Below are 57,247 nucleotides of genomic sequence, written 5' to 3'. Positions count from 1 at the left end.
CGTGCTTCCGCCGGGCGATCCGCCTGAAGCCCGACTACCTGGCGGCGCACGTCAATCTGGCCGCCGGGCTGGAGGCGCTCGGCCGGCCGATGGACGCCCTCGAGCACCGGATCGACGCCTGGCGGCTGAGCGCCGACGACACCGAGTACCGCGACGCCCTGATCGCCGCCCTGCGCCGCTGCCCGTTCGACAAGCCGCACGCCGGCGCGCGGTCCGTGCTGTCGGCGCTGTTCGAGCGCGACGACATCGACCGCCAGGCGCTCGCCGCGCCGGCGATCCGGATCTGGCGCGCCCATCCCGGGATCCGCCGGGCGATCGAGGCGGCAACCTGGGGCTACCCGGACGGCCAGCCGGATTCCGGCTTCAAGCCGCTCACGGAATTCTTCCCGGACGAGCTCGCCCTGTCGGCGCTGAGCTGGGCGGTCGTGGTCGACGCCGAGCTGGAAGCGGCGATCGTGTTCACCCGCCGGGCGCTGCTGTCGGAGCTGGCGGCCGAACGGCCGATCGCCGCCAAGCCGGACTGGCTGGCGGCCCTGGCGCTGCAGGCGCGCGCCGCCGAATGGGTGTGGCCGGAGACCGACGAGGAGGTCGCCGGCCTGGACGCGTTGGACCGGCAGGCCGACCGGCCCGATCCGGCCTCGCACCGCGCCCTGGTCCGGGCCATGTACCGGCCGATGGAGAGCGACCCGGACGCCGAGAGCCTGCGCCGCGAGGCCTCGATGCTGCGCTATGGCGACCCGTCGCTGTCAGCCCTGCTGCTGCGGCGCTCGTTCCTCGATACCCACGCCGAAGCCCGGATCGCCGAGGACCTCGCCACCCTGACCGCGATCGCCGACGACACCTCGGCCCGGGTCCGGGCCCAGTACGAGGAGAACCCCTATCCGCGCTGGCTGTCGATCGACCGCCGCCCGCCCCGCGCCCTGGCCGAGCACCTCCAGCGGGTACTGCCGGGCGCGCCGACCGCGGATCTCCCGGAACCGCCGCTGCGGATCCTGGTCGCCGGCTGCGGCACCGGGCGCCATGCGATTCAGACCGCACGCCGCTACCGCGACTGCAGCGTGCTGGCGGTCGACCTGTCGCGGCGGTCCCTGGCCTATGCCAAGCGCATGGCCCGCGACCTCGGGGTGCCCAACATCACCTTCGGCCAGGCCGACATCCTGGCGCTCGGCGGGCACGCCGAGCGCTTCGACCTGATCGAGAGCTCCGGCGTCCTGCACCACATGGCCTACCCGCTGAACGGCTGGGGCGCCCTGCGCGGCCTGCTGGCGCCGGGCGGGCTGATGCGGATCGCGCTGTACAGCCGGCGGGCCCGTGCCTGCTTCGACGAGGTGCGCGACGCGATCCCCGAAGAGGGCCCGCAGATCGACCGGATCCGCGCGGCCCGCCGGGCCGTCAGGATGCTGCCGCCGGAACACCCGGCGCGCGCGCTGCTGCGGACCGCCGACTTCTACGCAGCCAGCGGCGTGCGCGACGCCCTGCTGCACGCCCAGGAGACCGCCGTCGACCCGCTGTGGATCGCCGACGCCCTCAAGGGCCTGCGGCTGACGTTCCTGGGCTTCGAACTGCCGGACCCGGCGATGCTGGCCCTGTACCGCCGGCACCGCCCGGACGACCCCCTAGGCCTCGATCTCGAGGCCTGGGACGCTGTCGAAGCGGAACGCCCCGACATGTTCCTCGGCATGTACCAGTTCTGGTGCCGGGACGAATCCTGAGGCCGCTTCGGTACCACCGGGCGCGCCCGGTCGAGAATCCAAAGCACCCGCCCGCGCGGGACCGACGGCGGAGATCACGGGGTACCGATGCTTTTCTCTGAACAGCTGAGCGGCTTTTATGGCGGGCTGCAGTCACGGACGGCGTCGAAAGCGGACTGTATCGCCGCAGTCGATTGGTGTGTTGCGGAAGACCGATACCTGGAGGCTCTCTATATTCTTGATGTGGCCCTGTCGATTTATTCTGCGAGTCTGTATTTGCATCAACGGGCGGCAGAGATCATCGACGGAGCGAACATCGACGCCGCGATCGACCGATTTCTTGATCAATCAACGGAATACAACCCCGACATTGTCGCCATCTATCGCAGGATTTGGGAAAAGCTCACCCCGTTGCACGGCCCCGGTTCACCGAGGGGAGGCAGCGAGTCGTTCTTGCGATCCGTCGTCTTCAAGATCATGTGCATGTTGTTGGATAAAGATCAGCCAGTCCGGCATGTCTTCTTGCGACTCTCGGAGCATTTCGGCCGACTATCCGCTGGCGAGCATTTCGGGCAGCCAGTCACGTCGGCTGTCGTCAAGGCGGGCATTGCAAAGATCCGGATCGGCGATCGCACGCTTCGCTACCACGTCTCCAACAGCCTCGTCGATTTTCGCTTGCGGTACTTTTTCCTCAACGAGCCGGGGCTGTTGCGCCTGATCTCGCAGTTCCGCGACGGAGATGTCTTCCTCGATATCGGTGCGAATATCGGTTGCTTCTCGATTGCCGCCGCCGTCACGAAAAGCTGCCGCACCTACGCGGTGGAGCCCTTCTCGGCCAACTATTCGGAACTGTTGAGAAACATCTCGCTCAACGCCGTCCGGGATCGCGTGACGCCGCTTGCCCTCGCGATCTCCGACCGGACCGGAGAAGGGCCGTTGTCGTTCAGTTCCGACCACGCCGGCGCAGCGTCCCAGGCGTTCGACGATGGCCGCGAGAATGCCGCTTCGGAGTCGAACGGCGTCGAAACAGTGCAGGGTTACAGGCTCGACGACCTCGTCGCCGAGGGAAAGATAGAGTTCCCGACGCATATCAAGATAGACGTCGACGGGACCGAGCACAGGATCATCGCCGGCATGCCGGAAGCCCTGACCGATCGACGGTTGCGCTCGATCCGGCTGGAAATCCACACCGGCAATCCGGCAAACAGCGAGGCATTGCGGAAGATCGAAGCCGCCGGGTTCTCCTGGCAGATCGACGACGATCCCAAGAACCTGCTCTGCTTGCGCAGTTGAGATTGCGCGCTGGGCGAAGAGACCCGCGAAATCGCCGACAGGTCACCTCGTCTGGCGTTCCTGGTCGAGCAGGTTCGTCGGATCCCGCATTCATCCGGCGGCCGCGACGTGGCTGAAGACCTCGGGCCATCGCCGCGACCGCGGCAGTGACCCGCTAACGCTCCTCGTCGGCCTGGCGCTGCCGCAGCACGGCCTCGAGGTCGCCCTCCTCCGGCTCCTCCTCGGTCGGCACCCGGTACTCGCCGCCGAGCCAGCGCCCGAGGTCGATGGTCTTGCAGCGCGCCGAGCAGAACGGCCGGTGGTCAGCGACGCTCGGCTTCTGACAGATCGGGCACCGGCTGCGCCGGGCCCGGGCGATCGAATGCACTTCCGCCATCAGTCCTCGCTCTCCACGCGGTACGCGTCGCGGCCCAACGCCGGGTCGGACACGACCTCCAGATACCCCAGCCGGGCGCGCTCGGCCTCCAGGATAGGCCGACCCGGACCGTCCAGCCACCGGGCGACGGCCGGCGCAACCGACAGGCGCGGCCGGGCGATCCGGCCGAGTTCGCGCCGTACCCCCGCCAGGGCACTCCAGGCGGCGGCGCGCGGCGAGACGGGTGGTTCCGCCGGCACCTCCAGCAGGTCGTCGGCGAGCGGTCGCCTCACGCCCTTGCGGACCAGCTCGAGCATGCCGCCGGGCGTCCAGCCCAATACCTGGACCGGCGACGGATCGTCGGCCGTCATCTCGGTCACCAGTTGCACGACCCGGCTTCGCGCCGCCCGGTCGGTCATGCGCGGCAGGTCCAGCAGCACCGTGCCACGCAGGCCGCGCAGCCGGACCTGCCGCACCGCGGCCAGCGCCGCCGCCTCGTTGGCGCGCCGGAAACCGTCGCGACCGCCGGCCGGCAGGTTGACGTCGATCAGGGTCGCCGCCTCGACCGACTCGATCACCAGTTCGCCGCCGTCGGGCAGGCCGACCCGCCGCGCGAGCGCACCTTCCAGCGCATCGGCCGCACCGCAGTCCTCGAACAGCCGGCCGCCGTCGTCGACCTCCGGCTCCACCCCCGGCGCATGGCCCCGGGCCGCCTCGATCGCCGATGCCGGCGGCTCGAGCCAGCGTGGCGGCTCGCCGGTCCGGGCCGCTTCCTGGATCGCCCGCCAGCGCTGCAGCAGGCGCCGGGCCGCCGCCACCAGATCCTCGGCCGGCCGGTCGGCACCGCCGGCACGGACCAGCACGCCGCACTCGGCCGGCACCTCGACCGCCAGCGCCGCCTTCAGACCGGCCCGCTTTGCCTTGCCGCGGATCGAGGACGACAACCCCACGCCCGGCATGCCGGGCGTCAGGACCACGGGCCCGTCGGACAGCTCGATCCCGGCGCGGGCCACCGGCCGCTTGGCGGCGACGCCGTCGGCCACGATCTGAACGATCAGCCGCTCGCCCTCCACGACCGAGCGGTCCGAGAGGCTGGCCTCGCCGCCCGGAATCGCGATGGTCGCAGCGCCGAGTTCGCGATGCACGGCGGTGACCCGGGCCAGCGCGACCGCACCGATCGGCGACGGCCGGTCGGCGCCTTCGACCCAGAGCTCGACGACCTCGCCCGAGGCCAGGAACGCGACCCGGGTCACCCAGGGCGCCCGGTCGACGACGATCCGGTCAACCCGGGTCATGATCCGGGTCGCGATGCCGGAAGCCGGCGCCGGTCAGCAGCGCATAGGTTTCGGCCAGCGGCAGTCCCACGACATTCGAGTAGGACCCGTTGACGAAGGTCACATAGGCGGCGGCGAGGCCTTGGATCGCATAGCCGCCGGCCTTGCCGTGCCACTCGCCCGAAGCGAGGTAGGTGTCGATCTCCCGGTCCTCCAGCCGCTTGAAGGCGACGGCGGTCTCGACCGCGCGGGCCCGGAGCGTGCCGTCCGGTGCGACCAGGGCGAGCCCGCCGATCACCCGGTGACGCCGCCCGGACAGCAACGCCAGGCAGCGGCGCGCGTCGTCCGCGGTTTCGGCCTTCGGCAGGATGCGGTGACCGCAGGCCACCACCGTGTCGGCCGCCAGGATCCAGCATCCCGGGCGGCGTCCGGCGACCGCACGGGCCTTCTCCCCCGCCATGCGCAAGGCATAGGCGCGCGGCCGTTCGCCGCGGCGCGGCGTCTCGTCGATGTCGGCGGGATCTGTATGGTCCGGCGTCAGCCCGATCTGGCGCACGAGGTCGGCGCGCCGCGGCGACGCGGAAGCCAGCACGAACTCGGCCCGTCCGCCCGCCCGCAACGGCGGTACTCGCTCGGGACCGGACGCGATCTGTGAAGTCACTTGAAGCGGAATGTGATGCGGCCTTTGCTGAGGTCGTAGGGAGTCATCTCGACATTGACCCTGTCGCCCGCCAGCACACGGATGCGGTTCTTGCGCATCTTGCCGCTGGTATGCGCCAGTACTTCGTGCTCGTTGTCGAGTTTCACTCGAAACATCGCGTTCGGCAAAAGTTCGGAAACGGTGCCCGAGAACTCGATGACGTCGTCCTTCGGCATGGGCCCTCCTGCCCGGGTTGCGGAAGGCGAATAAGTGCTGGTGGCGCCGACCGGCGTCAAGCGATTTGACCGAACGGCTGCGGTGACATGCGGTCTACTATTCCGTTGCTTCGGGGAACCGCGCCTCGATCCTTCGTTCCAGCTCGTCCCGGACCGCCCGGTACGCGTCCAGACGGGTCGCCCGATTGCCCTCGATCACGGTGACGTCGAGGGTCGGCCAGTACTCGATGTCGCATGCCATGGTCCGGGTCAGCTCGATCGCCCGGTGCTGGGCTTCCGGAGACAGCGACACGATCAGGTCGAAGAACCCGTCCTCCAGGTCGTCGAAGCTCTTGGGTCGGTGTCGCCCCATGTCGATGCCGCGCTCGGCCATCACCTCGATCACGAACGGATCGAGCTCGCCGCGCCGCACGCCGCAGGAATCGACGTAGACCCTGGTCCCGAGACGGCGCTTGAGCAGAGCCTCGGCCATCGGCGAGCGCACCGCGTTCATGCTGCAGGCGAACAGGACCGCGCTGGGCTGGGCGATCGGGGCGAGCGGATCGACCGTCACGTCGGTCAGCCCCGGATGTGCAGAACGCAAAGGAGCGTGAACAGCCGCCGGGCGGTTTGGAAGTCCATCGCGATCCGGTCGCCGAGACGCTCCTGGAGCAGCGACGAGCCTTCGTTGTGCAGGCCGCGGCGGCCCATGTCGATCGCCTCGATCTGCGACGGCGACAGCCGCTTGATGGCGTCGTAGTAGCTCTCGCAGATCTGGAAGTAGTCGCGCACCACCCGGCGGAACGGGGTCAGCGGCAGGGCGACGATGGCCCGCGGCCCTTCGCCGGTGTCGCGCACGTCGAGGATCAGCCGGTTCTCCTCGATCCGCAGATGCAGATGATACGGTCCGGCGCCCGCTTCCAGCGGCCGGAAGCGGTTCTCCTCGAGCAGGTCGTAGACCGCGATCGCCCGTTCCTGCTCGACCTCCGGGCTGCGGCGGATGACCGTGCGCTCGTCCAGGGTGATGTGGACGATCCGCGCGTCCTCGGCGCTCAGGTCCGTACCGTCATTCGCCCCGGCCCCCGGCGCCTGGTCCGGATCACGATCCGGCATGCGCCCTCCCTCGCCCGATGGATCAGCGTCGGTTCAGACGGACGGCGATCGATCGCGCATGCGCGTCGAGACCTTCCGCCTCCGCCAATGTAATCGCGGCCGGGCCGATCGCCGCAAGGCTTGCGGCGTCGCAGGCGACCGTGGTGGTCCGCTTCAGGAAGTCCAGGACCCCGAGACCCGAGGAGAACCGGGCGGTCCGGGCCGTCGGCAGCACGTGGTTCGGCCCGGCGACATAGTCCCCCACCGCCTCCGGCGCGAACCGGCCGAGGAAGATCGCCCCGGCATGCCGGATCCTGGCGGCCATCGCATCGGGCTCGGCGACCGCCAGCTCCAGGTGCTCGGGCGCCAGCCGATCGACCAGCGCCGGCGCCTCGTCCAGCGATCGTACCAGGATCACCGCCCCCTGGCGGTGCCAGCTCTCGGCCGCGATCGAGGTCCGTGGCAGGGTCACCAGATGGTCGTCGACGGCAGCCACAACCCGGTCCGCGAAGGCGGCGTCGTCGGTGACCAGAATGGCCTGCGCCGCCGCGTCGTGCTCGGCCTGGCTCAGTAGGTCGATGGCGATCCACGCCGGGTCGTTGTCGGCATCGGCCACCACCAGGATCTCCGACGGGCCGGCGATCGAGTCGATGCCGACCCGGCCGAACACCTGGCGCTTGGCGGCGGCGACATAGGCATTGCCGGGGCCGACGATCTTGTCGACCGGACGGATGCTCTCGGTGCCGTAGGCCAGCGCACCGACCGCCTGCGCCCCGCCGACCCGCCACAGCTCGGTCAGCCCGGCCACCCGGGCCGCCGTCAGCACCAGGTCGTTCAGCACGCCGTCCGGCGTCGGCACCACCATCACCCGGCGCTGTACCCCGGCGACCCGCGCCGGGATGGCGTTCATCAGCACCGACGACGGATAGGCAGCGGTACCGCCGGGCACGTACAGGCCGACCGCGTCGATCGCGGTCCAGCGCAACCCCAGTCGGACGCCCTCGCCGTCCACTACCTCGAAGCCCTCGGGCATCTGGCGGGCGTGGAACGCCCCGATGCGCTCGGCAGCCAGTTCCAGGGCCTTGCGGGTCTCGGGCGCGACGCGGGCGACCGCCGCGTCGATCTCGGCGTCAGTGATCGCCAACCCGGTCTCGGCCGGATCGAACCGGTCGAAGCGCCGGGTGTAGTCGATCAGCGCCGCGTCGCCGCGGGCCGCGACGTCGTCGAGGATCGCCTTGGCGACGTCGCCGACATCAGCCTCGGTCTCGCGCTTCGAGTGGACCAGTTCCTCGAACCGGGCAACGAAGTCCGGGTCCCGGATATCGAGCCTAAGCGGCACGCGCGGCCTCCCGGAAACGCTCGATCAGGTCGTTCACCGGCTGCGGCCGGGTCTTGAGCGCGGTGCGGTTGACCGCCAGCCGGGCGCTGACGTCGGCGATCTTGTCGATCTCGACCAGACCATTCGCCTTCAGGGTCGAGCCGGTCTGCACCAGGTCGACGATGCGCCGGCACAGCCCCAGGTTCGGCGCCAGCTCGAGCGCGCCGTTCAGCTTGATGCACTCGGCCTGCACGCCGCGCGCCGCGAAATAGCGGCGGGTGACGTTCGGGTACTTGGTCGCGACCCTGAGGTGCGACCAGCGCTGCGGATCCTCGGCCCGGGCCACGTCGGTCGGGGCGGCGACCGCCAGGTGGCAGTGGCCGACATGCAGGTTCACCGGCGCGTAGATCTCCGGATGGTCGAACTCCATCAGCACGTCGGAGCCGGAGACCGCCAGATGGGCGGCACCGAACGCCAGGAACGTCGCGGTGTCGAAGCTGCGCACCCGGATGATGTCGAGCTGCGGGTCGCGGGTGGCGAACTGCAGCTGGCGCGAATCCTCGTCGAAGAACGCGTCTTCCGGCTCGATGCCGGCGCGGTCCAGCAACGGGGTGATGGCTTTCAGGATGCGGCCCTTGGGCAGGGCCAGCACGAGCTTTTCGTTCGCGGTCACGGATCGCCTCGTCGGTCGCCCGGTCGTCGGAGCCCGTCGCCGGGCGCAGGAGACAGCCCGACGCCGACGTCCCGAATCCCGCTCAATCCTCGTGGGTCGGGCGGAACACGGTCGGCCAGGGCTCGCCAAGGTCCTCGACGTGACAGGCGAGGCGGCGCACGTCAAGTCGGATCGTCACCTCGTCGGCGCAGATCAGGTCCACGTGGCCGTCGGCCCAGGCGATCTGCAGCAGGTTCAGCATGCGGCCGCGGTCCTTCTTGGGATCGACGCCGCGCGCCCGCACCGCCGTCACGGCCTCGAACCGCACGCCGCAGTGCACACGCTCGTCGGGCTCGCCGCCCTCGGCCGCGACCTTGCCGCGCACCGCCTTCTCCCAGCGAAACCGGGCCGCCACCAGGACGAATCGCTCCTCCGCCGGCGAGTAGGCGATCTCCGCGACCGGCAGCACCGCGTCCTGCAGGTAGGCGGACACCACCGCCAGGTCCTCGGCGTCCTGCGCGCGCACCCGGAACGGACGCTCGCGACCCTGCAGGCTCGGCGGCCGGGCCATGCTCACTCCTCGGCGGCGGCGCGCTCGGTCGGCACGCGCTCGATGTGCGCGCCGCAGGCCGAGAGCTTGTCGACCAGGCGGTCGTAGCCCCGGTCGAGGTGGTAGACCCGGTTGATGGTGGTGGTGCCCGAGGCCGCCAGGCCGGCGAGCACCAGCGACACCGAGGCGCGCAGGTCGGTCGCCATCACCGGCGCGCCGGTCAGCTGCGGGACCCCCCGGACCATGGCCGAGGCGTGGTGGACGTTGATGTTCGCGCCCATGCGGCCGAGCTCGGGCACGTGCATGAAGCGGTTCTCGAAGATCGTCTCGGTGATCATCGAGGCCCCCTTGGCGACCGTCATCAGCGCCATGAACTGCGCCTGCAGGTCGGTCGGGAACCCGGGATAGGGCTCCGTCATCATGTCGACGCCGATCACCGGGTCGGCGCCGCGCGCCACCAGCAGCCCGCCCTCGACCGGTTCGAGGCGAAGCCCGGCATCGCCCAGGGTGTCGACCACCGAAGCGATCAGCCCGGCCTCGGCGCCATCGAGCACGACCTCGCCGCCGGCGATCCCCACGGCCATCGCATAGGTACCGGTCTCGATCCGGTCCGGAATCACCCGGTGCACGGCACCGGACAGGCTCTCGCGCCCCTGGATCCGCACCGTGTCGGTCCCGGCCCCTTCGATCGTCGCGCCCATCGAGGTGAGCAGGCGTGCCAGGTCGACGATCTCCGGCTCGCGCGCGGCGTTGACCAGCTCGGTCTCGCCGCCGGCCAGGGCCGCCGCCATCATCAGGTTCTCGGTGGCGCCGACCGACACGAACGGGAAGGCCACCCGGCCGCCGTGCAGCCGGCGACCGCCGCCCGGCGACCGGGGCGCGCCCGCCTTGATGTAGCCGTTCTCGATCTCGACCTCGGCGCCGAGCTCGGCCAGCCCCTTCAGGTGCAGGTCGACCGGCCGGTTGCCGATCGCGCAGCCGCCGGGCAGCGACACCGTGGCCTCGCCGAAGCGCGCCAGCAGCGGCCCCAGCACCAGCACCGAGGCCCGCATCTTGCGCACCAGGTCGTAGGGCGCGACGGTGCTGACGATCTCTTCGGCCGAAAGGGTCAGCGTGTCGCCGGCGCCGTCGCTGGCGTCGAGTCGCTCGATCCGCACGCCGTGCTGGCGCAGCAGGCTGGTCATCGAGGCGATGTCCGCCAGACGCGGGACATTCGCCAGCCGCAGCGGCTCGGCCGTGAGCAGGCCGGCGGCCATCAGGGGCAGTGCGGCGTTCTTCGCCCCGCTGATCGGCAGCCGGCCGTGAAGCGGTCGCCCGCCGTGCACGCGAATCTGGTCCATGCGGTCGTGTCTCGTTGCGTTTATCGGGTTGTAGCGGAGCCACCCCGGCCCCTCAACCGGGAACGCCAGCCTGGCCGCCCAATCCGGCGGAACCGTGGCAGAACGCGCTCAGCGTGAGGACTGCGACTCGCCGTCGGGCCCGGCCTTGCGGGCCCGCGCCTGGGCCTTGCGCCGGTGCAGGTTGTCGCGCAGCGCCTGGGCCCGCCGTTCGGCCGCGGTCGGCTCCCCGGCCTCGGCGGTGCGCGACTCGGGCCGCCGCGCTGCCGGCTTGCCACCCGACTTTCCGCCGCCCGACTTTCCGGGATTGTCCGCTGCTTCCGCCACCCTGATCTCCCGCGGTTCGACCGACCGCATCATGCCGAGTTGCGGAAGTGTCGAAAACCGCCTTGCGTCGACCGGGTCGGTCTGGCATGTATGCGCGCCTCGCAGACGGGCGCCCCCGACGGGCGCCCCGCCCGGCGACCCGGCGCTGCCGTAGCTCAGGGGTAGAGCACTCCCTTGGTAAGGGAGAGGTCGAGAGTTCAAATCTCTCCGGCAGCACCATTCATCCAAGCACAACCGATCGACCACCGGCCCCCGCCATCGGCGAGGACCGGCAGCCGTGGTCGGCTTACTTGCGCAGCTCGGTCCAGATCGCGGTGTACAGGTCGCGAGCGGCCTTCGAGCAGGTCGGCAGGAACTTGCCGGCCGCCTTGTACTTCTCCGGCACCACGATCTCCGGCGCAGTCTTCATGTCCTCCGGCATGTACTGCTCGGAGCCCTTGACGCCGTTGGCGTAGCGGGCGAAGGCCGAGATCAGCGCGGCGTTCTCCGGGTCCATGATGAAGTTCTGGAACAGCTTGGCGTTCTCGACGTTCTTGGCGTCCTTGAGCACCGCCACCGAGTCCATCCAGACTACGTAGCCCTCCTTCGGATAGCCGTAGACCACCTTCGGGTTCTTCAGCCGGACCCGGAAGGTCGAGCCGTTCCAGTTGACCGAGGCCATGACGTCGCCGTTCGACATCTTCTCGGTCATGCCGTAGTCCATCGACTGCCACTTCGGCTTGGCGGCCATCAGCTTGTCGCGGACCTGGCGCAGGACGTTCTTGTCCTCGGTGCAGGGCTCGCCGCCGACATACATGATGGCGAGGCCGATCACGTCGTTCATCTCCGGCACGACGTTGACCTTGCCGACCAGCTCGGGCGGCGGGTCCATGAAGATCGCCGAGGTGTTCGGATCGCCGCTGTAGATCGAGGTGTTCAGGGCGATGCCGGTGGTGCCCCACTGCCACGGCACGGTGTAGTGGCGGCCCGGATCCCACGGCACGTCGACCCACTGCGGATCGACGTTCTTGAAGTTCTCCATCTTGTCCGGGCGGGTCTCCAGCAGCAGCCCTTCCTGGACGAAGATCGGCACGTAGTTGGCGGACGGCACCACGATGTCGAAGCCGTGGCCGCCGGCCTTCACCTTGGTCAGCGCGGTCGAGTTGGAGTCATAGTCGGTGATGGTGACCTTGACCTTGTAGGTCTCCTCGAACTTCTTGATCAGCTCGGGGTTGGTGTAGTTGCCCCAGTTGTAGATGTTCAGTTCGCCCTCGGCGGCCGCCGTGCCGGTCAGAGCGAGAAGAGCAAGCGCGGAAAGCGCCCCCGTCAGCCTCCTGTTCATATTCAGCCTCCTGGCTTCTTGTCATGGTGGGCTTCTTGTTGTGCTGCAACTCTATCGCCGCTGCCGGTTCAGCACAAAGAACGCCGAGAGCAGCACCACGGTGACCGCCAGCAGCGCCGTCGAGATTGCGTTGACCTCCGGCGTCACCGCCCGCCGCAGCTGCCCGAGCATGTAGGTCGGCAAGGTGTCCTGGCCGGCCGACTTCACGAACTCGGTGATCACCACGTCGTCGAGCGAGATCACGAAGGCCAGCATGGCGCCGGCGACGATGCCCGGGCTCAGCAGCGGCAGGGTGATCCGGCGGAAGGTCTGCCAGGGGGTCGCGTACAGGTCGGCGGCGGCGACCTCGTAGGACAGGTCCATGCCCTCCAGCCGGGCGCGGATCGGCAGGTAGGCGAACGGCACGCAGAATGCCGCGTGAGCGGCGATCAGGTAGCCGAGGCCACTGTAGCCGGTGGAGATCTTGATCATCGCGAACACGATCAGCAGCGCCACCGCGGTGACGATCTCCGGCACCATCAGCGGCTGGTTGATCAGGGCGTAGATCGCCATGCTGCCGGGGAACGGGGCGGTCCGGGTGGTGCCGAGCGCCGCCATGGTCGAGACCGCGGTGGCGATCGCCGAGGCGCTGGCCGCCACCACCAGCGAGCGCACGGTCGCCTCCTGGACCTGCTCGTTGGCCCAGGCCGCCGCGAACCAGCGCAGCGACAGGCCCTCCCACAATGCGATCGAGTCGCCGGCGTTGAAGGAGTAGACCACCAGGGTGACGATCGGCGCGTACAGCAGCACGAAGCTGACCGCGGCGATCCCGGCGAAGCCCGGGATCCGCCGCACGGAGAAAGGGCGGCCCGGGACGGGGCGACCGGCGGCCCGCTCAGCCACGGCGCTCCACCTTGCTCATGTTGCGCACGTAGACCAGCAGGGCGACCATGACGAACGCCAGCAAGGTCATCGACAGCGCCGCCCCCAGCGGCCAGTTGCGGCCCTCGCCGAACTGCAGCTCGATCAGGTTGCTGATCATCATGTTCTTGCCGCCGCCCAGCACCCGCGGCGTGACGTAGGCGCCGAGCGACGGGATGAACACCAGGATCGAGCCGGCGACGATGCCCGGCCTGACCAGCGGCACGATCACCCGGGTCAGCACCCGCCAGCGGCTGGCGTACAGGTCGTAGGCCGCCTCGACCAGCCGGAAGTCCAGGCGCTCCATGGCGGCGTACAGCGGCAGCACCATCAGCGGCAGGTAGACGTAGACCATGCCGATCAGCACCGCGGTGTCGGTGTAGAGAATCTGGATCGGCGCCTGGATCAGGCCGAGCTTCATCGCCCAGCTGTTCAGGATCCCCTCGTTGCGGATCACCTCCATGATCGCGAAGGTCCGGATCAGCAGGTTGGTCCAGAACGGGATGGTGACCAGGAACAGCCAGAGCATCCGCTGGGTCGGCGGCCGGGTGGCGATGAAGTACGCGGTCGGAAAGCCGAGCACCAGGGTGATGGCGGTGGTCAGCAGCGAGATCGAGGCCGAACGCCAGAAGATCGTCAGATGAGCGTCGGCCAGGCTGAGGGTGTCGTCGAAGATGTCCCGGTGGAACAGCACCCGGAACCAGCCCTCGCCCGACAGCTCCCAGACCACGCCGCTGTACTCGCCCGGCTCCAGCACCGAGTAGACGACGACCACCAGCAGCGGCCCCGAGGCCGCCAGCAGCAGCAGGACCAGCGCCGGCGTCGCCAGCAGCCAGTTGCGCCGGATCCGGGCGGCCCGCGCCGCCGTCTCGCCGGTCCTTGCCGGTGCCAATGCCGGTGCCGCGGGGCCCGCCATCAGTCGCGCAGCACCCGCACGGCGGCCGGCGGGAAGCCGGCCGAGACCGCATCGCCGACCCGCCACGCCTCGCCGCCTTCCGGCCGGTTCTGGACCCGTGCGAACAGTTCTTCGCCGCCAGCCAGCCGCAGATGGTAGTGGGTGTCGGTTCCCAGATAGACCACGTCGCTGACCGTCGCCGGCAGCCCCTCTCCGGCATCCCGGTCGGCGATGCGCAGATGCTCGGGCCGCACCACGACGGTGACGCTCGGGCCCGGCGCCATTCCGTCCGGCAGTCCCGCCCTGACCTCCAGCGTGCCGCCGAGGCGCAGCCGGACCTGGCCGCCGTCGACGCCCTCGACCGCCGCGGTGAGGAAGTTGGTCTCGCCGATGAAGCTGGCGACGAAGTGGTCGGCCGGGTGTTCGTAGATCTCGGTCGGGCTACCGACCTGCAGGACGTTGCCTTCGCTCATCACCGCGATCCGATCCGACATGGCGAGCGCCTCGCCCTGGTCGTGGGTCACGAACACGAAGGTGATGCCGGTCTCGGTCTGCAGCCGCTTCAGCTCGACCTGCATCTCCTTGCGAAGCTTGAGGTCGAGCGCCGACAGCGGCTCGTCGAGCAACAGCACCTTGGGGCGCGGCGCCAGCGCCCGGGCCAGCGCCACCCGCTGCTGCTGGCCGCCGGAAAGCTGCGAGGTCTGGCGGTCGCGCATGGCCTCCATTCGGACCATCTGCAGCATCTCGGCGACCGTCTCGGCGATCTCCGCCTTCGGCCGGCCGAGCATCTCCAGCCCGAAGCCGATGTTCTCGGCGACCGTCAGGTGCGGAAACAGCGCGTAGCTCTGGAACACGGTGTTCACCGGCCGCCTGAACGGCGGCAGCCCGGAGATGTCGGCGCCGTCCAGCAGGATCGCGCCAGCGGTCGGATGCTCGAAGCCGGCGATCAGCCGCAGCAGCGTGGTCTTGCCGCAGCCCGACGGCCCCAGCAGGGTGAAGAACTCGCCCTCGCGGATGCCGACCGACACCGCGTCGAGCGCCTTCACCACCTGCTCGCCGCTGCCGAAGTGCTTGGAGACCGCCCGGGCCTCCACCATCACCCGAGAGCCCGACTGCGCCGAGCCACCATTGATCGGAGTCCCCGCCCGTCCGATCGCTTCCTGCATGCGCAGCCCTTTCGATCGTATGCGTACAGGCTAGCCCGCCCATGTGCGATGCAACAAGCATCCGCTGCGACTGAGGCGGGGTGCCGGCACTACGGGCTGAAGATCAGCATCAGGTAGGCCAGGAACATCACCAGGTGCACGGCGCCCTGCAGCAGGCTGGTGCGCACGCCGCCGAAGGTCATCGCGCTCATCACCAGGGTCAGGACCAGCAGCACGGTGCCGGCGTCGTCGAGGCCGAGGGTCACCGGGCGGTCGATCACCAGGCCGATCGCCAGCACCGCCGGCACCGTCAGGCCGATGGTCGCGACCGCCGAGCCGAGCAGCAGGTTGACCGAGCGCTGCAGGTAGTTGGCGCGCGCCGCCCCCAGCGCCGCCAGCCCCTCGGGCGTCAGCACCAGCAGGGCGATCACCACGCCGCCGAACTCGACCGGCAGGCCGAGCCGGCCCGAGCCGAAGTCGACCACGGTCGCCAGCCGCTTGGACAGCAGCACGACCGGCAGCAGCGTCAGCGCCAGCAGGACCGCATGGTACGGCAGCGACCGGACCGCATGCGCCGAATGGGGAATCGCCGCGCCGTCGTCGGCGACCGCCGGCTGCTCGAAGAACCCGCGGTGCCGGATCGTCTGGATCACCAGGAACACGGCGTACAACAGCAGAGTGACGGCGGCGAAGAAGAACGCCTGCGGCGCAGAGAAGGTCGGGTCCGCGGTCGACACCGTGTATTTCGGCAGCACCAGGGAGAACACCGCCAGCGGCATCAGCACCGCGACGAACGCCCTGGCGCCCTGCAGGTTGTAGTCCTGCTCGCGATGCGCCAGCCCGCCGATCAGCAGGGCCGCCCCGGTCAGACCGTTCAGCACGATCATCAGGATCGCGAACATGGTGTCGCGCGCCAGGGTGGGTGCGGCGTCGCCGGTCAGCATGACCGCCGAGATCAGGGCGATCTCGATGCTGATCACCGCCAGGGTCAGGATCAGGGTGCCGTACGGTTCGCCCAGGATCTCGGCCAGCGCGTCGGCATGCCGGACCACGGCGAACGACGCCCACAGCATGACGGCGAACAGCCACAGGAAGATCCCGGCCGCGACCAGCGGATCGGCGAGCCCGGCCAGCCACGCGTCGCCGCCGAACTGGAACGCCAGGAACGTGCCGGCGACGCCGACCAGCGCCGCCTCCTGCCGCAGCGTGCGGAGCCAACCCGCCGCCCCGGTTGATCCGCCGGTCGCGCTCAGCTCACCCTCCGTTCCGGTCCCGGTCTTCCCAGCGTCAGGCGTAGCACCCGAAGGACCTGGAGGGTAAGCGGCTTCGCGCCGGTCCCCGGAAGCCGCCGCCGCAAGCGCCCCGCGCCCCGGCGGGGCCGCGACCGAATCCGGGCCCGGCCTTCGGTCACATCTCCTCGTCTTCCTCGTTCCGCCGCTTCCGGCCGCCGAGCAGCTTCTGGAAAAACTGGGCGACCGCGCCCTCGGGCTCCTCCTCGTCCTCCTTGTCGAAGATCGAGTTGCGAACCTCCATCGACGCGATGGTCCGGTCCATCTGCTGGCGCCGGAGCTCGGCGACGTCGGAATCGACGCCATGCCCCTGAAGGACCCGGAAGCCCAGCCGCAGGCCGATCTCGACGCTCTCCAGGTCCTCGCAATGGGTCAGCACGCAGCGCTCGCGGCCGAACCGCTCGAGCTGCCTGAGCAGGGCGATCTCGCCGTCGTTGTCCAGCTGCGCGATGTCGTCCGACCAGCGCACCTTGATGAACCGCACGCGGTCCGGCATGTCCGGGATGCGGTCGAGCTGCGCCAGGGGCACGTCGTCGATCGCGGCCATAGCGTGGTTGAAAGCCAGGACGTCGAGCGCTTCCTGGAAGGCCTCGGGCGAGCCGATCGCTTCGAAGAACGGGATCTCGACGATCAGGTGCTGCTGCCAGCTGAAGCTGGTCCGCTGCGCAAAGTTCCGGAACGCGGGCCCCAGGATCGACGAGACGTGCAGGTTCATGCAGATGCGTCGACGGCTCATGTCGAGGTCGTGCATCAGGTGGTTCATCATCCGCTCGTCCAGCAGCTCGGTCACCCGGCTGAACAGCCAGGCGTTCTTGCGGATCGGTACGCCGTACAGGGCCTCGAGCGTCTCGATCGAGGACGACAGCTCATAGCCGACGATCTTCGGGCGGTCGCCGTCGACGAAGTCGTAGATCGGCTGCTCGCGGATCAGGCTGGAGACGTCGGCCCGGTGCAGGTTCTCCTCGATGATCAGGTATCGCTCGAGGTTCTCGTCCTCCTCGTCCAGGTGCTCCGCGCCGTCCGGCGTGCCCTCCTGGAGCTCCAGCATCAGCAGGCGGCAGTGCTCGAGGAACTCGCGGGCGTGCTTGTCGAGATAGAAGTCCCTGACCTGGATCGGCAGCTTGCCGTGATCGATCAGGAGCTTCGAGATGCGCGCCAGCGCCCGGTCCAGCTTGGCCGCGTTCCCGGGATCGAGCACATAGCAGATGCGGTAGTTCGACAGTTCGAAGGTCTGCGAGTGCAGGTCCCGGGCCTCGTGCTCGAGCCGCTTGCGCAGGACTCCGAAGAACATCGGGTCCTGGATGTGCGGGATACGCGACAGGTCGGCCAGGACGGCGACCTTGTCCGCGGGCGCGCGTTCGACCCGCAGCGCAAACGCCAGCAGCTCGCGCTCCTGCGTCGTCATCGCGGCGCCCCGGTGACGAGCGTGTCGGCGGCGGCCTCGTTCACCCGCAGCACCAGGGCCACCCTTCGGTTCTCGGCGCGCCCGGCCTCGGTATCGTTGCCCGCCTTCGGCCGGGTGTCGGCGTAGCCGACAGCCCGCAGCCGGTCCGGCGGAATACGCTCGTCGATCAGCGCCCTGACGACCGCCGCCGCCCGGGCCGCCGACAGTTCCCAGTTCGACGGGTACAGCCCGGAGCGGATCGGTCGGCTGTCCGTGTGCCCCTCCACCACCACCGGCACCTCGAGATAGCGCAGCACCGGCGTCACCTTGCCGACGGTCGTCCGCCCGAGGGCGTCGAGCTCGGCACTGGCCGACTCGAACAGCAGCTGGTCGCGCAGCTGCACCACGACCGCGTCGCCGTTCTGCTCGATCTTGATGTCGCCGGCCGGGTCCATGACCGAGAGATAGTTGCGCAGCAGCGCCTCGACCCGGTCCGCCCAACGCGTGACGATCAGTTCCTCCGCCGGGGCCGGCGGCTCGAACGCGGCGACATCGGCGGCGTCGGCGCCGGGCTTGGGGAACTCGACGATCGATTCCAGCGGCGGCAGGGGGTCCGGCTCCTCGATCTTCGACATCTCCACCGGCTCGGTCAGCGGCCCGCCCGGCTTCTCGAAGGTCGACATCGCCATCAGGATGACGAACAGCGTCAGCAGGAGGGTCACCAGGTCGGTGTAGGTGACCATCCACTCCTGCTCTTCGGACTGAGCCTGATCGTGAACGACCGTCGCACTGCTGGCACGCCGGAAGCCGGCGGCGAGCGACTTGCGCTCGCCGGTCTGGCTGCCGCGGATGATCGAGCCGAGGTTCATGACGGCCTCACTCGTGGATCTCGTCGCGGTAGGTCGCGACCAGGGTCTCCATCTGGTCGGCGATGGTCGCCGGCCCGCGGCCCAGGCGCATCAGGATCACGCCTTCGAGCAGGACGTTCATCAGCGCCACCCGCTGGGCGGTCCGCTGCTCCAGCTTGATGGCGATCGGCTTGAAGACCATGTTCGCCAGCATCAGCCCGTACACCGTGGTGATCAGCGCGATCGACATGTTCTTGCCGATCATGCCGAGGTCCCCGGAGCCCAGCGACCCGAGCATGCCGATCAGGCCGACCAGGGTTCCGAGCATGCCGAAGGCCGGCGAGAACGACGCCAGCATCCTGAACATCCGCGCTTCGGAGCTTTCCCGCTCGATCAGCTTCTGAATGCGCCAGTTCATGACGTGCATGATGTCGTCGACCGGCGTGCCGTCCAACGCGAACTGCAGGCCGAGCCGCAGGAACGGGTTGCGGACCTTCTTCACCGCCTCCTCGGTGGCCTGGATGTCCTTGGCGGCCTGCAGCCTGGCGACCTCAACCAGCCGCTTGATGTCCACGCGGATCGAGCGTTCGTCGCGGAAGATCGCGGCGAACGCGCCGAAGAACGACCCCAGCTGCGCAGCCCGGAACGAGATGAAGGTCGAGGCGAACGTCCCGCCGAGGACGATCACGACACCGGTGGGATTCCAGAAGTACTGGGCATCCTCGACCGTGTACCCGAAAATATAGAACGCCAGCGCCACGATACCGGCCAGCCCGATGACCGTAGAAAACATGGCGCTGTGGAACATGCTTCGATCTCGCTTCCAGTCGGACGGGCGCTATTCAACTGTCGGCAGAACGGCCTACCGGCCGTGCTGGATGGCGGAACCTCTTTGTTAAGTGAATGTTGATATAGCCCGGAGCGGCATTGATTTACGTCAAACACTCCGGCCGGCCGGGCGGCCGGCAGCGTCACCCCTTCACGCGGGTGTTGCCGGTGTCGTACAGCGGTTCCAGGTGCAGCGTCGCCGGATACTCGTCGCCGGCCGCCACCAGCGTGTAGGTCCCGGCGCGCAGCCAGTCCTCGTTCACCCCGGCCGGGTTGCGGACGTAGCCGTAGCCGATGTTGCGCCCGACCGTGTAGCCCCAGCCGCCGCTGGCGAGATAGCCGACCGGCGCGCCGTCGCGCAGGATGGTCTCGCGCCCGACCAGCACCGCCGCCGGGTCCGCCACCGACAGCCCGACCAGGAACCGCTTCAGCGGCGCCGCCGCCACCGCCGCGGCCGCCTCGCGGCCGAGGAAATCGACCCCCGACTTCAGCTTGACCGCCCAGCCGAGCCCGGCCTCGAACGGGCTGTCGGTCGGGGTGATGTCGGCCCCCCAGGCGCGGTAGCCCTTCTCGAGCCGCAGCGACTCGATGGCCCGGTAGCCGGCCGGACGGATGCCGTGGGCCTCGCCGGCCGCCATCACCGTATCGAACACCGCGCCGGCCGCCGCCGCCGGCATGTGCAGTTCCCAGCCGAGTTCGCCGACGTAGCTGACGCGCAGCGCTCGCACCGCCTGTCCGGCGACCGTGATCTCGCGCACCGAGCCGAACGGGGCGGCGACGTTCGACAGGTCGGCGCCGCCGGCGGCCGCCAGCACGTCGCGGGCCCGGGGCCCCATCAGCGTCAGTGTCGCCCAGCCTTCGGTCACGTCCTCGAACACCGCGTCGGCGCCGGCCAGGTGCTCGCGGATCCAGGCGCCGTCATGGGTCCGGAAGCCGGTGCCGGTGACGATGTAGAACCGGTCGTCGGCCAGCCGCGCGACCGTCAGGTCGCACTCGATACCGCCACGCTCGTTCAGCATCTGGGTATAGACCAGCCGGCCCGGCTCGCGCGGCAGCCGGTTGGCGCAGATCCACTCCAGCCGCTCGGCCACGCCGGGGCCGCGCACCTCGAACTTGGCGAACGACGACTGGTCGAACAGCGCCACCGCCTCGCGGCAGGCCCGGTGCTCCTCGCCGACCGCCGCGAACCAGTTGGCCCGGCCCTGGCTCGGCACGTCGACCGGCTCCGTCCCTTCCGGCGCGAACCAGTTCGGCCGCTCCCAGCCGAGCTTCGAGCCGAACACCGCACGCCGGGCCTTCAGGCGGTCGTACAGCGGCGAGACCAGCCGCGGCCGGGCGCTGGCGTACTCCTCGTGCGGCCAGGCGACCGTGTAGTGCTTGCCGTAGGCCTCCAGGGTGCGCTCGCGGACCCAGGAATCGTCGCGGTGCAGAGCCGAGAACCGGCGGATGTCGACCACCCACAGGTCCATCGGCGGCGCCCCGTCCATCACCCAGGCGGCCAGCGCCCAGCCGGCGCCGCCGGCCGAGGCGATGCCGAAGGCGTTGAAGCCGCAGCCGACGAAGAAGCCGTCCAGCTCCGGTGCCGCGCCCAGGATGAAGTTGCCGTCGGGCGTGAAGCTCTCGGGGCCGTTGATCATCTGCTTGACGCCGGCCTCGCGCAGCGCCGGCACCCGTTCGATCGCCTGCAGCATGTGCGGTTCGAAATGGTCCCAGTTCTCGTCGAGCAGCTGGAACTCGAAACCGTCGGGGATGCCGCCCTCGGCCCACGGGATCGGGTTCGGCTCGTAGCCGCCCATCGACAGGCCACCGACCTCCTCCTTGAAATAGATCAGCCGGTCCGGGTCGCGCAGGGTCGGCAGGGTCGGCGAAACGCCGGGGATCGGCTCGGTCAGCACGTACTGGTGCTGCACCGGCTGGAGCGGCACCGAGACGCCGGCCAGCCGGCCGATCTGCTTGGCCCACATGCCGCCGCAGTTCACGACCTTGTCGCAGGCGATCCGGCCGTGGTCGGTCAGCACCGCCGTCACCCGGCCCTCCACCGTCTCGAACCCGGTGACCGCCACCCCCTCGACGATCCTGGCGCCGTGCATCCTCGCACCCTTGGCCAGGCTCTGGGCGATGTCGGACGGGCTGGCCTGGCCGTCGGTCGGCAGGAACGCCGCGCCGACCAGGTCCGAGATGTCCATGAGCGGCCACAGGTCCCGTGCCTCGGCAGGGGTGAGGAGGTGCATCTCCAGCCCGAAGCTGCGCGCCGTGGTCGCCTGCCGCCGGATCTCGATCCAGCGGTCCCGGTTGCACGCCAGCCGCAGCCCGCCGTTCTGCTTCCAGCCGGTCGCCAGCCCGGTCTCCGCCTCCAGCGTGTCGTACAGCTCGACCGAGTACTTGAGCAGCCGGGTGATAGAGGCCGAGGTCCGGAGCTGGCCGACCAGCCCGGCGGCGTGCCAGGTCGAGCCGTTGGTGAGGCGCCCGCGCTCGATCAGCAGGACGTCGGCCTTGTGGTCGCGCGCCAGATGATAGGCGGTCGAGCAGCCGATGATGCCGCCGCCGATCACGACGACCTGCGCGCGGTCCGGAACAGTCGTCACCCTTCGCTCTCCTCGAAGTCCCTCAGCGCCGCCCGGAAGCGGTCCAGGTTCTCGGCGGTGTAAGCCGCGTAGTCGACGCCGGGCGCGTTCATGTGCAGCTCGGACACCAGGCTCCACAGGGTCTCGCGCAGCAGCGACGCCACTTTCATGGCCCCGTAGGCGCGCCACAATGCCGGACCCGGCGCCTGCCCGAAATAGGCCTGCAGCATCGCCCGTTCGTCGTCCGGCGGCAGGCCGGCGTTGCCGGCCAGGTTGGCCAGGTCGAACAGCGGTGTGCCGAAGCCGCCATACTCCCAGTCGACCAGCCAGAGCCGGCCGCCGTCGTCCATCAGGTTGGCGGGCAGCAGGTCGTGGTGGCCGAACACCACCGGCATCGGTACCTGGGCCGCCTCCAGCCGTGCAGCGATGTCCAGGAAGCGCGGCAGTTCCCCCGCCATCCGGCTGCCGCCGGCCCGCAGGGTGGCGGCGTAGTCGCGGATCGCGTGGAACACCCAGAAGAACGGCGCCGGCCCGGTCAGGTGCCGGCCGACCCCGTCGTGGCAGCGGCGCAGCAGCGGCAGGATCCGCCGCCACTCGCGGCGCACTTCGTCGGCCCCGAAGGTGCGGGCGTCCAGGAACTCGAACACCATCGCGCCGTCGTCGGCGTGCAGCAGCGCCGGCGAGACTCCCGCGGCATGCGCCGCCCGGCTGACCCTCGCCTCCTGCTCGCGGAACACGTGGTGGAACGGCAGGTCGGCCCCGAGCCGGACCATGCGGCGGGTCCCGTCCGCCTCGACGACCGTGAAGTTGGCGTTCGACAGCCCGCCCGCCAGCGGCTGGACGGTCAGCGGGCCGGTCCACACCGGCAGGTCCCGTATGACGGTTTCCGGATCGTTCATGCCGCCCCGACCCCGACTCGTGACGTCGCGACTTGTGACGCCGGATCGCGGCCCGACCTCATCGCAGGCGGATCCTAGCGGGCGTCCCCGGCCCCGTCACTGTCCGGCGGACAGCACCCGGGCGGTCTCGCCGAGCCCGACGGCGATGGCCCGGTCGAATGTCGTGGCCGGCACGTGCCAGCGCTCCGGCATGCCGTCCGCCATCAGGGTCCAGTCGGTGCTCCAGTACCCGGCGCCGGTCATGCTCATGGTTCCGGCCAGCACCGCGTCGGCTTCGTAGGACATGGCGAGTGCGCCGAGCGCGCCCCCATGGGCCTCGGCGACCTCGCGATGGCTGAGCGCCAGCGCTTCGACCCTGTCCATCTTGGGGATCACCAGCACCAGGCCGCGACGATGCGCGTCCAGCGCCAGGGTCTCGCGCTGGCCGACGCCACGCTCCGCCTCGGTGCCGACGACGAACTGTCCCCGGTCGTCGGATACCGACAGGACGACCAGCAGGCGCGGACGGTCCGCCCGCCAGCTGTGGAACCCGAGCGCGTCGAGGATCGCGTGCACCTGATCGGGATCGAAGTCGACACGCAGGTGGTAGCTCCGGTCCCGGGTGCCCTGCTCGTCGGAGATCTGGACGCCCTTCTTGCGGTCCTCGTACTCGATCTGCCGGACCAGGGCCTCGGCGTTTGCGAGGTGCCTGGGCAGCTGCGGGTGCTCGGCGACGCGATCGTCACCGCAGACCTTCACGAGCACCTGGGTCAACGCCAGGCGAACGCCGCGCGCCCGCTCCTCCGGATTGTCGCGGCCGGTGACGATTGCCTCGCCGCGCATCAGGTCGGGGACCGCCTCGGCACGCACCGGCGCTACCGCGGCGAGCAGAACGAAGAAGACCAGGATGAGCCGTGCCATGAGGCATTACTCCCCGTCGGTCGAAGGGAACCCGATTGCCGTGCTATGATAGCAGAGTCTCGCAGCCGGCACCCGCCCGAGTCACCCGCCGGCCCGCTTTCGCGAGGACAGCAGGATGCTGGTCTCGGTCGATGCGATGCCGTCGATCAGGCGAATCGCAGCCAGCGTGCGGTCGAACGCCTCGAGCGTGTCGGTCGCCAGTTCGGCGACGATGTCCCAGCGGCCGTTGGTCGAGTGCAGGGCCCGCACCTCGGGGAACCCGTGCAGGCGGCGGAACACCGCCTCGGTCCCCTTGCCCTCGACCTCGATCATCATGATCGCGCGGACCTGGTCGAAGTCGCCCTCGTCGGCGAGGCGGACCGTGAACCCCTGGATCACCCCGTCGGCCAGCAGCCGGTCAAGCCGGTTGCGGACCGTCGCCCGGCTGACCCCCAGTCGGGCCGCCAGGGTGGCGACCGGCAGGCGGGCGTCGCTGCGCAACTCGGCGATCAGCCGGCGATCGGCATCGTCCATGGAACACCTGTCATATTGCTCACCGAACATTAGCAAAATGCGAAACCTATCTGCGCATTTTGGCGTTTTTCTGACTTTCTGTCGCCAGCCGATGCGACGACCCTGCCGCCGTCGCCCCCGTTCGCCATCGTCACCAGTGGAGGACCGACGTGACCGAAGCCGAGACCTTCCCGCCCGTTTCCCGTGACCGTCGCCTGGCCCTGCTCGGCGCGCCGGTCGAGAGCGGCGCCAGCCGCCGCGGCTGCGCCATGGGGCCGGCCGCCCTGCGGGTCGCCGAGATCGGCGAGCGCCTGCGCCGCCTCGGCTATGCGGTCGACGACCACGGCGACGTCGCGCCACAGCCGGTCGAGGGCCTGGAACTGCCGGGCAAGGCCCGCGACGCCGCCGCCATCGCCGGCTGGGCCCGCGTGCTTGCGGAACGGACCTACGGGCTGCTGCAGGACGGCGCCACGCCGGTCGTGCTCGGCGGCGACCACAGCCTGGCCATGGGGTCGGTCGCCGGCGTCGCCCGGCACTGCGCCGAGGCCGGGCGCGAGCTGTTCGTGCTGTGGCTGGACGCCCACGCCGACTTCAACACCCCGTCGACCTCGCCGTCCGGCAACATGCACGGCATGCCGGTCGCGTGCTTCTGCGGCGAGGACGGATTCGACGGGGTGTTCGACGACGCCTTCCAGGCCCGGGTCGGCCCGGCCAACGTCGCCATGGTCGGCGTCCGCTCGATCGACGAGGACGAGCGCACCCTGCTGCGCAAGCGCGGCGTCGAGGTGGTCGACATGCGGGCCATCGACGAATGGGGCGTGGCGGCGCCGATGCGCGAGTTCCTGCGGCGCGTGAAGTCCCGCAACGGCGTGATCCACGTCAGCCTGGACGTCGACTTCCTGGACCCCGGGGTCGCTCCCGGCGCCGGCACCGCGGTCCCCGGCGGCGCCACCTACCGCGAGGCGCACCTGATCATGGAGCTGCTGTACGACAGCGACCGCGTGGTGTCGGCCGACATCGTCGAGCTCAACCCGTTCCTGGACGACCGTGGGCGCAGCGCCGTGGTGCTGGCCGAGATGACCGCCAGCCTGTTCGGCCAGACCATCCTGGCCCGCCCCGCCCGCCCCGTTTCCTGAGCCTGAGGAGGTTCCGATGACCACCGCCGCCCTGCCCGCCAGCGACTTCATCGAGATGGAGCACCGTCTCGGCGCCCACAACTACAAGCCGCTCGACGTCATCCTGACGCGCGGCGAAGGGGTGTGGCTGTGGGACGTCGACGGCAACCGCTACATGGACTGCCTGTCCGCCTATTCGGCGGTCAACCAGGGCCACTGCCACCCGAAGATCCTGGAGGCGATGGTCCGGCAGGCCGGCAAGCTGACGCTCACCTCGCGGGCGTTCCGCAACGACCAGCTCGCCTACCTCTACGAGGAGCTGGCCGAGCTGACCGGCAGCCACAAGATCCTGCCGATGAACTCCGGGGCCGAGGCCGTCGAGTCGGCGATCAAGGCGGTGCGCAAATGGGGCTACGAGGTCCGCGGCGTTCCGGAGGACCAGGCCGAGATCATCGTCTGCTCCGACAACTTCCACGGCCGCACCATCGCGATCGTCGGATTCTCGACCGACCCGACCGCCCGCCAGGGCTTCGGCCCGTTCGCCCCCGGCTTCAAGGTGGTGCCATTCGGCGACTACCAGGCGCTGGAGGCGGCGATCACCCCGAACACCGTCGCCTTCCTGGTCGAGCCGATCCAGGGCGAGGCCGGCGTGATCATCCCGCCGGAAGGCTACTTCCCGAAGGTCCGGGAGCTGTGCACGGCGAACAACATCACGCTGATCCTGGACGAGATCCAGACCGGGCTGGGGCGCACCGGCAAGCTGCTGGCCGAGGCGCACGAGGGCATCGAGGCCGACGTCACCCTGGTCGGCAAGGCGCTGTCCGGCGGCTTCTACCCGGTGTCGGCGGTGCTCTCGAACTCCGAGGTGCTGGGCGTCCTGAAGCCGGGGCAGCACGGCTCGACCTTCGGCGGCAACCCGCTGGCCTGCGCGGTCGCCCGTGCCGCCATCCGGGTGCTGGTCGAGGAACGCATGATCGAGAACTCCGCGGAACAGGGCGCGTACTTCCTGGAGAAGCTGCGCGGCATCCGGGCCAACGCGGTGCGCGAGGTCCGCGGCCGCGGCCTGATGCTGGCGGTCGAGCTGCACCCCGAGGCCGGCGGTGCCAGGCGCTACTGCGAGGCGCTGCGCCGGCGCGGCCTGCTGGCCAAGGACACCCACGACCACACCATCCGGCTGGCGCCGCCGCTGGTGGTCACCCGCGAGCAGGTCGACTGGGCGCTGGAGCAGATCGAGCCGGTGCTGACCGGCCTGGACTGACCGGCCCGACCGTTCACGAAGGGTCGCCGTCCAGCCCGATCCCGGCCCGGTCGACGATCCCCGACCCGCAGCCGGGCGGCCGGTCCGGTGCGCCGGCCAGCAGCTCGGCGAGGCTGCGGTTCTCGGTGACCGGTCCGGCCAGGCCGATCCGCATCTCGACGAGCAGTCGGCGGGCGCCGACCCTCCGGCAGATCAGTTCGACGCGGTTGCCGGCACCGGCGCCGAACGCCGCGTCGAAACGCTTGCGGACCGCCCGTCCGGTGACGACCCGGCCGATGCCGTCGGCCAGCAGCGCGCGGACCGCCGAAGCGTTGAGCTCGGCCAGCAGGCGCAGCGAATCGGCGAAGTAGGTCTCCGGCGAAGTGCCGTAGCAGGTGCCGTGCTTGATCCACTCGTGGCGGTGCAGGAACGACCGGCTGCCGGGCATTGCCCGCTCCAGCCCGGTGCGGGTCGCTTCCGTCAGGCCGATGGCCGGGAGGTCCTGCCATCGCCCGGCCTCGTCAGTGGCGCGAACCGCCGCACCGACACCGCAGTAGACGTTGTCCCGGGGCTCCGGCCACAGGCCGTGCAGCGACAGATGCGAGGCGTCGTAGCGGTCGGCGGTCTGGCTCGTGCACTCGGGCTTCTCCGGCCGGGTCTCGCAGAACGCCGGCTGCCAGGACACCGCCAGGACCAGCGCGTCGGCGGCGCCCGCCGGCGACGACAGCGCGGCGGCAACGACCAGCCAGACCGGCAGCCAGCGGGTTCGCATGCGCATGCCCCCTCCGTCGCAGCGTCAGGCGACGATCGCCCGGACCCTCTCGGGGCCGAACGCGACCCACACGCGCGTTCCCTGCCCGAGTTCGCTCTCCAGCCCCGCCTGGGCCCCGTGAAGCTGCGCCAGCACCCTGACCAGATGCAGGCCGAGACCCGACCCTTCCGCCTTGGCGAGCCCCGGATTGCGGGCGCGCGTGAAGGCCTCCCAGATGTGCTTCTGGTCCTCCGGCGAGATGCCGGCCCCGTTGTCGACCACCTCGATGACCATGCCGCCCTCGGCGTCCACGCGAACCGCCAGCCGGACCCAGCCGCCGCGCTGGGTGAACTTCAGGCCGTTGGACAGCAGGTTGATGACGATCTGGCGAACGCTCTTCGCATCCGCGTACAGGGCCGGCAGGTCGCCGGTCGCGTCGACCAGGATCTCGACGCCCCGCCGCTCGGCGTCGTGGGCCAGCAGCGACCGGACCACCCGGGCCTCGCGGCCGACATCGACCCAGCTCTCCTCGAGTTCGTAGCCGCCCGACTCGATCTTCGAGAGGTCCAGGATGTCGTTCACCAGGTTCAGCAGGTGCTGGCTGCTGTCATGGATGATTTCCGCGTACTCCTGCTCCCGGCTGCGGCCCTTGCCGGGGCGGTGCTGCAACTTGAGGATCTGCGAGAAACCGATGATGGCAGTCAGCGGCGTCCTCAGCTCGTGGCTGATGCCGGCCAGGAAGCTGCTCTTGGCCCGGGTCGCGTGCTCGGCGCGCTGCAGGGCCGACCGCACCCGGGCGGTGTTCTCCGACAGTTGCTCGTTGGCGTCGTGCAGGGCGCGCGCCTGCTCGTGCAGGTCGTGATTTGCCTTCACGACCCGGCGCAGCGCCAGCGCGCCGAGGCCGGTGAGCATCAGTCCGAGCGCCGCCAGCGGCCAGGTGATCCGCGCCGCCATCGCGTCGCCCGGCGTATCCGGGGTCCAGTCGACGAAGCCGACCACTTCGCCCCGGATGTCACGCACCGGACAGGCATGCGGCGACGGCGCCCGGTCGCCCAGCGCCCACCGGAAGCCCGGCAGGCCGAACCGCTCGGCGAGGACCCCGAGCATCGTCGCGTCGAGTTCGCGAACGAACAGCAGAACGGGACGGGCATGGGGCCGCAGCGCCGCGCCGGTCGGGCGTTCCGGCGTGATCGCCGCGGCCGCGGCCAGCAGCGCGACGGGGCCGAGCCGAACGAAGCCCGCGACGCCCACCGGCTCGTCGTAGGGTGCGGCCCTGGCCCCCTCGATCAGCGGCTGCAGCGCCGCCACCACGTCGTCGGCGAATCCTTCCGGCGGCGCCGGGCGCTTGGCGTCGGACGCGAAGTAGATCACCTGCCCGTCGGCTCCGACCGCCAGCGTCGCGGTCGTGTTGAAGGTGTCGAACACGTACTGGCCGACGTTGCCGGCGGCCCAGTCCGGGTCGGGAGCCACCACGAGGTTCTGCACGGTGGCGCCCCAGAACGCGTAGTCCTTGACCCAGAGCGCCATTTCGCGCTGCACGGTGCGCATGGCGGAGTCGGCGAGACGCTGCGATCCGGCGATAACGGTCCGGTCGATCTCGCCGGCGGCCAGCCAGACGGTGACGCCGACCACCGCGACCGCCGCCAGGAGCACGCCCACCACCGGCCCGAGCAGCCACCACCCCGACATCGGTGCCGGGGGGGCGCGCCTCGGCGCCTCGGTGTTCGGTTCGGATGTCACGGGGCCTGCTGCTCCTCGACGGCCGCATGCCTCCTGCCCGCCGGACCGGAAGCGCCTCTCAGTCTGCCGCAGCGAACTCGGTGAGGAAATCCGGCTTGAACGCCAGGCCGTGGCCGGGGCGGTCCGGCGGGCGATAGCTGCCGCCGACCGGCACCACCGGCTCCACCCAGGCGTCCTCCAGCCAGTCGACATACTCGATCCAGTGCGGATTCGGGATCGCGGCCATCAACTGGACCATGAGCTCCGGGAACAGATGCGGGGCGATCCGCATGCCCCAGGTATCGGCCAGGACCGCGATCCGGCGCAGCTCGGTCAAACCGCCGCGCATGACGTCGGGCTGGAGGATCGGGATCTTCGGATGCTCGAAGAACGGTCGCAGATCGTAGCGGGTGAAGTGGGTCTCGCCACCGACCACCCGCAGGTCGAGGGCGTCCGCGATCCGGAAATAGCCGGCGAAGTCCTCGCACGGTACCGGTTCCTCGATCCAGTAGACGCCGTGCTCCTGGAACCGCCGGCCGACCGCGATCGCCTGGTCGGCGGTCCAGCCCATGTTGACGTCGACCAGGATCTCGATGCCGTCGCCGAGGGCGTCGCGCATGCGCCGGACGTGGGCGACGTCGGTGGCGTCGTCGTACAGGTGCCCGGCCTGCATCTTGATCGCCGGGAACCCGCGCGCCGCGTAGGCCTTCGCCTTGGCCACCATGCCGTCGCCGCCGAGCCCGCGCCAGCAGCCGCTGCCGTAGGCCGGCAGTTCCCGGCTGGCACCGCCCCACAGCCGGTAGAGCGGCATCCCCGCGAGCTTGCCGGTCAGGTCCCACAGGGCGATGTCGACCGCCGACTGGGCGAACACGGTGACGCCCATGCGGCCGACCCAGTAGTTCGCCTTCCACAGATCCGACCAGATCGCCTCAACCTCGGTGCCGTCGCGGCCGATCAGGTGCGGGCGGATCAGCTCGCCGAGGCAGGCCGCCACCGTGGCCGAGCCGCCGGACAGCAGCTGCAGGTAGCCCATGCCGACCGCGCCGCCGGCGGTCTCGACCTCGACGACCAGCAGCTCGCGCGGCCGGTCGTAGGTCGGCGACCAGCGCGGCGGGTCGATCCACGGGGCGACGACCCGGCGCCACCGGACCTCGGCAATTCGACGATCGGGCGGTACGCCGGCCATCGCCCGCCGGCGCTTCAGGACGAGAAGGAATGGATGAAGGTGGCGATTCCGAAGAAGCCGGTCCCGATGATCATCAGGACCAGGAAGTTGGTCGGAAGAATCCCGCGCGGCCACTCCCCACCGGCCCCTTTGCTGCGCGCGATCGCGAACGCGATCAGCAAGGCGCAGACGATCAGCAGGCCACCGCCTTCCACGAACTCCAAGACGTTCATGCGAATCCTCCGTTGTCGGCCGGTTCCTGCCGGCGATTGAGTCGGGCAACGATAGTCCGAGCCTTCGCCCGAAGGAAAGCCTTGCCTGTCCGACCTGCTACCGAAGCACCGGGGCGGCTGCTACGGTTCGCCGGGCAGCCAACCGTTCGCACGGTAGCCGGGACACGGGGAGGACTCATGAATCAGGCGATGGTGCTCGCGCAGGTGGCGCGGAGCTTCGGCGAACGGCCGGCGATGTCGGTCGGCGAGCGCGTCCTGTACGACTACCGCACCTTCGCCGCGCGGGTGGCCCGCATCGCCGGCGGCCTGCTTGCCATGGGCCTGGTACCCGGCGACCGGGTCGCCCTGGTGATGAAGAACGGCCCCGAGTACTTCGAGACCATGTACGGCGCCTGGCATGCCGGACTGGCGGCGGTGCCGGTCAACGCCAAGCTGCACCCGAAGGAACACGCGTACATCCTGGACCATTCCGGGTCGCGGGTGTGCGTGGCCAGCCCGGACCTCGCCGAAGCGCTGGAGACGGTGCGCGGGGACATGCCCGGCCTCGAACGGATCGTGACGACCGGCACGACGGCCTACGAGGAACTGCTGGCGAACGGTCTGGTTCCGGTCGCCGATGTGCCCCCGAAAGCCCTGGCGTGGCTGTTCTACACCTCCGGCACCACCGGACGCCCGAAGGGAGCGATGCTGACGCACCGCAACCTGATGGTCGCGGTGATGAACTATTTCGGCGACGTCGACACCGTCCTGCCGACCGACTGCATGATCCACTCGGCGCCGATGAGCCACGGCTCGGGCCTCTACGGGCTGCCGCACGTCGCCAAGGCGGCCAACACGGTGATCCCGGAATCCGGCGGCTTCGACGTCGCCGAGACGGTGCGGCTGATCGAACGCTGGCCGGGGTGCTCGTTCTTCTTCGCGCCGACCATGGTCACGCGGCTGATCAACGCGCCGAACATCGAGCGGGCCGACCTCCGCAACCTGAAGACCATCGTCTACGGCGGCGCGCCGATGTACCTGGCGGACGTCAAGCGGGCGCTCGACATCCTCGGCCCGAAGCTGGTGCAGATCTACGGTCAGGGCGAGGCACCGATGACCATCACCGGGCTGCCGAAGCACGTCTTCCTGGAGCGCGACCACCCGAAATGGGAGCAGCGCATCGGCTCCACCGGGTTCCCGCGCACCGACGTCGAGGTTCGGGTCGTCGACGCGAACGGTGACGACGTCCCGACCGGCGAGACCGGCGAGGTGATCTGCCGGGGCGACATCGTCATGGCCGGCTACTGGAACAACCCGGACGCCACCGCCGCGTCGATCCGCGACGGCTGGCTGTGGACCGGCGACGTCGGGGCATTCGACGAGGATGGCTTCCTGTCGCTCAAGGACCGTTCGAAGGACGTGATCATCTCGGGCGGTACCAACATCTACCCGCGCGAGGTCGAGGAGGTGCTGCTTCGTCATCCCGAAGTGCTGGAATGCGCCGTCGTCGGGCGCCGGCATCCCGACTGGGGCGAGGAGGTGATCGCCTTCGTCCGCCCCCGGCCGGGCGCCGATGTCGCGCTCGCGGACCTGGACCGGCTGTGCCTCGAAAACATCGCCAGGTTCAAGCGGCCCAAGGAGTACCGGCTGGTCCCCGATCTGCCGAAGAACAACTACGGCAAGATCCTGAAGACCGAGCTGCGACGGATGCTCGGCGGCTCCGGCGCCGTCTAGACCGTAAGGGATGCCGGGGCCCGGCCCTTCGACGCCGTTAACCATCTCACATGGCTAAGACGTTGATTTCTGGAATAAACACCCAAAAGCACGACAGCACTGCAATTAAGCAAGATTGTTAGCATTTCCCCCATCGTTCCAGGCTATGAATCCCGGGTCATTCCACGAACTACCGCGACCCAGTTCCAGGTTCGTCCCGGACGGGGTCGCCCGGCGGCATGACGATGGTTGGGGGCACGATGACCGGCAAGACCGCAAACCAGCTCGTCGATCGATCGATGTTCGAGGAGCTCGCCAAAAAGCATGAGCGCTTCCTCGCGAACCCGAAGACCGGCACCCGCCTGCTGCTCGCCAACGCCACCATCGAGAACGTCCAGACCACCGCGGTCGACCTCCGCGGCGCGTGCTTCATCAACGTGACCTTCCAGGACTGCTCGTTCTGGCGGACCAACCTGGCCGAGGCCGACTTCGAGCTTTCGGCGGTGGTCGGCTCCAGCCTCGAAGGCTCCAACCTGCGCAAGGCCCGGCTGCGCGGCGTGCGGCTGCGCGGAACCAATCTGAAGCATGCCGACCTGACCGACGCCGATATCGGCCCGGCGACGGTCACCCTCGGCGGCGGCACGCAGGGCGCCGACCTGCGAGAGGTCGACCTCGAGCGCGCCAACATGGCGAACGCCAATCTCGCGGGTGCGGACATGCGCCGCTCGAACCTGTTCGAATGCGACCTCCAGGGCGCGATCCTGCGCGGAACCAACCTCCGGGACGCCAACCTGGCCGGCGCCAACCTGGCCGGCGCCGATCTGAAGGGGGCCGATCTCAGCAACTGCGTCCTGCGCGGCGCCCGCATCGCCGACTGCGATCTATCGGAGACCAAGCTGGACGGCGCCCAGGTCTTCCTCGGCCTGAAGGACTTCGACAAGAAGACCCAGCAGAAGCTTCTCAGCCATATCGAATGGGTCATGAGCGAAGGCCGCCAGGGCCACCGCGCCTCGTTCCGGGAAGCCGACCTGTCGAACCGCAACCTGGCCTACGCCGAGCTGACCTGCGCCGACCTGAACCGCGCCGATCTGAGCGGGAGCGACCTGACCGGCGCCTACCTGGCCGGCGCCGACCTGCAGGGCGCCAACCTCGCCGGCGCCACGGTCTCCGACGCCGACCTGCGCGGCGCCATCCTGAAGGGCGCGGCACTCGACGGCGTGGACCTGGACAGCGCCCAGATCGGCGGCCTGATCGTCAAGTCGGGCGGCCGCAAGACCACGCTGGAAACCCGGATCGACGGCTAACCCCGAGCGCCCTCGGCGACTCTCCCGAGCCACGTTGCCAGGGCGTCGGCGAACGGCGCCACGCTCTTGTAGCGCCGCATGTCGTCGGGCATGCCGGCCAGCGTGCCGCGCAGCGCCGCCGCCAGTTCCGACCGGCCGGCCAGGACCGACAGCGGATCGATCACCGTCTTGATGCCGAACACCAGCACGCCCGTCCGCGGCAGCCGGACGAAGGTCTGCCGCTCGATCCGGATCCAGGCCGAGTCCCCGACATTGTCGGCGGTGATCGCGTCGTCGACGCCGGTGCGGCCGTGGCCGGTCGGCTGGAACAGGGTCGGGTCGTCGATCACCGACCAGTTCAGGCGCATGAACGCCTGGCCCGGCTCGACCCGGTCGAAGAACCGGTCGACCGGCCGGGCCAGCCGCTCGTTGAAGCCGGGCACCGGCTGGTGGATCGCCGCCATCGGCCGGCCGAGCTTGTCGGCCAGGCGCCAGCGCGACGGAAAGCACAGTGACGCCGCGATCAGCCGCCAGGTGTCGCCGTCCGGCGCCATCAGGCAGAGATCCTCCTGGACCAGCCGGCCGGCGAGGTCGAGCGGGCAGTCCGTGAACTCGGCCCGATCGTAGCGATCGCCGGTCGGAACGACGGTCACGGCCTCGTCGTCGATCCGGACCTGGCCCGGCCGGTCGCGCTGCAGATGCGCCAGCAGGGTCTCCAGGCACTCGCCCTGGGCGTCGAGGCTTTCGGGCAGGGCCCCGAACACCTCGGCCGGCCGCTCGGCCAGCAGCCGCCGCTTCTCGGCGATCTGCTCGGTGTAGTGGCCGTCGACCTCGATCCAGTCGGCCGGGTCGATCGCCTTGATGCCGAGGGTCAGCTGGAACCGGCCCTTGTCGTAGGGCGTGTATTTCGGTGCGTCGGGCATGGCCGGATCCTATCCCTGCGGCGCTGCCGGAAGCCAGTAGGGACGGCCGACCGCAACTCCCTGCCAGGGCCCCTCGCCGGTCGCCGTCGCCCGCAGGCGCAAGAGGTGCCCCGGCGCGCTCCGGGTGCCGCGCAGCACCAGCCAGGTCCAGCCGTCGGCGCTCGGTCGACCGAAGCCGTGGCCATCCAGTGTCCCGCCGGTCGCCGGATCGATCACCGTGATCGTCACGCCCACCGGATACGGCCCGGTGCGCACCGGCACCAGCAGCTCCGCCGGCCCGGCCGACGGGATCAGGTCGAGCGTGGCCTCGAAACGGGACGACGGCAGGCCGAGACTGCCCACGGCCGGCGTGGCGGCAGGCGGCGGATCGCCGGGCCCGGCGCCGGCCGGACCGCCCCCGTCGGTCACCGTCCAGGCGCCGGAGGCCGGGTGGGCCGACGCCGGCAGCCCGCTCAGGAACCGCGGCGGGACCGCAGCGATCCCGGTCGCGATCGCGCAGCGCCGACCGTCATCGAACACCCCGTACACCGTCAGCGGCCCGTCGACCGCCTGGTCGCCGGTCGCCATGAAACCCCGTCCGCCCCAGCGCGTGCCGAGGGCCGCCGCCACGTCGGGCCGCCAGACCAGGCTGGCACCCCAGGCCACCACTGTGTCGTCGGCGCCGGTCGCCACGATCCAGCGCGGCTGGGCGTCCGACGCCGTGTCCGCCGCCCAGCCCCAGACCTGGACGCCGTTCACCGGGTCGGAGACGGCGCCGTCGACAGCACCTCGGCACATCGCCGCCAACGGCCGTCCCGGGTCGCGCAGCGCGTCCGCCGGCGGCATGAACCGGGCACGCTCGGCGAACGGTCCCAGGCCAGCCGCGTCCAGCCGTTCCAGCACCCGGGCCGGCACGACCGAGGAACGGGGAAACAGCGACAGAGCCGCGGCCGGCCGGTAGCCGCCCGCGAGGTACTCGACAATGGCATTGACCCGGGAATCCCGGGAGCCGGCGATCGCGGGCAGGTCCTTCCAGGCCAGAATCAGTCCCGGCACCAGCAGCACCGCGGCCGCTCCGCCGGCGCCGGCCATCGCCCACGACGGCCGGCCCGCGACCCGGTCCAGCGCGAGCGCGAGCACCACGACCAGGAACAGCAGCGACGGCGTCGCGTAGCGCGAGGCGTCCGCCTGGGCGAGGCCGAAACCGACCCGGCCGAGCGCGGTCAGCAGCGCCGCCGCGATCACGAAGCCGGCCAGCGCCAGCAGCACGCCGTGCTCGGCGCGATACCGGGCGGGCCGGGCCACGGCGTCGACGGCCAGGCCGCCGACCGCCAGGACCAGGACGCCGCCCAGCACATCGCGGGCCGTCGGGCCGAGCGCCGCCACCGCGGTGGTCAGATAGCGCAGCGCGTAGTGCCCGACCGCCAGCGGCTGCAGCAGCGTCTCGGCCGGGTCGCTGTGGGTGCCGTGCGGGCGAAATCCGGTCACCTCGACGGCCACCACGGCCGCCGCGACGGCCGCCAGAAGCCAGAACGGCGCGCCCCTTACCCCGCGCCACCACGCGAGACCGACCAGAAGCGGCCAGACCGCGAGCCCGTTCGCCATTGTGTAGGTCGAAGCCAGCCCGAAGACGACGGCGCCGCCGACCCGCCGCCACTGCCCGCCGTCGCCGACCGCGAGCGCCGCAAAGGCCAGCGTCGCGAACAGCCAGACCTGGATGAACTGGACCTGGAAGCTCCAGACCAGGTTCTCCCAGGCCAGCGGCGACAGCGCGGTCCCGGCCGCGATCGCAGCGAACGCGGCGAGCAGCGGGCCGCGGTGGCCGAGCCGGCGGAACAGCCACGCCAGGACCGCCGCGTGCGCCAGCGACGACACCACGATGACCGCGATCAGGAATGCCTGGCCGGCGCGGAACAGCCCGATGTCGAGCAGGAAGAACAGGCTGGGGACAACGATCCGGTGCTCGTTGTGGCGCCTGTACAGCTCGGCGAGGCCATAGCCGTCCCAGCCACCGGCATCGAAGAACTTCCGGAAGAAGCTGAGGGAATCGCCGAACGGAATCGGCGCGAAGCCGACCACGGCGATCGCCAGCCCGGCGGCGGCCGAAGCCAGCCCCAGAACCAGGACGACGGCGGCGACCGGCCGCACGCCTAGCCCCCGACCCGCGGCGGAATCCAGTACGGTCGGCCGACCGCCACGCCCTGCCAGGGCTGCGGCCCGGCGACCGACACCTCGACCCGCAGGCCATGGCCACGGAACCGCGGGTCCGACGGACCATCGAATACCCGCCAGGTCCAGGCGCGGTCGCTCGGCCGCTCGAAGGGATGACGCTCGATCTCTTCGCCGGTCACCGCGTCGCGGACCAGCAGCAGCGCCGTGAACGGAAACCGTCCGGAGCGCACCGGCACCGCGAGCGCCGATCCGTCGCCGGCCGGCGGCAGGTCGATGACCGCGACGAAGTGCGAGTTCGCCGCTCCCACGGTACCGATCGCGGGCCGCACGGGCGCCGGCGGCTCCTCCGGTCCGAACCGGTCGCCGGCGGCACCCTGCAGCACGCTCCAGTCGCCTGCGGCCGGCCGGGCCCCGGCCGGCAAGCCGGCCAGGAAGCGCGGTATCCGCGGCGTCACCCCGGCGGCCAGCAGGCACGACCGGCCGTCGGCGAACACCCCGACCACGCCCAGCGGCGGCGCTGCGGCGTTCGGCCCGGTCGCCCGGAATCCGCGCCCCCGCCAGCCGCTGCCGATCGCGGCCCCGACATCGTCCCGGCGGTCGCGGCTCGCCCCCCAGCCGACCACCGCGCCGCCGGCATCGGTCACCAAGACCCACTCGGGATGCTCTGTCGAATCCGCCGCGGCGGCCCAGCCGTTGACCGCGATCCCGACCACCGGGTCGTCGGCCGCCCCGTCGACGTGCCCGCGGCATTCGGCCGTCGGCTTCGGCGGGTCGGCCAGGAGCGCTGCCGGCGGCATGAACGCGGCGCGGTCGGCGAACGGCCCCCAGCCGTTGGCTTCCAGCAGTTCGAGCACGCGGTAAGGCCGGCGCGGCACGAACGGGAACAGCGCATGCAGCTCGGCCGGGCGGTAGCCGCCGGCCAGATAGGTGACCACGGCGTTGACCCGGGCGTCGCGCTCGCCGAGCGCCGCCGGCACGTGCCTGGCACCGTCGACCAGCCCGGGCACCAGCAACAGCGCGGCCCCCACGGCGGCCACCGCGGCCTGCAGGCGCGGCCGCTCCAGCCGCACCAGCCGGTCCAGCAGCAGGGCCGAACACGCGAGCAGGAAGATGAACGACGGCGTGGCGTAGCGGGTGGCGTTGGCCTGGCCGAGGCCGAAAGTGACGCGGCCGAGCGCCGTCAGCAGCGCTGCCCCGATCACGAAACCGGCGACGCCGAGCAGGACGGCGTGGCCCGGCCGGTAGCGGCCCGGCCGGATCACCGCGTCGACCGCCATCCCCAGGGTCGTCAGGAGCAGCAACGCTCCCACGATCTCCTGGCCGCGGGTGCCGATCGCACCGATGGCGTTGGTCAGGTAGCGGAACGCGTAGCGCAGGACCTTCCACGGCTCGGCCATCGTCTTCAGCGGATCGCCGTGGCCTGGATGGGCGTGGTACCCGGCCGCCTCGATCCCGACCACCGTCGCGGCCACCGCCAGCAGCAGCCACAGCGGCCCGCCGCGCACCCCGCACCACAGCGCCAGGACCACCAGGATCGGCCACACCAGCAGGCCGTTGGCCATCGAGTAGGTCGACGCCAGTCCGGCGAGCACTGCCACCAGAACCAGCCCCCAGGACCGTCGCCCTTCGGCCCGGGAGACCGCCACGAACGCCAGCGTGGCGAACAGCCAGACCTGGATGAACTGGACCTGGAAGCCCCAGACCAGGTTCTCCCACTGCGCCGGCGACAGCACCGCGCCGAACGCCGCCGCCGCGAACCCCCAGAGCACCCAGCCACGATGGCCGAGGCTGCGGAACACCATCGCCAGGACTGCCGCGTGGACGGCCGACGACACGACCGTGACGGCGATCAGGAACGCCTGGGTGCCGTCGAACAGCGCGATGTCGGCCAGGAACCAGAGCCGCGGCACCACCAGACGGTGCTCGTTGTGGCGGGCGTAGAAATGCTCGGGACCGTAGCCGGACCAGCCGCCGGCGTTGAAGAACTGGCTGAAGAAGTCGATGGAGTCGGCGAACGGGATCGGCGCGAACGCCGCCACCGCAATCGCGACCCCGGCCAGCGCCGACACCGCCGCCAGGACGATCGTGAACAGCCCCGTCGCCCTCACGCCCCGCCCTCGCGGCGCTTGGCGAACGAGAAGTGCCGGTGCCCGAAATAGCTGGTGACCGCCGGGATCGCGACCCCGATCAGGTGGGCGATGTCCTCGGCATGCCAGGCGAAGCCGACGGCCGGGAACGCCAGCCGGGCCAGCCCGACGCTGACCACCCAGACCTGCGCCAGCGCCACCATGTTGACGATGGCGAAGCGCACCGCCTCGTCGACCATCGCGCGCCCGGATCGCTCGAACACGAACAGCCGCGTCAGCGCGTAGGCCGTCGCCATCCCGACCAGGTAGGCCACCGCCACGGCGACCTCGTAGACCATCGCGTGGCTGAGCAGCCAGCGCGTGCCGACGTTGACGCCGGCCGCCACGCCGCCGGTCACCAGGAACCGTCCGAACTCGCCCAGGACGATCGCTCTCGCCACGCTCAGGCCCCCACCGCCGCCGCCATCATGGCGCCGTAGCGCACGCTCTCGGAAATGCCGCGGTCCTCGGGATAGTAGAACGAGGTGTCGGCGACCTGCAGGCCGTCGATCGGCGTCTGGATCGGCGGGATCTTCGCCGCGAACCCGGCCTCGCAGACCGGCTGGGCGTGGCGCAGCCGGCCGACCAGGCTGGCCTTCAGGTCGTCGTCGCCGATCGCCGGATTGAGCCGCCGGATCGCCGCCATCGACTCGGCGACGAACGCCGCGTCGTCCCGGCCGAACTTCGGGTGCGACTGCGGCATGTAGAACGGCACGTAGACCACCGTGTCGTCGACCGGGCGCAGCCGCGAGAATTCGATGATCCCGGGGATCTCGACCGCCGGGTCGTTGATGTTGACCCAGAAGTGCGGGGAGACCGACTTGTTAAGGCGCAGCAGCACGCAGACCACGCCGATGTTCTCGATGGCGTCGTAGCGGCCCTTCCAGTCGTCGGGCAGCGCCGGCACCAGGCGCGACACATACGGCGTCGGCATGGTCGAGATCGCGGCGTCGACCGGGTCGACCCCGGCGTCGGTGCGGATCCCGGTCACGCGGCCGTCCGCCACCACCACCTCGCGCACCGGCGTGCCGAGGCGGATCTCCCCTCCCCGGCGCTCGATCGCCTCGGCCAGCGCCGTAACCAGGGTCTCCGAGCCGCCGTCGATGTAGCCCAGTTGCTCCTGCATCAGCGACTTGCGCGAGGTACCGACCCGCTTGATCCGGGTCCAGATCCAGGCGGCCGAGACCGTGTCGGCGTGCTCGAAGAACTTCAGCTCGAACAGCCGCCGCCACAGCACGTCGTACGCCTCGCGGCCGGCGCCGTTCTCGATCCAGTCCCTGGCGGTCCGGTTCTCCAGCGGCCGCCAGTCCGACCGCTTGGTCGACAGGAACATCTGCAGGCCGTAGCGGAACTTGGCGACCGGCGACAGCTTCGGGAAGGTCAGCAGCGCCACCGGGTCGCCCCAGCGGTACATCCGGCCGTCGACGAAATAGCCCATCGAGGTGTCGCGCCAGCGCATGCGGTCGCCGATCCCGAGTTCGTCCATCAGCGCGAAGGTCGAGGCGTCGGCCTTGCAGACGAAGTGGTAGAAGCGCTCGATCGACAGCCCGTCCAGATCGGCGTGCGCCGCCATGCCGCCGGGCACGGAATCCGCCTCGTACACCGTGACCCGGTGGCCGGCCTTCAGGGCGTGGTAGGCGGCGGCAAGGCCCATGGCCCCGGCGCCGACGATGCCGACGGTCGCCAATGCGGACTCCTCAGAACTCGAGCACGACGCCGGAATAGGTCGGGTCGTTGAAGGTGGCGTGCAGCGCCTCGTCGAGCGGCGTCGAGCGCACCCCGAAAATGCCCGGCCAGTCGATGATCTCGAAACTGTCGGGGGTGACCAGAGCCTCGAGCTGCTTGGTGGTGAACGGCGGGTTGCGGTCGACCAGGGCGTAGGCCTGCAGCAGCAGCCGGAACAGGCCGTAGGGAATCCGCACGATCGGCGTGCCGGCCCCGGTCGCCCGCTTCACCGCCCGCATCAGGTCGATGTAGTCGATCTTCTCCTGGCCGGAGATGTTCCAGGCCCCTTCCCGGCGCTCGCGCAGGCAGACCGCGATGATGTCGCAGAAGTCGAGCACGAACAGCGGCTGGCGCATGTAGCGGCCGGAGCCGGGGATCGGGAACACCGGCACCTTCTTCATGAAGCGGGCCAGCCAGCCGAGGTGCTTGCGGTCGAACCAGCCGAACATCAGGGTCGGCCGCAGGGTCGCGTGCGGGATGCCGGATTCCGCGACCAGCTTCTCCTGCGCCTTCTTCGACTCGGTGTAGAAGTCGACCGCCATCGAGTTCACCACCGACGAGCTGACGTCGACCAGGTACCGCACCTGGGCCGCCCTGACTGCCGCCAGCACCTTCTCGGTGGCGGTGATGTTGTTGGCCTCGAACTCGCGCCAGTCCAGCCCGCCGATCTGGGCGTGCAGCTGCACCACCGCGTCGGCGTCCTGGAACGCCTCGACCCACGGGCCGGCGACCGCCAGGTCGGCCGCGATCACCTCGATCTCCGGGTGCAGCCGGGCCAGAGCCCGGGTGTTGGCCGGGTGCTTGTCGATGCCGACGATCCGCAACGACGGGTCGGTCTTGAGCCGGGCGATCAGGTTCTGCCCGACCAGCCCGGCAGCACCGGTGACCACGATCTTGGTCAAGACACGCTCCTCGTCCGGCGCACGTCTTTCAATGGTTCCCGGCTCTCCGCGGCTCCGCCGCTGCGGCCGGGATGAGGTGAGTGGAGACGTCGCATCTCTCCCCCATCCCGGACGGCGCGCGTCAGCGGGCCGATCCGGGACCCACGAGGCGGCCGGTGGGTTCCGGCTCTGCGCGACCTTGTCGCTCCGGCCGGAATGACGAAAGGAGTATGGGCGGCCCCTCCCCCCGTCGTCATTCCGGACCGGCCCGCCCTCGGCGGGACGGAGCCGGGACCCACGCGTCGCTCCATCGTGTAACGAGCCACCGTCATCAGATCTTCATCCGGTCGAAGATCGGCCGCGGCAGGTTGCGGATGATCAGCATGATCAGCCACCAGAACCAGGGCGTGTAGACCACCGCCCGGCGTTTTGCGATGCCGCGCTCGATGTCCTCGGCGACCTGCTCCGGCGTCGCCCACAGCGGCCCGCCCTTCGGGACGTGCGCGGTCATCGGCGTGTCGACGAAGCCCGGGCGCACCGAGACGACGGTGACCGGGGTGCCGGCGAACCGGTGCGCCAGCCCTTCCAGATAGGCGGACAGTCCGGCCTTGGCGGCACCGTAGGCGTAGTTGCTGCGCCGGCCGCGGTCGCCGGCGACCGAAGAGATCGCCACCAGGGTGCCGGCGCCGGCTTCCTCGAAGCGGCCGGCCGCCAACTCGCACCACACCGCGGCGCTCAGGAAGTTCGCGCGCAGGCCGTGCTCCAGCCGCTCGACGTCGTCCTGGGCCGTGGCCTGGTCGCCCAGCATGCCGTAAGCGACCAGCACCGTGTCGAGCCCGCCCAGCCGCTCGACATAGGCGGCGAACCGCTCGGCGGCGCTCTCGGTGTCGGCCAGGTCGCTCTCGGCGGTCAGCACCTCGGCGGCGCCGCGCGCCTGCAGGTCGGCGGCCACTACCGCCAGCTTCGCGGGATCGCGCCCGACCAGCAGCAGCCGGTCGTCCCGGGCCGCCCGCAGCCGCGCCCAGCGCTCGGCGATCGCCGAGGTCGCCCCGAGAACCAGAATGCGCTTGGAATCCGCCATCGCCACCCGTCACCTGTCCTGCGATACCCGCCGCCAGAAGCTGGACAGCAGCATCGGGTCGCGCCGGTCTTCGAGATCACGCCAGGCCGGATAGCCGCGACGGAACTCCGCCGCCGGCAAGCGGCCGTCCTTGGCCGGGTATAGCCGCCCGCCGGCCTCCGCCACAACCCGGTCGAGGTCGCCCAGCAGCGCCAGCGTCCGGCCGCCGCGGTTCGGGAAGTCGAGGGCCAGCGTGGTGCCCGCCATCGGGAACGACAGCAGCCCCGGCGAGGCGGCGTCGCCGAAGTTCTTAAGCACCGCCAGGAACGACGCCTCGCCGCTGCGCGCGATCCGGTCGAGCAGCACCTGCACCGCGTCCCTCGCGGTCGCCGGCGGCACCACGCCCTGCCACTGGTAGAAGCCGCGCGGCCCGTAAAGCCGGTTCCAGTGCCGCAGCCGGTCCAGCGGATAGAAGAACGGATCGTAGGGCTGCTCGCCCCGGAACGCCGAGCCCGGCTTGGTATAGTACAGCCGGTTGAAGGCTCCGACCGTCCAGCGGTTCAGCAGGAAGCCCGGCGCGTCGACCGGCACCGCCGGTCCGCCGGCGCGATGCGGCGTCAGCGGCCCGTGCCCGGCGTGGCGGCCGCGCGAGAACACCCCGCGGCCGAGATTCTCGCCGGTCGCCAGGGTGTCGACCCAGGCCACCGTGTACGGCCAGTCGGCGCTCTCGTCGGACAGCCGGAAAAAGTCCTCGAGCCCCTCGAACCGGTCGTTCCGCACCGTCATCGCGGCGCTGCCGATCCGCAGCAGCGCCAGCTCGACCCACAGCACGATGCCGGTCAGGCCCAGCCCGCCGACGGTCGCGGCAAACAGCTCCGGCTCGGCGTCGGGCCCGCACTCGACCAGCCCGCGGTCCGACCGCCACAGGCCCAGCCGCCGCACGTGCCGGCCGAAGCTACCGGCGACGTGATGGTTCTTGCCGTGCACGTCGTTGGCGACCGCCCCGCCCAGGGTGACGAACTTGGTGCCCGGCGTGACCGGCAGGAACCAGCCGGCCGGCACGCACAGCCGCAGCACGGCGTCGAGCGACATCCCGGCATCGGCCCGCAGCACGCCGGCCGCGCGGTCGAAGGCGATCGCCCGGTCCAGCCCGGTCATGTCGACCAGCCCGCCGCCCAGGTTCAGCCCGCTGTCGCCGTAGGACCGGCCGAGCCCGCGCGCCAGGGTGGCGCCGCCTTCCCCCGCCGAGGCGCGGGCCGCTTCCTCCAGCTCGCCCGGCCAGACCGGCGCCGCTACCCGGTGCCGGCCGCGGTGCACCCGCCCCCAGGCCAGGACGCCGTCGTCGTCGCGTGCGGACGCCCCGCTCATCCGGCCACCAGCACGGCCAGCACGGCGATCGTGCCGAGCACCAGGCTCTGCCGGTCCTTGAGCGCGAACACCACCGGGTCGTCGTGCATCTCGCCGCGGCTGGCCAGCAGCCAGACCCGGGGCACCCACCAGCCGAGCACCGCCGGCACCACCCACAGCCACTCCGGGTCGGCGAGCCGGACCGCGTGCAGCGGATCCGCCACCAGATAGATGATGAAGATGAACACCGACGAGATGCCGGCGGTCAGGCCGAGTGCCAGCACGAACGGCCCGTCGCCGGCGTGGTAGCCGCGGCCGGGAATCGAGACCACGCCGCGTTCCTCCAGGCCACGGACCTCGGTCAGTCGCTTCACCAGGGCCAGGCTGGTGAAGAACGCCATGCAGAACACCAGCAGCCAGGCCGGCACGCCGCCGTCGACCAGCAGGTGGCCGGCCAGCAGCCGCAGGGTGAACAGCGAGCCGAGGGTCAGCACGTCGACCACCGGCTGGGTCTTCAGGCCGAACGAGTAGGCGAGCGTCAGCCCGAGATAGGCCACCAGGGCCAGGAACACGTCGGGATCGACCAGCAGGGTCCCGGCCAGGCCGACGGCGATCAGCAGCGGCGACAGCACCAGGCCGATCGGGATCGGCAGGGCACCCGAGGCCAGCGGCCGGTCGCGCTTGCTCGGGTGGGTCCGGTCGGCCGACAGGTCGAGCAGGTCGTTCAGCAGGTAGGTGCCGCTGGCGGCCAGCGAGAACAGCGCGATGGTCGCCAGGGCGGCCACCAGCACGGCCGGCAGCTCGTAGCTGCGGGTCAGCAGCAGCGGCAACAGCACCAGCGCGTTCTTCGCCCACTGGTGCGGCCGCAGCGCCTTGAACAGGGCCCGGCCCAGCCGCGGCGGCGTCCCGAACTCGGCTTCGATCGGTGCCCGGGCGGCGACCTCGTCGCGACGCGCCAGGGCGGCGTTGACCGGGATCGCGCCGGCGGCGTGCTCCCAGACCGCCAGGTCGGCGCGCGCGTCGCCGGCATAGACGAATCCCTCCGGGTGCCGCTCGACCAGGGCCCGGGCCTTCACCGGTCCCTTCAGGTTGGTGTCGCCGTCGCTGCCGAACACCGCGTCGAACAGGCCGACCCGAGCGGCCACCCTCTCGACCGCGCGGCGATCCGAGGCCGACACCAGCTCGATGCGGCGGCCCGCCTGCCTCTCGGACCGCAGGTAGTCCACCAGGTCCTCGGTCAGCGGCAGCGCGGCGATGTCGACGCCGTCACCGGCCGCCTCGACCAGCCGCGCCTTCAGGTGCGCCCGGCCGGCCAGGAGCCAGAACGGCAGCGCCAGCACGATCCACGGCCGGCGGCGCAGGGCCGCCAGCAGCGTCTCGTACAGCAGGTCGGTCCTGACCAGCGTGCCGTCGAGATCGACACAGAGCGGCAGCCGCATTCCCATCTCCAAGCGCAGGCTCGCGTCTTCCTACGGAACGCCGGGTGCGCCGGCAAGCTCTCGTCAGCGCGGGTGGGCGGTCTTCCAGGCCTCGGCAGCGGCAGCGGCCCGGGCGCGTTCGTCCTCGTTCAGCACCCCGGCGACCGATTCCCGCAGCCCGGCCGCCGCCTCGATCCCGGCGTCGTCGGCGAGGATCAGCCACTTCAGGGACTCGACCGCGTCGGCCGGAACGCCCGCCCCGCGGGCGTACAGGTTCCCGAGGTTCAGGTACGCCTCCGCCACGCCCGACGAGGCCGCCTTCAGATACCATTCGGCGGCCCGCCCCTGGTCGACCGGTCCGCCCCCGCCGGTATCCAGCAGGACCGCGAGGTTGTACTGCGCCGCCGCCATGCCCTGGGCCGCGGCCTTCTCGTACCACTCCCGTGCCCGGGCGAGGTCGCGCCCGACGATCGTGCCGGTCTGGTGGAGCACCCCGAGCTTGAACTGCGCCAGCGCGAAGCCGGCCTCGGCCGACCGGCGATACCAGTCGAGCGCCTCATGCGGGCGCGGCCGGTCCTGCAGGCCCTGCTCGAGGGTCAGCCCGAGATAGAACATCGCCTTCGGGTCGCCGGCCCGCGAGGCGTCGCGGTACCAGCGCATGGCGTCGCCGTAGCTGCGCGGCACCGGCACCTCGTCGGCCCGCGAAGCCGTCGGGTGCGCGGTCGCGACCAGCGCCGCCATCGCGAGCAGGAGAGCGGCAGCGGGCTTTCTCACCGGCAGATCCGACGGTGGCGGAGGGGGTATCCGGGCGCGGTCACGGGCTGAGCGGGCCGGTGCCGCTGGTGGACCGCGGCGGCGGCCCCTGATAGCCGATCAACCGGTTCGACTGGTCGCCCGGCAGAGGCTGGCTGTAGCAGTTGACCTTGCCCAGGGTGCGATAGCAGTACGAGGTCGGCGGCGGCAGTGCCGGCTCTTCCTGCTTCGGCTGAAACGCGTTCGACACGTCGTTCACCGCGTTCTGCACCTCGGCACAGCCGGCGAGCATCGCGACGGCAAGTGCCGAAACGCCCGCAGATCGGCCGACCCGGGCAAGAAGCGCCGTCCGCTCCGCCATACTGCAATGCCCCGTCATTCCCGCGCGATCCGTGCCCATTGGCGACACTGTTGATAAACTTAGACGAACCCGCAGGAAACCCCAAGACGGCGTGTGGACGCAGGGAAACCGGCCGGCCGCGCCACGAGACCGCTCGCCCCGGCACCGGATCTGATACCGTGCCCGAGGTCCGACCGGGCGGCAACGCCGAGGCCCGGCACGCAGCCGCGACGAGGAGCCAGCCGCCACGCCATGAACACCGCTTCCGCGATATCGCCGTCAGCCCGACGGGCACAGGAGTACGAGCCGGTCTGGCAAGAGCTGGCGGCGGCGGTCGACGCCCGGGTCGCCGCCGGCGAGCGGAACCTGTCGAGGGTCGTGTCGAGCGTCTATCACGAATGGCGAGGCCATGACGTGGCGCGCGCGAACGGCGTGGCCTTCGGGGAAGTCGTCGCGTTGCCGCGCAGTGCGCTCGCGGGCGCGAGACGGGCCCTCATCGCCCAGACCGTGATCGCGGCCTGTCGCCCCGACACATCGCTCATCGTCGAGCTCGGCAGCGGTCCCGGCCTCAACCTCTGCGACGTGTTCCTGGGCGGCGGCCCGCCCGGCGCCGCGTACGCCGGGCTCGAACTCACCCGCAGCGGCCGCGACTGCCTGACGAAGCTTGCCGCGCTCGACGCCGGGTTCGATTGCGAGGCCCGGTTCTTCGACTACCACGCCCCGGACCTCCGTCTTCTGGATGATCACCGGGGTCACCTGGTCGTGTTCACCGTCCATTCGATCGAACAGATCCGCGAGATCTCCGGCGAACTGTTCGAGCAGATCATCGACCGCGCCGATAGGGTCAGCGGAATCCACTTCGAGCCGGTCGGCTGGCAGATCGAAGGGCGCGAGAGCGGCCGCTACAGCAGCCGCGCCTACGCGCAGTCCGCAGGCTACAACGAGAACCTGCTTCAGATCCTGAGCGAGCTCGAGAGTCGCAGCAGGCTGACGGTCGACTCGATCGTCCCGGACATCTTCAGCCACAAAGCCAAGAACGCCTCGACCCTGGTGACATGGACGACCGCGGGTCGGGCACCCTAGCCCGACCCGCAAGCCCGTCCGTCAGTGCACCGTCTTCAGGACGTCGCCGACGGTGTCGACGATGAAGTCGATATGGCTCTTCTCGACGATCAGCGGCGGCGACAGGGCGATGATGTCGCCGGTGGTGCGGATCAGCAGCCCCTTGTCGTAGGCCTTCAGGAACGCGTCGAAGGCGCGTGCCGTCGGCTTGCCCGGGATGCCCGCGAGCTCGATCGCCCCGACCATGCCGATGTTGCGGATGTCGATGACGTGGTTGCCGCCCTTCAGCGAGTGCAGCCCGTCCTCCCAGTACGGCGCCAGCTCGGCGGCCCGCTCGAACAGCCCCTCGTCCTTGTACAGGTCGATGGTGGCGAGGCCGGCGGCGCAGGCCAACGGGTGGCCGGAATAGGTGTAGCCGTGGAACAGCTCGATGGTGTTGTCCGGCGCGTTCATGAACGCGTCGTAGATGCCGTCGCGGCAGAACACCGCGCCCATCGGGACCACCGCGTTGGTGATGCCCTTGGCGGTCGTGAACAGGTCCGGCTTGACCCCGAAATAGTCGGTGGCGAACGGCGCGCCCAGGCGCCCGAAGCCGGTGATGACCTCGTCGAAGATCAGCAGGATGCCGTGCTTGTCGCAGATCTCGCGCAGCCGCTTGAGGTAGCCCTTCGGCGGGATCAGCACGCCGGTCGAGCCGGCCACCGGTTCGACGATCACCGCGGCGATGGTCGAGGCGTCGTGCAGGGCGACGATGCGCTCCAGCTCGTCGGCAAGGTTGAGTCCGTGCTCCGGCTCGCCGCGGGTGTAGGCGTTCTTCGCCAGGTCGTGGGTGTGCGGCAGGTGGTCGACGCCGTTCAGCATCGGGCCGAAGGTCTTGCGGTTGGCGACGATGCCGCCGACCGAGATGCCGCCGAACCCGACCCCGTGATAGCCGCGCTCGCGCCCGATCAGCCGGGTCCGGGTGCCCTGGCCGATGGCGCGCTGGTAGGCGAGCGCGATCTTCAGCGCGGTGTCGACCGACTCCGACCCGGAGTTGGTGAAGAACACCTGGCTGAAGCCCTCGACCATCTGGGTCAGGCGCGAGGCGAACTCGAAGGACAGCGGGTGCCCCATCTGGAAGGTCGGCGCGAAGTCCAGCTTCTCGACCTGCTTCTGCACCGCCTCGATGATCGGCTTGCGGCGGTGGCCGGCGTTGCAGCACCACAGGCCCGAGGTTCCGTCCAGCACCTTGCGGCCGTCGGCCGTGGTGTAGTGCACGCCCTCGGCCTCGACGAACATCCGCGGCTGCTGCTTGAACTGCCGGTTCGCGGTGAACGGCATCCAGAACGGGTCGAGATCGTTCGGCTTGGTCTGATCGTTCGCCGCGAGCGCCATGGGTATCTCCGTTGATCGGCAGGCTTGTGGTTGTGGGATCGCGGCATCTTAGGGGGACGCACGAGCGCCGTGCAAACGGGATCGACGGTCCCGCGCTCTCAATCGAACCGGTAGCCGGGCAGCCGGCGCAGACAGTCGCTGATCGCCGCGATCTCGGTCTCCAGGTTCTGCGCGTAGGCCCGCCAGAAGAACTTGTCGTTGTCGATCCGCCTGATCCCGGCGACGTTGCCCGAGGCCTTCGCCGGGAACGGGTCGCGCCCGGCCCGGATGTCCCACAGCGCCTTCTGCTTCTCGGCGACCTGCCGTCCGAGCTCGCGGCGCGTGTTCTGGAGGATCCGCTCCTTGAAGAACGGCTTGTACGGCGCGTCGGTCCAGGCGAGCCGGCAGGTCATCGGGTCGAGCGTGACGGTGCCGATCCCGACGGTGTAGCGGATCGCGACGGCGGCCAGCACGACCAGGGCGATCACCGAGCATCCCTTGACGCCGAACAGGCGGCGATAGGGATAGTCGACGATCCGGTCGATCAGCCTGGGTCGGCGGGCCGTCCGTCCGTGCCCGCGGGTCGGTCTCTGCGCCACAGGGGCCCCTTCCGGCCGGGGGCGGTCGAGACGCTGGCGTCCGGCCGCCGGTTTCCTTCACCATAGCCGGCATCGGCGACGCGCAGAAGTGCGCCGCCGCCCCGTCTTCACCGACCCGCCGCCCCACCACGCTCTCCCACCCGAGGACCCCGCCATGCTGGAAGACACCCTGGACATTCCGACCGAGGACGGCGCCATGGAGAGCTTCGTGGTCCGCCCGGACCGCGGCGGCCCGTTCCCGGCCGTGCTGTTCCTGATGGACGCCCCCGGCATCCGCGAGGAGCTGCGCGACATGGCGCGGCGGCTGGCGACCGTCGGGTACTTCGTGGTGCTGCCGAACCTGTACTACCGGGCCGGCCGCGACTCGACGTTCGGCCCCGACGTCCTGGACAAGGACAGCCCCGAGTACACCCGCATGCGGGCGATCCGCACGAAGATGACAATCCCGCCGGTGATGGACGACGTCGCCGCCATGCTCGACTTCGTCGACGCCCGGCGCGACGTTCGGCCGGGCGGGGTCGGCGTGCACGGCTACTGCATGAGCGGGCCCTACGCGCTGGCCGCGGCCGCCCGCTATCCGGCCCGGGTCGCGGCCGCCGCCTCGTTTTATGGCACCTGGCTGGTCAGCGACGCCGAGGAGAGCCCGCACCTGACCCTCGGCAAGGCCAGGGGCGAGCTGTACATCGCCTGCGCCGAGCACGACGACCTGGCGCCGTTGCCGATGGTCGAGGAGCTGCGCGGGCTGTTCGAGGCCTCCGGCGCCCGCGGCGAGCTGGAGGTCTACCCGGACGTCCACCACGGCTTCGGCTTCCCCGGCCGCTGGTGCTACGACAAGCCGGCCGCCGAGACCCACTGGCAGCGCCTGCTCGCGCTGTACGCCCGCAATCTGTAGGGCGTCAGCGCCCCAGCGCGATCACGATCACCGACGGCACCACCACGCAGACCGCCGCGACCAGCCGGCCGCTGACCCGCTCGCGCCGGAACACCACGATGCTGAGCAGCATGGTGAACACCGGCGAGGCCGACACCACCGGCACCACCACCACGATGTCTCCGATCAGCAGGGCCTGGTTGAGCGCGGTGATCGCCAGCGCCATCGCCACCCCGCTGCCGACGAAGCACAGCACCGCGGATCGCGAGCCGAGCACCCGCGGCCGCTGCCGCCGCATCGCCTGGCCGGTCAGCAGCACCGCCGCCGACACCGTGAACGACACCAGCCCGGCGATGTAGGGATCCGGCACGGTGACCATGCCGATCTTCGAGAGCACGTGCGCCAGCGAGCGGATGGCGGCGGCGCCGATCGGCAGGGCCAGCGCCCACACCGGCCAGTCGGCGGCGACCCCGCCGCGGCGGCGCGACAGCACCACGATCGAGCCGACGATGCCGGCGGTGCCGAGCGCGGTCTGCCAGTTCAGAGTCTCGCCCAGCCACAGGATGCCGAGCGCGGTGCCGAACAGCGGCGAGGTCGAGGCCAAGGTGCTCGACAGGGTCGGGCCGAGATGGCGCACCCCGGCGACCGACAGGTTGGCGCTGAGCGCCGGCCGGAACACCCCGATCACGGCGAACACCAGGATGCCGACCTGGGTCAGCAAGGCCGGGTCGAGCAGGACCGGCGCCAGCAGCCAGAAGCACAGGGTCGAGGTCACGATCGAGATCATCGTGCCGCTGCGCGAGTCGAGCGAGCGCACGCCGAGGTACTGGAACTGGTCGCCGACGGCGAACAGCACGGCCGCGACCAGCGCGAACGCCAGCGGCAGGAGGTCGGCGGACAGGAGTTCGGCGGGCACGGGGCCTCGGGACCAGAAGGGGACGGCAGGAGGGGCGGCATCTTAGGGACGCCGGAAGCCGACCGGCAAGCCGCATGGTCGGCGAGCGTTGACACGCGCCGGGGGCGTGCGTATATCGACCGCCTGCCGGCCCTGCGCAAGCGGGGCGCCCGGTCCGGTGGCGGAGTAGCTCAGCTGGTTAGAGCAGCGGAATCATAATCCGCGTGTCGGGGGTTCAAGTCCCTCCTCCGCTACCACTTTCAAATCAGATACTTACGGCCTGCTTGTCACCTCACCGGTGAAGGCAATTTTACGTTTGGATTCCGTGATTTTTACAGTTCCTTGCCACTTGCTCATGCCGTGCGAACCACTGCACAAAGGTTTTCGAGCAAATGGGATTAACGAAACTTCTGCGTAAGGGCTTCGCCTCTCGCAAATCGATCCCGCGACAAGGCGCAGCTTCGCTAAGCGGTTCGACGTCAGGATCAAGCTGCACCTGACATCGGTGATGAAGGACAGGGTCGTCGCCACGGCCGGCCAGCGCAGCCAGACATTTAACGAGTATCTGTGCTCCACCTCGGACCGGGCCGTCGATGCCTACGGAGTTGTAAGTATCGCGGATACAATTCATCCGGCACACGACTGCTCCCGATAGCTAGACAACCGAAACTCGCTACTATCTTGGGATGCCCTTGCCAGAACGTGCCCTTCAGGCAATATGTTGTCGGTTCCTCAACACGCCTAATACTAGCATTAGGGGGATCAACATGGCACTTGAAATATGCTGCGTTCGGTATAATGTCAGTTCGGCAGTTGGTCGTTGACGAGGGTGCGCAAGCTGATCTCATTGAGATCAGGCGGTCGGACCAGCGCGCGGCCGCTGCAATCTTAACGGCGTTGCAGGAAGCTTCGAGTGGACCAGACGGCCTTGAGAGCCTGACAATCGATGGGTTCGAAAACGATTGGTATGAAGTCAGCTACGTCCGTTTTTTTGGAAAGGAAGGCCTGAATGTTTGGCGCCTCAAGGAAGGATTCCTTGAGGAAGGTTGGCGTGCGTATCGCGTAGTCTACGGAGTGGACTACGCGCGTGAATCGATAATTATTCTAGCAGTGGTGTCGAGGGATTGGAACTATGACAAGAGCGAAACAGATCCCCAGTCTGCGCGAATCAGAGCGGCCTACGAGCGCCACGGTATCTCAAATATCCCTCGGGGCTAAATTAACTTCGGTCACAAAAGGCCCGAAGGCGAAGATCTTTCACTATCCTACCCCACCGGCTCCGCCTGCGATAGACGGGGCGTTGGACATTGACACTTTGGTAGCGGAATTCGCGAAAGAGCCCGAAATGGCCGAAGCTCTTCGCGACGCGCGGCAGGAGTTCTCTAAAGCGATCGAGAAGAACGAAGGTGTCACCCTTAAATCTCTTCGCCTTCGAGCTGGGCTGTCCCAAATGGCCTTGGCCCAACGGCTCGGCACGTCGCAAGCATGTATGTCACGCCGAGAGAATGGCCGCGAAGCTTTCTCATATGACGCCGCCTGCAATTGGGCCGATGAGATCAAGGTTGATATGAATACATTTCGTGAGGCTACAAAGCAGCTGAGAATCTCAAAGTAAACTCTTCCAAAAATGCATAATATCCGCGCGATGAGCAAAGCCAGAAAAAAAACTCATCAAAGAATATTTTTGGATGTTCTGTTTTGTGACGATGTGCGCCAAGAAATTGGCGACAAAACAACTCTCGTTGGAATATATAAACAGGAGTTGATAGTTGATTCTTTTCCGGCCACATTGCCAAGACTCGCAATAGTTGTGCGCATAGGTATTGACGATAGGAATTATTTGGATGGTGGGAACATAAATGTTCATATTGGGAAGCGTTCAATTGGACCATTTGAGGTCGACACTGGAGAGAGAGTGCACCTGGAAGTCGAGAAGATGCTTATCGAAGCAGTAATTATTATGGATCAGATCGTATTTGATGAAGCGTGTGAAATTACAGTTACGTATTCAACAAAATCGGAAATATTGACCGGATTTAGCCTTATTGTTCGAAATGCAGACAAGTCATAGAGTGGCGGCGTAACGAGATTAGATTAAGTATTTGTTAAGGGAGCGCCGAAAAGCTATGTTCTCAAAAATGTGAATTTTGCTTGCTACCCATTTAATCTCAATAGCAGTCTCGCTACATGATCTACTGCGGCCCCAGCCCGGTCTGATTGATTCGATCGACGCGCCCGCTACAGTACTTTGCTACCGCTGCTGACGACCTGCCCATGCGGTCAGAATCAATTTCTTCGAGCAGCCCGACAACACACTCTCCCTGGCTGCTCTCGCCACGGACTTCACTCTCGGCAACAACGCCGGCGGAGTGATCACGGACCGTGCTGCGAGCGCGTCTGCAGGGGCGCTTGACAACCTTCCATTGGTCGCTGAGTTTTACAGTCGTCTGCTAAGTCATTGAAATCAATTATGTTAAGATCACGACATCTTACATTTAACTCCTTGAAAATTTGGACATGTCATTGGAATCATAATCCGCGTGTCGGGGGTTCAAGTCCCTCCTCCGCTACCAAACTTCTCTCTACGATAATTCGTTCTCTTGTGTCCTGGCGCTTCGGGCAAGTCGAGATCCATGGGTATTCGCGGCAGGCGAGCTTCGAATCACGAACCCGTGAGTGCGCCTTAACCGCCGCCCCGCCTCCCCTAATCTGTCGTGGAGTGCAGGCCATCTGCCGGCACCGGCTAGGCTAGCGAAAGTCTCTCACCCGCGGAGGATCGATATGACCCGCTCCCTCCTCACCCGCCGTTACCTGCTCGCCGCCGGTGGCGCCCTGGCGGCGACCGGGGCTTCCGGCCTGCTCGTCCCCGCTCAGGCGAAGGGCCTGGCGCCGACGCCGTCGATGCGGGGCGGTGCGAACAACTACCTGCCGGGCGCGCCGATCGTGGAGCGGATCGGCGGCGGCGGGTTCTGGATGTCGGGCACCGTGCGCCGGGCCGGCGACGGCGCGCCGCTGGCCGGCCAGCGCATCCAGATCTGGGCCCACACCACCGAAGGCTACGAGCGCGACCCGCACAGCCACGGCGCCACCCTCACCGACGCGAACGGGGTGTTCCGGCTGGAGATGCCGCAGATCGTCCCGGCCTTCGGCCAGCCGCACGGGCACCTCGCCTATGACAGCGGCGAGTTCGAGACCGTGTTCCTGCGCCCCGTCATGGCGAGTTCGAGCGACACCAGCCTGGAAGCGCATTTCGTCCTCAAGCCGGTTTGACGCAGGCCGATCCGGGAAGCATGAGGCTGGCCCGCCAGATCCTGATCTGGGCCGCCCTCGGGGCCGCCATCGCGGTGCCGATCGCCGCGGCGGCGGCGAGCCCGCTGCTCGCCTGGCGCGACCCGGTCTACATCGCCGCCGGGTTCGCGGGGATCGTCGCGATGGCTTCGCTGCTGCTGCAGCCCCTACTGGTCGGCGGCTATCTGCCGGGCCTGCCGGCCGCGCGCGGGCGGCGTGTCCATCGCGCGATCGGCGGCGTCCTGGTCGCGGCCGTCGTGCTGCACGTCGCCGGGCTCTGGGTCACCAGCCCGCCCGACGTGGTCGACGTCCTGCTGTTCCGGTCGCCGACGCCGTTCTCGGCCTGGGGCGCGATCGCCATGTGGGCGGTGTTCGGCGCCGCGCTGCTGGCCGCGCTCCGCCGGAAGCTGCGGATCCGGCCGCAGGCCTGGCGCCTCGGCCACACCGCGCTGGCGGCGGTGACCGTGCTGTGCAGCGTGGTTCACGCGCTGCTCATCGAGGGCACCATGGAGACGGTCTCGAAGGCCGTGCTGTGCGCACTGGTCGTCGGCGCCGCCGTGAAGGTGGCGGTCGACCTGAAACTCTGGGCGATCCGGCCGCGCCGGCGGGCGTAAGCCTGAGCAACCGGCGGGCTACCCCCGTCCCGCCCCCTCAGTGGAAGTGGAAGTCCTCGGCGATGATGCGCTCGGGCGGCAGGCCGAGGGCGGCGAACTGGCGGGCCATGTCGCGCACGAAGCCGGGGCTGCCGCACAGCATGACAGCCACGTCGTCGAGCGGCTGCACCGTCTCCATCACCCGGCTCGCGGTCAGCCGGCCGCGCTCGCCGCTCAGCCACAGCTCGTAGTCGACGTAGGAATCGGCCTTCGGGACGATCTCGCGGATCTCGCCGTCATAGGGCGCGTGGCTGGCGTCGCGGGCGACGTACCACAGCCAGATCCGCCGGAAGTCGTCGTTCGTCGTCTCGAACCGCAGCATGCCGAGGAACGGCGTGATGCCGATGCCGGCGCCGATCCACACCAGCCGGCGATGATGGGCATAGCGGTGCGGCGTGAAGCCGCCGAACGGTCCGAACACCTCGACCGGGTCGCCCGGCGCCAGGCTCGGCAGGTCGCGCGTGAAGTCGCCGACCATCCGCACCGACACCCGCAGGTCGCGCTCGGCCGGCGAGGACGAGATCGAGAACGGGTGCAGTTCGCGCCGGCTGCGCCGCGGCCGGTTGACGAACACGAAGGTGCCGGGCTCGTAGATCATGCGCCGGGACTGCGGCCGCAGCACCAGGTCGACGGCGTCGTCGGAACGCCGGTCCACCGCCCGCACCGCATAGCGGAAGCGCGGCGCGATCCAGCGGTACAGCACCACCCGGTACAGCCAGCTCGCGGCCCCGACCAGCACCAGTATCCACATCCAGAAGCGCAGCGGCTCGTAGGCGGTGATCGTCGGCCCGGCCGACAGCGCATGGGCCGAGGTCAGCAGGAAGATCGGTCCCAGCAGGCCATGCAGGGACAGCCAGGCCTCGTAGCGCAGCCGCCGGCTGTAGGCGAGCGCGGTCCAGGCGATCACCACCCACAGGATCAGGGCGTTGAAGCCCTCGACCATGTGCGACGACCAGAACGGCACCAGCAGGCCGGCGACCGAGCCACCGGCCTCGACTGCCGGCGGGACGTACAGCGCGACGTGCACCAGCATCAGGCCAATGGCGAGCGGACCGAGCCGGCGGTGCAGGCGGACCGCCCGGTCGAGCCCGCCGAACAGCGGTTCGATCGAGCGGCTGCGCGTGGTGGCGAGCAGCAGCACCGCCATCAGGGTGATCGACCACGCCGAGATCAGCAGGCTCGGCCCGAGCCAGGACAGGAACGGCTCGCCGTTCGGCATGGCCGCCCGGCCGGCGCCCCACAGCACCGTCGTGACCGCGAGGGCCCCGCCGACCAGCCACCAGCCCGGCGCGACCGACGACAACCACCGGCGCCGCCCCCGGCCCGTCGCCGAACCATCGGTCCCACGCTCCCCCGTCGTCCCGGCATCCATAGCCACCTCCCAGTCCGACGCGGCGTCGAACGCCAGTGCTTCCGAGCCGCCACCCTGCCGCAGCGACAGGGCACGCTTCGCTTCACCCGCGATCGACGGCCCCATTCGGACAACGCGAACGGCGGCGGCCCGAGGACCGCCGCCGCCATGCTTCAGACCCGGAGCATGGCCCCGGGCGACTCGACCGACGGAGCGACTACTCCGTCTTCTCGATGTTCCAGGCCACGAACAGCAGCGCGTTCGGGACGCCCTTCAGGGTGTTCCGCCACGCCACCGGGGTCACGAACTGGCCGGTGTTGAGGTACGGGATGAACTCGTAGAAGCGCTTCTGCAGCGCATCGACGATCTTCATCTGCTCCTCCTTCGTGCCGGCGTCCATGAACGCGGCCCGCAGGCGCTCGATCTCGTCGTCCTTCGGCCAGCCGAACCAGGCGGTCTTCGGGTCGCCGGTCGAGACCAGCGGCGCGTTGGTCAGCGGGCTCGACATCGGCACGCCGGTCCACCAGGTCGGGAAGATGTGCCAGCCGACCTTCGGATCGGTGTTCGGATCGTCGGTCTTGGCCCGCCGCGAGGTCAGGCTCGACCAGTCCATCGCCTGGGCATCGACGTTGACGCCGATCTCCTTCAGCTTGCCGACCATCACCAGGATGTTGTTGTAGATGATCTGCTGGTCGGTCGGCAGCATGACCACGATCGGGTCCTTGAAGTTGTAACCGGCCGCCGCCAGCAGCTCCTTGGCCTTCTCCGGGTTCGGCTTCATCCACGGCTCGGCATGGGCCTCGCTCTCGAGCGCCGAGTTGCACATGAAGACCGCGTAGCAGACCGTCTCGAACTCCGGGTTGCCGACCTGGGCGGCCAGGAACTCGCGCTGGTCGACCAGCAGCTGCAGGGCCTGGCGGGCCCGCACGTCGTTGAACGGCGGGTACAGGTGGTTCGGCCGGATGTGGCCCATTTTGCCGAGGGTGTCGAGAACCTTGACCGTGATGTTCGGGTCGGCCTTCAGCATCGGCATCAGGTCCAGCGGCG

At 69.8% G+C, this 57,247-nt stretch carries 55 protein-coding genes and 2 tRNA genes (2 of these 57 only partly in view); 14 read left to right on the top strand and 43 right to left on the bottom strand.

The genetic code is table 11. The annotated features are described in order from the left end of the window. Positions 1-1,712: the 3' portion of a methyltransferase domain-containing protein gene (locus IE246_RS24965; protein ID WP_189994846.1), read on the top strand. Its footprint begins 199 nt before the window's first position; 1,712 of the gene's 1,911 nt are visible here — the last part of the coding sequence; its start codon lies off the left edge, out of view; the stop codon is at positions 1,710-1,712. A gap of 87 nt (positions 1,713-1,799) precedes the next feature. After that, positions 1,800-2,984 (top strand): FkbM family methyltransferase, encoded by a 1,185-nt coding sequence (locus IE246_RS24960; RefSeq protein WP_189994844.1) that lies wholly within the window; start codon positions 1,800-1,802, stop codon positions 2,982-2,984. 154 nt (positions 2,985-3,138) lie between these two features. Here the strand turns inward: IE246_RS24960 and IE246_RS24955 are convergent, their stop codons facing one another. From IE246_RS24955 to IE246_RS24905, 11 genes are all read right to left on the bottom strand, one after another. Then, positions 3,139-3,360: a DNA gyrase inhibitor YacG gene (locus IE246_RS24955; RefSeq protein ID WP_189994842.1), complete on the bottom strand. Its 222-nt coding sequence runs from the start codon at positions 3,358-3,360 to the stop codon at positions 3,139-3,141. Continuing rightward, positions 3,360-4,634: a ribonuclease E/G gene (locus IE246_RS24950; protein WP_189994840.1), complete on the bottom strand. Its 1,275-nt coding sequence runs from the start codon at positions 4,632-4,634 to the stop codon at positions 3,360-3,362. Before IE246_RS24950 ends, IE246_RS24955 begins: the two co-directional genes overlap by 1 nt. Continuing rightward, positions 4,621-5,232, bottom strand: coding sequence for a Maf family protein (locus IE246_RS24945; RefSeq protein ID WP_189994838.1), 612 nt, complete (start codon positions 5,230-5,232; stop codon positions 4,621-4,623). Before IE246_RS24945 ends, IE246_RS24950 begins: the two co-directional genes overlap by 14 nt. Before the next feature lie 38 nt (positions 5,233-5,270). Continuing rightward, positions 5,271-5,489 (bottom strand): translation initiation factor IF-1, encoded by a 219-nt coding sequence (gene infA, locus IE246_RS24940; protein ID WP_189994836.1) that lies wholly within the window; start codon positions 5,487-5,489, stop codon positions 5,271-5,273. 97 nt (positions 5,490-5,586) lie between these two features. Beyond that, on the bottom strand, positions 5,587-6,042 hold the full coding sequence (locus tag IE246_RS24935; protein ID WP_189994834.1) for an arsenate-mycothiol transferase ArsC: 456 nt from the start codon (positions 6,040-6,042) through the stop codon (positions 5,587-5,589). Between the two features lie 5 nt (positions 6,043-6,047). Further along, positions 6,048-6,581 (bottom strand): UPF0262 family protein, encoded by a 534-nt coding sequence (locus IE246_RS24930; protein ID WP_189994832.1) that lies wholly within the window; start codon positions 6,579-6,581, stop codon positions 6,048-6,050. Between the two features lie 22 nt (positions 6,582-6,603). Next, complete coding sequence (gene hisD / locus IE246_RS24925) at positions 6,604-7,899, bottom strand: histidinol dehydrogenase (protein ID WP_189994831.1); 1,296 nt, start codon at positions 7,897-7,899, stop codon at positions 6,604-6,606. Beyond that, positions 7,889-8,551, bottom strand: a complete 663-nt coding sequence (gene hisG, locus IE246_RS24920) for an ATP phosphoribosyltransferase (RefSeq protein ID WP_189994829.1) — start codon at positions 8,549-8,551, stop codon at positions 7,889-7,891. Before hisG ends, hisD begins: the two co-directional genes overlap by 11 nt. Positions 8,552-8,633: 82 nt before the next feature. After that, the gene (locus tag IE246_RS24915) at positions 8,634-9,101 is read right to left on the bottom strand and encodes a DUF2948 family protein (protein ID WP_189994827.1); all 468 of its coding nucleotides are present in this window, start codon (positions 9,099-9,101) and stop codon (positions 8,634-8,636) included. 2 nt (positions 9,102-9,103) lie between these two features. Beyond that, positions 9,104-10,420, bottom strand: coding sequence for a UDP-N-acetylglucosamine 1-carboxyvinyltransferase (murA, locus tag IE246_RS24910; protein ID WP_189994825.1), 1,317 nt, complete (start codon positions 10,418-10,420; stop codon positions 9,104-9,106). Between the two features lie 108 nt (positions 10,421-10,528). Continuing rightward, positions 10,529-10,744 (bottom strand): hypothetical protein, encoded by a 216-nt coding sequence (locus IE246_RS24905; protein ID WP_189994823.1) that lies wholly within the window; start codon positions 10,742-10,744, stop codon positions 10,529-10,531. 144 nt (positions 10,745-10,888) lie between these two features. Between IE246_RS24905 and IE246_RS24900 the strand changes: the two genes are divergently transcribed. Further along, a tRNA-Thr gene (locus IE246_RS24900) sits at positions 10,889-10,963 on the top strand. Positions 10,964-11,030: 67 nt separating this feature from the next. On the opposite strand, the gene IE246_RS24895 is transcribed toward IE246_RS24900, so the two are convergent. From IE246_RS24895 to IE246_RS24845, 12 genes are all read right to left on the bottom strand, one after another. Then, positions 11,031-12,065, bottom strand: a complete 1,035-nt coding sequence (locus IE246_RS24895; protein WP_189994821.1) for an extracellular solute-binding protein — start codon at positions 12,063-12,065, stop codon at positions 11,031-11,033. A 51-nt stretch (positions 12,066-12,116) separates the two neighbouring features. Beyond that, positions 12,117-12,899, bottom strand: a complete 783-nt coding sequence (locus tag IE246_RS24890; RefSeq protein ID WP_229837485.1) for an ABC transporter permease — start codon at positions 12,897-12,899, stop codon at positions 12,117-12,119. A gap of 40 nt (positions 12,900-12,939) precedes the next feature. Then, positions 12,940-13,881: an ABC transporter permease gene (locus IE246_RS24885; protein WP_189994817.1), complete on the bottom strand. Its 942-nt coding sequence runs from the start codon at positions 13,879-13,881 to the stop codon at positions 12,940-12,942. Next, entirely contained in the window at positions 13,881-15,026 is a 1,146-nt protein-coding gene (locus IE246_RS24880) for an ABC transporter ATP-binding protein (RefSeq protein WP_229837484.1), read from the bottom strand. The genes IE246_RS24885 and IE246_RS24880 overlap by 1 nt, the downstream gene beginning before the upstream one ends. 89 nt (positions 15,027-15,115) lie before the next feature. After that, positions 15,116-16,102, bottom strand: a complete 987-nt coding sequence (locus tag IE246_RS28055) for a calcium:cation antiporter (RefSeq protein ID WP_373297907.1) — start codon at positions 16,100-16,102, stop codon at positions 15,116-15,118. Positions 16,103-16,412: 310 nt separating this feature from the next. Continuing rightward, positions 16,413-17,699, bottom strand: coding sequence for an EAL domain-containing protein (locus tag IE246_RS28050; protein ID WP_229837482.1), 1,287 nt, complete (start codon positions 17,697-17,699; stop codon positions 16,413-16,415). Continuing rightward, positions 17,696-18,547 carry an OmpA/MotB family protein gene (locus IE246_RS24870; RefSeq protein WP_189994813.1) on the bottom strand — a complete coding sequence of 284 codons (852 nt, stop codon included), beginning with the start codon at positions 18,545-18,547 and terminating at the stop codon, positions 17,696-17,698. The genes IE246_RS28050 and IE246_RS24870 overlap by 4 nt, the downstream gene beginning before the upstream one ends. A 7-nt stretch (positions 18,548-18,554) precedes the next feature. Then, positions 18,555-19,334, bottom strand: a complete 780-nt coding sequence (locus IE246_RS24865) for a motility protein A (protein ID WP_189994811.1) — start codon at positions 19,332-19,334, stop codon at positions 18,555-18,557. 163 nt (positions 19,335-19,497) lie between these two features. Beyond that, positions 19,498-21,939: a GcvT family protein gene (locus IE246_RS24860; protein WP_189994809.1), complete on the bottom strand. Its 2,442-nt coding sequence runs from the start codon at positions 21,937-21,939 to the stop codon at positions 19,498-19,500. Next, a complete protein-coding gene (locus IE246_RS24855; RefSeq protein ID WP_189994807.1) occupies positions 21,936-22,817 on the bottom strand; it encodes a choline/ethanolamine kinase family protein in 882 nt (293 codons plus the stop codon). The genes IE246_RS24860 and IE246_RS24855 overlap by 4 nt, the downstream gene beginning before the upstream one ends. 96 nt (positions 22,818-22,913) lie before the next feature. Beyond that, positions 22,914-23,717 carry a DUF2066 domain-containing protein gene (locus tag IE246_RS24850; RefSeq protein WP_189994806.1) on the bottom strand — a complete coding sequence of 268 codons (804 nt, stop codon included), beginning with the start codon at positions 23,715-23,717 and terminating at the stop codon, positions 22,914-22,916. Between the two features lie 81 nt (positions 23,718-23,798). Then, entirely contained in the window at positions 23,799-24,230 is a 432-nt protein-coding gene (locus tag IE246_RS24845; RefSeq protein WP_189994804.1) for an Lrp/AsnC family transcriptional regulator, read from the bottom strand. 149 nt (positions 24,231-24,379) lie between these two features. Here IE246_RS24845 and rocF point away from each other — a divergent pair, with 149 nt between their 5' ends. Further along, positions 24,380-25,345 carry an arginase gene (gene rocF / locus IE246_RS24840; protein ID WP_229837481.1) on the top strand — a complete coding sequence of 322 codons (966 nt, stop codon included), beginning with the start codon at positions 24,380-24,382 and terminating at the stop codon, positions 25,343-25,345. A 16-nt stretch (positions 25,346-25,361) separates the two neighbouring features. Continuing rightward, a complete protein-coding gene (gene rocD, locus IE246_RS24835) occupies positions 25,362-26,582 on the top strand; it encodes an ornithine--oxo-acid transaminase (protein ID WP_189994802.1) in 1,221 nt (406 codons plus the stop codon). A gap of 13 nt (positions 26,583-26,595) precedes the next feature. Here the strand turns inward: rocD and IE246_RS24830 are convergent, their stop codons facing one another. From IE246_RS24830 to IE246_RS24815, 4 genes are read right to left on the bottom strand one after another with little or no spacing between them, the layout of a single operon-like run. Then, complete coding sequence (locus tag IE246_RS24830; RefSeq protein ID WP_229837480.1) at positions 26,596-27,339, bottom strand: ribonuclease T2 family protein; 744 nt, start codon at positions 27,337-27,339, stop codon at positions 26,596-26,598. Between the two features lie 18 nt (positions 27,340-27,357). Then, entirely contained in the window at positions 27,358-29,052 is a 1,695-nt protein-coding gene (locus IE246_RS24825; RefSeq protein WP_189994801.1) for a sensor histidine kinase, read from the bottom strand. A 58-nt stretch (positions 29,053-29,110) separates the two neighbouring features. Beyond that, positions 29,111-30,217 (bottom strand): mandelate racemase/muconate lactonizing enzyme family protein, encoded by a 1,107-nt coding sequence (locus IE246_RS24820; protein WP_189994799.1) that lies wholly within the window; start codon positions 30,215-30,217, stop codon positions 29,111-29,113. A 14-nt stretch (positions 30,218-30,231) separates the two neighbouring features. Continuing rightward, complete coding sequence (locus IE246_RS24815; RefSeq protein WP_189994797.1) at positions 30,232-30,429, bottom strand: hypothetical protein; 198 nt, start codon at positions 30,427-30,429, stop codon at positions 30,232-30,234. A 177-nt stretch (positions 30,430-30,606) separates the two neighbouring features. Between IE246_RS24815 and IE246_RS24810 the strand changes: the two genes are divergently transcribed. Next, positions 30,607-32,142, top strand: coding sequence for an AMP-binding protein (locus tag IE246_RS24810; RefSeq protein ID WP_189994795.1), 1,536 nt, complete (start codon positions 30,607-30,609; stop codon positions 32,140-32,142). 239 nt (positions 32,143-32,381) lie between these two features. After that, positions 32,382-33,425: a pentapeptide repeat-containing protein gene (locus IE246_RS24805; protein WP_189994793.1), complete on the top strand. Its 1,044-nt coding sequence runs from the start codon at positions 32,382-32,384 to the stop codon at positions 33,423-33,425. Here the strand turns inward: IE246_RS24805 and IE246_RS24800 are convergent. The 11 genes from IE246_RS24800 to IE246_RS24750 form a co-directional block, all read right to left on the bottom strand. After that, on the bottom strand, positions 33,422-34,327 hold the full coding sequence (locus IE246_RS24800; RefSeq protein WP_189994790.1) for a heme-dependent oxidative N-demethylase family protein: 906 nt from the start codon (positions 34,325-34,327) through the stop codon (positions 33,422-33,424). The genes IE246_RS24805 and IE246_RS24800 overlap by 4 nt on opposite strands. Before the next feature lie 9 nt (positions 34,328-34,336). Next, the gene (locus IE246_RS24795) at positions 34,337-36,454 is read right to left on the bottom strand and encodes a hypothetical protein (protein ID WP_189994788.1); all 2,118 of its coding nucleotides are present in this window, start codon (positions 36,452-36,454) and stop codon (positions 34,337-34,339) included. Positions 36,455-36,456: 2 nt separating this feature from the next. After that, positions 36,457-38,586, bottom strand: a complete 2,130-nt coding sequence (locus IE246_RS24790; RefSeq protein WP_189994786.1) for a hypothetical protein — start codon at positions 38,584-38,586, stop codon at positions 36,457-36,459. Continuing rightward, on the bottom strand, positions 38,583-39,005 hold the full coding sequence (locus tag IE246_RS24785) for a GtrA family protein (RefSeq protein WP_229837479.1): 423 nt from the start codon (positions 39,003-39,005) through the stop codon (positions 38,583-38,585). The genes IE246_RS24790 and IE246_RS24785 overlap by 4 nt, the downstream gene beginning before the upstream one ends. 2 nt (positions 39,006-39,007) lie before the next feature. Continuing rightward, the gene (locus tag IE246_RS24780; RefSeq protein ID WP_189994784.1) at positions 39,008-40,291 is read right to left on the bottom strand and encodes an NAD(P)/FAD-dependent oxidoreductase; all 1,284 of its coding nucleotides are present in this window, start codon (positions 40,289-40,291) and stop codon (positions 39,008-39,010) included. Between the two features lie 10 nt (positions 40,292-40,301). Further along, positions 40,302-41,231: an NAD-dependent epimerase/dehydratase family protein gene (locus tag IE246_RS24775; protein WP_189994782.1), complete on the bottom strand. Its 930-nt coding sequence runs from the start codon at positions 41,229-41,231 to the stop codon at positions 40,302-40,304. Between the two features lie 310 nt (positions 41,232-41,541). Next, positions 41,542-42,291, bottom strand: a complete 750-nt coding sequence (locus tag IE246_RS24770; RefSeq protein ID WP_189994780.1) for an SDR family oxidoreductase — start codon at positions 42,289-42,291, stop codon at positions 41,542-41,544. A gap of 9 nt (positions 42,292-42,300) precedes the next feature. Next, positions 42,301-43,638, bottom strand: coding sequence for an FAD-binding oxidoreductase (locus IE246_RS24765; RefSeq protein WP_189994778.1), 1,338 nt, complete (start codon positions 43,636-43,638; stop codon positions 42,301-42,303). Beyond that, complete coding sequence (locus IE246_RS24760; protein ID WP_189994776.1) at positions 43,635-45,056, bottom strand: UbiA family prenyltransferase; 1,422 nt, start codon at positions 45,054-45,056, stop codon at positions 43,635-43,637. The genes IE246_RS24765 and IE246_RS24760 overlap by 4 nt, the downstream gene beginning before the upstream one ends. Before the next feature lie 63 nt (positions 45,057-45,119). Beyond that, positions 45,120-45,809, bottom strand: coding sequence for a tetratricopeptide repeat protein (locus IE246_RS24755; RefSeq protein ID WP_189994773.1), 690 nt, complete (start codon positions 45,807-45,809; stop codon positions 45,120-45,122). A 40-nt stretch (positions 45,810-45,849) separates the two neighbouring features. Beyond that, positions 45,850-46,149: a hypothetical protein gene (locus IE246_RS24750; protein WP_189994771.1), complete on the bottom strand. Its 300-nt coding sequence runs from the start codon at positions 46,147-46,149 to the stop codon at positions 45,850-45,852. A gap of 231 nt (positions 46,150-46,380) precedes the next feature. Between IE246_RS24750 and IE246_RS24745 the strand changes: the two genes are divergently transcribed. Beyond that, positions 46,381-47,211, top strand: a complete 831-nt coding sequence (locus tag IE246_RS24745; RefSeq protein WP_189994769.1) for a hypothetical protein — start codon at positions 46,381-46,383, stop codon at positions 47,209-47,211. 21 nt (positions 47,212-47,232) lie between these two features. Here IE246_RS24745 and aptA read toward each other — a convergent pair whose 3' ends face one another. Next, complete coding sequence (aptA, locus tag IE246_RS24740; RefSeq protein WP_189994768.1) at positions 47,233-48,564, bottom strand: omega-aminotransferase AptA; 1,332 nt, start codon at positions 48,562-48,564, stop codon at positions 47,233-47,235. 98 nt (positions 48,565-48,662) lie between these two features. After that, entirely contained in the window at positions 48,663-49,142 is a 480-nt protein-coding gene (locus tag IE246_RS24735) for a hypothetical protein (RefSeq protein ID WP_189994767.1), read from the bottom strand. A gap of 154 nt (positions 49,143-49,296) precedes the next feature. On the opposite strand from IE246_RS24735, the gene IE246_RS24730 reads away from it, so the two are divergent. Beyond that, entirely contained in the window at positions 49,297-50,034 is a 738-nt protein-coding gene (locus tag IE246_RS24730; protein WP_189994766.1) for a dienelactone hydrolase family protein, read from the top strand. 4 nt (positions 50,035-50,038) lie between these two features. Here the strand turns inward: IE246_RS24730 and IE246_RS24725 are convergent, their stop codons facing one another. Then, positions 50,039-50,929: an EamA family transporter gene (locus tag IE246_RS24725; protein WP_189994765.1), complete on the bottom strand. Its 891-nt coding sequence runs from the start codon at positions 50,927-50,929 to the stop codon at positions 50,039-50,041. Between the two features lie 159 nt (positions 50,930-51,088). Here IE246_RS24725 and IE246_RS24720 point away from each other — a divergent pair. The 5 genes from IE246_RS24720 (at position 51,089) to IE246_RS24700 (ending at position 54,810) form a co-directional block, all read left to right on the top strand. Further along, positions 51,089-51,165 (top strand) — tRNA-Met (locus IE246_RS24720). Positions 51,166-52,040: 875 nt separating this feature from the next. Continuing rightward, positions 52,041-52,523, top strand: coding sequence for a helix-turn-helix domain-containing protein (locus IE246_RS28265; RefSeq protein WP_373297905.1), 483 nt, complete (start codon positions 52,041-52,043; stop codon positions 52,521-52,523). A 30-nt stretch (positions 52,524-52,553) separates the two neighbouring features. After that, the gene (locus IE246_RS24710) at positions 52,554-52,979 is read left to right on the top strand and encodes a DUF6941 family protein (protein ID WP_189994763.1); all 426 of its coding nucleotides are present in this window, start codon (positions 52,554-52,556) and stop codon (positions 52,977-52,979) included. A gap of 710 nt (positions 52,980-53,689) precedes the next feature. After that, on the top strand, positions 53,690-54,178 hold the full coding sequence (locus tag IE246_RS24705; protein ID WP_189994762.1) for a peptidase associated/transthyretin-like domain-containing protein: 489 nt from the start codon (positions 53,690-53,692) through the stop codon (positions 54,176-54,178). A 20-nt stretch (positions 54,179-54,198) separates the two neighbouring features. Beyond that, a complete protein-coding gene (locus IE246_RS24700; protein ID WP_189994760.1) occupies positions 54,199-54,810 on the top strand; it encodes a ferric reductase-like transmembrane domain-containing protein in 612 nt (203 codons plus the stop codon). Between the two features lie 37 nt (positions 54,811-54,847). Here the strand turns inward: IE246_RS24700 and IE246_RS24695 are convergent, their stop codons facing one another. After that, positions 54,848-56,152: a ferredoxin reductase family protein gene (locus IE246_RS24695; protein ID WP_189994758.1), complete on the bottom strand. Its 1,305-nt coding sequence runs from the start codon at positions 56,150-56,152 to the stop codon at positions 54,848-54,850. A 265-nt stretch (positions 56,153-56,417) separates the two neighbouring features. Continuing rightward, on the bottom strand, positions 56,418-57,247 hold the 3' portion of the coding sequence (locus tag IE246_RS24690) for an ABC transporter substrate-binding protein (RefSeq protein ID WP_189994756.1). The gene runs 694 nt beyond the window's last position; 830 of the gene's 1,524 nt are visible here — the last part of the coding sequence; its start codon lies off the right edge, out of view; it ends in the stop codon at positions 56,418-56,420.

This window comes from Thalassobaculum fulvum (genome assembly GCF_014652915.1).
Lineage (GTDB): Bacteria > Pseudomonadota > Alphaproteobacteria > Thalassobaculales > Thalassobaculaceae > Thalassobaculum_A > Thalassobaculum_A fulvum.
The sequence above is the reverse complement of the archived record's forward strand: the minus strand, read 5'-3'. Positions and strand labels throughout refer to the sequence as shown.

Bases quoted from the DNA above. Each gene is read 5' to 3' on its own strand.
- IE246_RS24700 (WP_189994760.1), top strand. From the start codon at position 54,199: ATGAGGCTGGCCCGCCAGATCCTGATCTGGGCCGCCCTCGGGGCCGCC.
- aptA (WP_189994768.1), bottom strand. From the start codon at position 48,564: ATGGCGCTCGCGGCGAACGATCAGACCAAGCCGAACGATCTCGACCCG.
- infA (WP_189994836.1), bottom strand. From the start codon at position 5,489: ATGCCGAAGGACGACGTCATCGAGTTCTCGGGCACCGTTTCCGAACTT.
- IE246_RS24730 (WP_189994766.1), top strand. From the start codon at position 49,297: ATGCTGGAAGACACCCTGGACATTCCGACCGAGGACGGCGCCATGGAG.
- IE246_RS24870 (WP_189994813.1), bottom strand. From the start codon at position 18,547: ATGAACCTCGGCTCGATCATCCGCGGCAGCCAGACCGGCGAGCGCAAG.
- IE246_RS24960 (WP_189994844.1), top strand. From the start codon at position 1,800: ATGCTTTTCTCTGAACAGCTGAGCGGCTTTTATGGCGGGCTGCAGTCA.
- IE246_RS24950 (WP_189994840.1), bottom strand. From the start codon at position 4,634: ATGACCCGGGTTGACCGGATCGTCGTCGACCGGGCGCCCTGGGTGACC.
- IE246_RS24810 (WP_189994795.1), top strand. From the start codon at position 30,607: ATGAATCAGGCGATGGTGCTCGCGCAGGTGGCGCGGAGCTTCGGCGAA.
- IE246_RS24915 (WP_189994827.1), bottom strand. From the start codon at position 9,101: ATGGCCCGGCCGCCGAGCCTGCAGGGTCGCGAGCGTCCGTTCCGGGTG.
- IE246_RS24955 (WP_189994842.1), bottom strand. From the start codon at position 3,360: ATGGCGGAAGTGCATTCGATCGCCCGGGCCCGGCGCAGCCGGTGCCCG.
- IE246_RS24705 (WP_189994762.1), top strand. From the start codon at position 53,690: ATGACCCGCTCCCTCCTCACCCGCCGTTACCTGCTCGCCGCCGGTGGC.
- IE246_RS24710 (WP_189994763.1), top strand. From the start codon at position 52,554: ATGAGCAAAGCCAGAAAAAAAACTCATCAAAGAATATTTTTGGATGTT.
- IE246_RS24895 (WP_189994821.1), bottom strand. From the start codon at position 12,065: ATGAACAGGAGGCTGACGGGGGCGCTTTCCGCGCTTGCTCTTCTCGCT.
- IE246_RS24850 (WP_189994806.1), bottom strand. From the start codon at position 23,717: ATGGCACGGCTCATCCTGGTCTTCTTCGTTCTGCTCGCCGCGGTAGCG.
- IE246_RS24745 (WP_189994769.1), top strand. From the start codon at position 46,381: ATGAACACCGCTTCCGCGATATCGCCGTCAGCCCGACGGGCACAGGAG.
- rocD (WP_189994802.1), top strand. From the start codon at position 25,362: ATGACCACCGCCGCCCTGCCCGCCAGCGACTTCATCGAGATGGAGCAC.
- IE246_RS24750 (WP_189994771.1), bottom strand. From the start codon at position 46,149: ATGGCGGAGCGGACGGCGCTTCTTGCCCGGGTCGGCCGATCTGCGGGC.
- IE246_RS24855 (WP_189994807.1), bottom strand. From the start codon at position 22,817: ATGAACGATCCGGAAACCGTCATACGGGACCTGCCGGTGTGGACCGGC.
- IE246_RS24885 (WP_189994817.1), bottom strand. From the start codon at position 13,881: ATGGCGGGCCCCGCGGCACCGGCATTGGCACCGGCAAGGACCGGCGAG.
- IE246_RS24760 (WP_189994776.1), bottom strand. From the start codon at position 45,056: ATGCGGCTGCCGCTCTGTGTCGATCTCGACGGCACGCTGGTCAGGACC.
- IE246_RS28050 (WP_229837482.1), bottom strand. From the start codon at position 17,699: ATGACGACGCAGGAGCGCGAGCTGCTGGCGTTTGCGCTGCGGGTCGAA.
- IE246_RS24930 (WP_189994832.1), bottom strand. From the start codon at position 6,581: ATGCCGGATCGTGATCCGGACCAGGCGCCGGGGGCCGGGGCGAATGAC.
- IE246_RS24765 (WP_189994778.1), bottom strand. From the start codon at position 43,638: ATGAGCGGGGCGTCCGCACGCGACGACGACGGCGTCCTGGCCTGGGGG.
- IE246_RS24845 (WP_189994804.1), bottom strand. From the start codon at position 24,230: ATGGACGATGCCGATCGCCGGCTGATCGCCGAGTTGCGCAGCGACGCC.
- IE246_RS24830 (WP_229837480.1), bottom strand. From the start codon at position 27,339: ATGCGCATGCGAACCCGCTGGCTGCCGGTCTGGCTGGTCGTTGCCGCC.
- IE246_RS24815 (WP_189994797.1), bottom strand. From the start codon at position 30,429: ATGAACGTCTTGGAGTTCGTGGAAGGCGGTGGCCTGCTGATCGTCTGC.
- murA (WP_189994825.1), bottom strand. From the start codon at position 10,420: ATGGACCAGATTCGCGTGCACGGCGGGCGACCGCTTCACGGCCGGCTG.
- IE246_RS24880 (WP_229837484.1), bottom strand. From the start codon at position 15,026: ATGCAGGAAGCGATCGGACGGGCGGGGACTCCGATCAATGGTGGCTCG.
- IE246_RS24820 (WP_189994799.1), bottom strand. From the start codon at position 30,217: ATGGCCGGCGTACCGCCCGATCGTCGAATTGCCGAGGTCCGGTGGCGC.
- IE246_RS24805 (WP_189994793.1), top strand. From the start codon at position 32,382: ATGACCGGCAAGACCGCAAACCAGCTCGTCGATCGATCGATGTTCGAG.
- IE246_RS28265 (WP_373297905.1), top strand. From the start codon at position 52,041: ATGACAAGAGCGAAACAGATCCCCAGTCTGCGCGAATCAGAGCGGCCT.
- IE246_RS24770 (WP_189994780.1), bottom strand. From the start codon at position 42,291: ATGGCGGATTCCAAGCGCATTCTGGTTCTCGGGGCGACCTCGGCGATC.
- IE246_RS24865 (WP_189994811.1), bottom strand. From the start codon at position 19,334: ATGTTCCACAGCGCCATGTTTTCTACGGTCATCGGGCTGGCCGGTATC.
- IE246_RS24800 (WP_189994790.1), bottom strand. From the start codon at position 34,327: ATGCCCGACGCACCGAAATACACGCCCTACGACAAGGGCCGGTTCCAG.